At 72.3% G+C, this 56361-nt stretch carries 57 protein-coding genes (2 of these 57 running past the window's edge); 34 read left to right on the forward strand and 23 right to left on the reverse strand.

Annotated elements, in window-relative coordinates; all coding sequences use genetic code 11:
• The 5 genes from AC4BGE_RS13545 to AC4BGE_RS13565 form a co-directional block, all read left to right on the forward strand.
• Window positions 1-650, forward strand: partial view of an ABC transporter substrate-binding protein gene (locus tag AC4BGE_RS13545; RefSeq protein WP_490575625.1) — the 3' end only. It extends 997 nt beyond the left edge of the window; 650 of the gene's 1647 nt are visible here — the last part of the coding sequence; the start codon falls outside the window, past its left edge; the stop codon is at window positions 648-650.
• A gap of 65 nt (window positions 651-715) precedes the next feature.
• Entirely contained in the window at window positions 716-1720 is a 1005-nt protein-coding gene (locus AC4BGE_RS13550; RefSeq protein ID WP_490572272.1) for an ABC transporter permease, read from the forward strand.
• Window positions 1717-2664 (forward strand): ABC transporter permease, encoded by a 948-nt coding sequence (locus AC4BGE_RS13555; protein WP_490572271.1) that lies wholly within the window; start codon window positions 1717-1719, stop codon window positions 2662-2664. Before AC4BGE_RS13550 ends, AC4BGE_RS13555 begins: the two co-directional genes overlap by 4 nt.
• Window positions 2661-3704, forward strand: coding sequence for an ABC transporter ATP-binding protein (locus tag AC4BGE_RS13560; RefSeq protein ID WP_490575626.1), 1044 nt, complete (start codon window positions 2661-2663; stop codon window positions 3702-3704). The genes AC4BGE_RS13555 and AC4BGE_RS13560 overlap by 4 nt, the downstream gene beginning before the upstream one ends.
• Window positions 3701-4744: an ABC transporter ATP-binding protein gene (locus AC4BGE_RS13565; RefSeq protein WP_490572269.1), complete on the forward strand. Its 1044-nt coding sequence runs from the start codon at window positions 3701-3703 to the stop codon at window positions 4742-4744. Before AC4BGE_RS13560 ends, AC4BGE_RS13565 begins: the two co-directional genes overlap by 4 nt.
• Here the strand turns inward: AC4BGE_RS13565 and AC4BGE_RS13570 are convergent.
• Complete coding sequence (locus AC4BGE_RS13570) at window positions 4716-5612, reverse strand: RecB family exonuclease (protein WP_490572268.1); 897 nt, start codon at window positions 5610-5612, stop codon at window positions 4716-4718. The two genes, AC4BGE_RS13565 and AC4BGE_RS13570, sit on opposite strands and share 29 nt — an antisense overlap.
• Before the next feature lie 66 nt (window positions 5613-5678).
• Here AC4BGE_RS13570 and AC4BGE_RS13575 point away from each other — a divergent pair, with 66 nt between their 5' ends.
• The 9 genes from AC4BGE_RS13575 (at window position 5679) to AC4BGE_RS13615 (ending at window position 14947) form a co-directional block, all read left to right on the forward strand.
• Window positions 5679-6848 carry a site-2 protease family protein gene (locus AC4BGE_RS13575; RefSeq protein ID WP_490575627.1) on the forward strand — a complete coding sequence of 390 codons (1170 nt, stop codon included), beginning with the start codon at window positions 5679-5681 and terminating at the stop codon, window positions 6846-6848.
• A gap of 10 nt (window positions 6849-6858) precedes the next feature.
• Entirely contained in the window at window positions 6859-7845 is a 987-nt protein-coding gene (locus AC4BGE_RS13580) for a tRNA (adenine-N1)-methyltransferase (protein WP_490572266.1), read from the forward strand.
• A 124-nt stretch (window positions 7846-7969) separates the two neighbouring features.
• Complete coding sequence (gene arc, locus AC4BGE_RS13585; RefSeq protein WP_490572265.1) at window positions 7970-9715, forward strand: proteasome ATPase; 1746 nt, start codon at window positions 7970-7972, stop codon at window positions 9713-9715.
• Window positions 9712-10059, forward strand: a complete 348-nt coding sequence (locus AC4BGE_RS13590) for a hypothetical protein (protein ID WP_490572264.1) — start codon at window positions 9712-9714, stop codon at window positions 10057-10059. Before arc ends, AC4BGE_RS13590 begins: the two co-directional genes overlap by 4 nt.
• A 16-nt stretch (window positions 10060-10075) precedes the next feature.
• Window positions 10076-11578, forward strand: coding sequence for a depupylase/deamidase Dop (dop, locus tag AC4BGE_RS13595; protein WP_490572263.1), 1503 nt, complete (start codon window positions 10076-10078; stop codon window positions 11576-11578).
• Between the two features lie 40 nt (window positions 11579-11618).
• A complete protein-coding gene (locus AC4BGE_RS13600) occupies window positions 11619-11816 on the forward strand; it encodes a ubiquitin-like protein Pup (protein ID WP_490572262.1) in 198 nt (65 codons plus the stop codon).
• Window positions 11816-12652: a proteasome subunit beta gene (prcB, locus tag AC4BGE_RS13605; protein ID WP_490572261.1), complete on the forward strand. Its 837-nt coding sequence runs from the start codon at window positions 11816-11818 to the stop codon at window positions 12650-12652. Before AC4BGE_RS13600 ends, prcB begins: the two co-directional genes overlap by 1 nt.
• Window positions 12653-12698: 46 nt before the next feature.
• Window positions 12699-13616: a proteasome subunit alpha gene (gene prcA / locus AC4BGE_RS13610; protein WP_490572260.1), complete on the forward strand. Its 918-nt coding sequence runs from the start codon at window positions 12699-12701 to the stop codon at window positions 13614-13616.
• A 98-nt stretch (window positions 13617-13714) separates the two neighbouring features.
• Window positions 13715-14947, forward strand: a complete 1233-nt coding sequence (locus AC4BGE_RS13615; protein WP_490575628.1) for a CapA family protein — start codon at window positions 13715-13717, stop codon at window positions 14945-14947.
• Here the strand turns inward: AC4BGE_RS13615 and AC4BGE_RS13620 are convergent.
• Window positions 14940-15932, reverse strand: a complete 993-nt coding sequence (locus AC4BGE_RS13620; RefSeq protein ID WP_490575629.1) for a M28 family metallopeptidase — start codon at window positions 15930-15932, stop codon at window positions 14940-14942. The genes AC4BGE_RS13615 and AC4BGE_RS13620 overlap by 8 nt on opposite strands.
• Before the next feature lie 90 nt (window positions 15933-16022).
• Here AC4BGE_RS13620 and pafA point away from each other — a divergent pair, with 90 nt between their 5' ends.
• The 9 genes from pafA to AC4BGE_RS13665 all read left to right on the forward strand — a co-directional run bounded on the left by pafA (window position 16023) and on the right by AC4BGE_RS13665 (window position 25699).
• Window positions 16023-17384: a Pup--protein ligase gene (gene pafA / locus AC4BGE_RS13625; RefSeq protein WP_490572257.1), complete on the forward strand. Its 1362-nt coding sequence runs from the start codon at window positions 16023-16025 to the stop codon at window positions 17382-17384.
• A 74-nt stretch (window positions 17385-17458) separates the two neighbouring features.
• Window positions 17459-18400, forward strand: coding sequence for an FKBP-type peptidyl-prolyl cis-trans isomerase (locus AC4BGE_RS13630; RefSeq protein WP_490575630.1), 942 nt, complete (start codon window positions 17459-17461; stop codon window positions 18398-18400).
• A gap of 30 nt (window positions 18401-18430) precedes the next feature.
• A complete protein-coding gene (locus tag AC4BGE_RS13635; protein ID WP_490575631.1) occupies window positions 18431-19408 on the forward strand; it encodes a helix-turn-helix transcriptional regulator in 978 nt (325 codons plus the stop codon).
• Window positions 19405-20397, forward strand: coding sequence for a helix-turn-helix transcriptional regulator (locus AC4BGE_RS13640; RefSeq protein ID WP_490575632.1), 993 nt, complete (start codon window positions 19405-19407; stop codon window positions 20395-20397). The genes AC4BGE_RS13635 and AC4BGE_RS13640 overlap by 4 nt, the downstream gene beginning before the upstream one ends.
• A 36-nt stretch (window positions 20398-20433) precedes the next feature.
• Window positions 20434-20685, forward strand: coding sequence for a twin-arginine translocase TatA/TatE family subunit (tatA, locus tag AC4BGE_RS13645; protein ID WP_490575633.1), 252 nt, complete (start codon window positions 20434-20436; stop codon window positions 20683-20685).
• A gap of 8 nt (window positions 20686-20693) precedes the next feature.
• Complete coding sequence (gene tatC, locus AC4BGE_RS13650; protein WP_490575634.1) at window positions 20694-21533, forward strand: twin-arginine translocase subunit TatC; 840 nt, start codon at window positions 20694-20696, stop codon at window positions 21531-21533.
• A 12-nt stretch (window positions 21534-21545) separates the two neighbouring features.
• Window positions 21546-21971 carry a hypothetical protein gene (locus AC4BGE_RS13655; protein WP_490572251.1) on the forward strand — a complete coding sequence of 142 codons (426 nt, stop codon included), beginning with the start codon at window positions 21546-21548 and terminating at the stop codon, window positions 21969-21971.
• Window positions 21972-21980: 9 nt separating this feature from the next.
• On the forward strand, window positions 21981-22907 hold the full coding sequence (locus AC4BGE_RS13660) for a diacylglycerol kinase family protein (protein ID WP_490575635.1): 927 nt from the start codon (window positions 21981-21983) through the stop codon (window positions 22905-22907).
• On the forward strand, window positions 22904-25699 hold the full coding sequence (locus AC4BGE_RS13665) for a DEAD/DEAH box helicase (protein ID WP_490575636.1): 2796 nt from the start codon (window positions 22904-22906) through the stop codon (window positions 25697-25699). Before AC4BGE_RS13660 ends, AC4BGE_RS13665 begins: the two co-directional genes overlap by 4 nt.
• Here AC4BGE_RS13665 and AC4BGE_RS13670 read toward each other — a convergent pair.
• From AC4BGE_RS13670 to urtA, 13 genes are all read right to left on the reverse strand, one after another.
• Complete coding sequence (locus tag AC4BGE_RS13670; protein WP_490572248.1) at window positions 25689-26351, reverse strand: SDR family oxidoreductase; 663 nt, start codon at window positions 26349-26351, stop codon at window positions 25689-25691. The genes AC4BGE_RS13665 and AC4BGE_RS13670 overlap by 11 nt on opposite strands.
• 41 nt (window positions 26352-26392) lie before the next feature.
• Complete coding sequence (locus AC4BGE_RS13675; RefSeq protein ID WP_490575722.1) at window positions 26393-27298, reverse strand: 5'-3' exonuclease; 906 nt, start codon at window positions 27296-27298, stop codon at window positions 26393-26395.
• A 17-nt stretch (window positions 27299-27315) separates the two neighbouring features.
• Entirely contained in the window at window positions 27316-28149 is an 834-nt protein-coding gene (locus tag AC4BGE_RS13680; protein ID WP_490575637.1) for an urease accessory protein UreD, read from the reverse strand.
• A complete protein-coding gene (ureG, locus tag AC4BGE_RS13685) occupies window positions 28130-28849 on the reverse strand; it encodes an urease accessory protein UreG (protein WP_490575638.1) in 720 nt (239 codons plus the stop codon). Before ureG ends, AC4BGE_RS13680 begins: the two co-directional genes overlap by 20 nt.
• Window positions 28842-29516, reverse strand: a complete 675-nt coding sequence (locus AC4BGE_RS13690) for an urease accessory protein UreF (RefSeq protein WP_490575639.1) — start codon at window positions 29514-29516, stop codon at window positions 28842-28844. The genes ureG and AC4BGE_RS13690 overlap by 8 nt, the downstream gene beginning before the upstream one ends.
• A 6-nt stretch (window positions 29517-29522) precedes the next feature.
• The gene (locus AC4BGE_RS13695; protein WP_490572244.1) at window positions 29523-31226 is read right to left on the reverse strand and encodes an urease subunit alpha; all 1704 of its coding nucleotides are present in this window, start codon (window positions 31224-31226) and stop codon (window positions 29523-29525) included.
• Window positions 31219-31557, reverse strand: coding sequence for an urease subunit beta (gene ureB / locus AC4BGE_RS13700; RefSeq protein WP_490575640.1), 339 nt, complete (start codon window positions 31555-31557; stop codon window positions 31219-31221). The genes AC4BGE_RS13695 and ureB overlap by 8 nt, the downstream gene beginning before the upstream one ends.
• Window positions 31558-31564: 7 nt before the next feature.
• Window positions 31565-31867 (reverse strand): urease subunit gamma, encoded by a 303-nt coding sequence (locus AC4BGE_RS13705; RefSeq protein ID WP_490572242.1) that lies wholly within the window; start codon window positions 31865-31867, stop codon window positions 31565-31567.
• A gap of 4 nt (window positions 31868-31871) precedes the next feature.
• Window positions 31872-32555, reverse strand: a complete 684-nt coding sequence (locus AC4BGE_RS13710) for an ATP-binding cassette domain-containing protein (protein ID WP_490572241.1) — start codon at window positions 32553-32555, stop codon at window positions 31872-31874.
• Window positions 32555-33310 carry an urea ABC transporter ATP-binding protein UrtD gene (urtD, locus tag AC4BGE_RS13715; protein WP_490572240.1) on the reverse strand — a complete coding sequence of 252 codons (756 nt, stop codon included), beginning with the start codon at window positions 33308-33310 and terminating at the stop codon, window positions 32555-32557. The genes AC4BGE_RS13710 and urtD overlap by 1 nt, the downstream gene beginning before the upstream one ends.
• Entirely contained in the window at window positions 33307-34452 is a 1146-nt protein-coding gene (urtC, locus tag AC4BGE_RS13720; protein ID WP_490575641.1) for an urea ABC transporter permease subunit UrtC, read from the reverse strand. Before urtC ends, urtD begins: the two co-directional genes overlap by 4 nt.
• Complete coding sequence (gene urtB, locus AC4BGE_RS13725) at window positions 34449-35333, reverse strand: urea ABC transporter permease subunit UrtB (protein ID WP_490572238.1); 885 nt, start codon at window positions 35331-35333, stop codon at window positions 34449-34451. Before urtB ends, urtC begins: the two co-directional genes overlap by 4 nt.
• Before the next feature lie 99 nt (window positions 35334-35432).
• Window positions 35433-36677 carry an urea ABC transporter substrate-binding protein gene (gene urtA, locus AC4BGE_RS13730; protein ID WP_490572237.1) on the reverse strand — a complete coding sequence of 415 codons (1245 nt, stop codon included), beginning with the start codon at window positions 36675-36677 and terminating at the stop codon, window positions 35433-35435.
• Window positions 36678-36959: 282 nt separating this feature from the next.
• Here urtA and AC4BGE_RS13735 point away from each other — a divergent pair, with 282 nt between their 5' ends.
• The gene (locus tag AC4BGE_RS13735; RefSeq protein WP_490572236.1) at window positions 36960-37418 is read left to right on the forward strand and encodes an Lrp/AsnC family transcriptional regulator; all 459 of its coding nucleotides are present in this window, start codon (window positions 36960-36962) and stop codon (window positions 37416-37418) included.
• A gap of 16 nt (window positions 37419-37434) precedes the next feature.
• Here AC4BGE_RS13735 and AC4BGE_RS13740 read toward each other — a convergent pair whose 3' ends face one another.
• Window positions 37435-38889, reverse strand: a complete 1455-nt coding sequence (locus AC4BGE_RS13740) for a KamA family radical SAM protein (RefSeq protein WP_490575642.1) — start codon at window positions 38887-38889, stop codon at window positions 37435-37437.
• A gap of 147 nt (window positions 38890-39036) precedes the next feature.
• Here AC4BGE_RS13740 and kdd point away from each other — a divergent pair, with 147 nt between their 5' ends.
• The 7 genes from kdd (at window position 39037) to AC4BGE_RS13775 (ending at window position 46115) form a co-directional block, all read left to right on the forward strand.
• Complete coding sequence (kdd, locus tag AC4BGE_RS13745; RefSeq protein WP_490575643.1) at window positions 39037-40080, forward strand: L-erythro-3,5-diaminohexanoate dehydrogenase; 1044 nt, start codon at window positions 39037-39039, stop codon at window positions 40078-40080.
• The gene (gene kamD, locus AC4BGE_RS13750; protein ID WP_490575644.1) at window positions 40077-41744 is read left to right on the forward strand and encodes a lysine 5,6-aminomutase subunit alpha; all 1668 of its coding nucleotides are present in this window, start codon (window positions 40077-40079) and stop codon (window positions 41742-41744) included. Before kdd ends, kamD begins: the two co-directional genes overlap by 4 nt.
• Window positions 41741-42517 carry a lysine 5,6-aminomutase subunit beta gene (gene kamE, locus AC4BGE_RS13755; protein ID WP_490575645.1) on the forward strand — a complete coding sequence of 259 codons (777 nt, stop codon included), beginning with the start codon at window positions 41741-41743 and terminating at the stop codon, window positions 42515-42517. Before kamD ends, kamE begins: the two co-directional genes overlap by 4 nt.
• Window positions 42514-42939, forward strand: a complete 426-nt coding sequence (kal, locus tag AC4BGE_RS13760; protein ID WP_490575646.1) for a 3-aminobutyryl-CoA ammonia lyase — start codon at window positions 42514-42516, stop codon at window positions 42937-42939. The genes kamE and kal overlap by 4 nt, the downstream gene beginning before the upstream one ends.
• A gap of 384 nt (window positions 42940-43323) precedes the next feature.
• Window positions 43324-44841: an apolipoprotein N-acyltransferase gene (gene lnt / locus AC4BGE_RS13765; RefSeq protein ID WP_490575647.1), complete on the forward strand. Its 1518-nt coding sequence runs from the start codon at window positions 43324-43326 to the stop codon at window positions 44839-44841.
• Window positions 44842-44851: 10 nt separating this feature from the next.
• On the forward strand, window positions 44852-45613 hold the full coding sequence (locus tag AC4BGE_RS13770; RefSeq protein ID WP_490572229.1) for a polyprenol monophosphomannose synthase: 762 nt from the start codon (window positions 44852-44854) through the stop codon (window positions 45611-45613).
• A 7-nt stretch (window positions 45614-45620) separates the two neighbouring features.
• Window positions 45621-46115, forward strand: a complete 495-nt coding sequence (locus AC4BGE_RS13775) for an FxsA family protein (protein WP_490575648.1) — start codon at window positions 45621-45623, stop codon at window positions 46113-46115.
• 31 nt (window positions 46116-46146) lie between these two features.
• Here AC4BGE_RS13775 and AC4BGE_RS13780 read toward each other — a convergent pair whose 3' ends face one another.
• The 4 genes from AC4BGE_RS13780 to AC4BGE_RS13795 all read right to left on the reverse strand — a co-directional run bounded on the left by AC4BGE_RS13780 (window position 46147) and on the right by AC4BGE_RS13795 (window position 50449).
• Entirely contained in the window at window positions 46147-46533 is a 387-nt protein-coding gene (locus AC4BGE_RS13780; protein WP_490572227.1) for an RNA polymerase-binding protein RbpA, read from the reverse strand.
• Between the two features lie 190 nt (window positions 46534-46723).
• A complete protein-coding gene (locus AC4BGE_RS13785; RefSeq protein WP_490575649.1) occupies window positions 46724-48088 on the reverse strand; it encodes an MFS transporter in 1365 nt (454 codons plus the stop codon).
• Window positions 48089-48886, reverse strand: a complete 798-nt coding sequence (locus AC4BGE_RS13790) for a glycerophosphodiester phosphodiesterase family protein (RefSeq protein ID WP_490572225.1) — start codon at window positions 48884-48886, stop codon at window positions 48089-48091. It abuts the gene before it with no gap.
• A 36-nt stretch (window positions 48887-48922) separates the two neighbouring features.
• Window positions 48923-50449: a helix-turn-helix domain-containing protein gene (locus AC4BGE_RS13795; protein WP_490572224.1), complete on the reverse strand. Its 1527-nt coding sequence runs from the start codon at window positions 50447-50449 to the stop codon at window positions 48923-48925.
• A 210-nt stretch (window positions 50450-50659) separates the two neighbouring features.
• On the opposite strand from AC4BGE_RS13795, the gene AC4BGE_RS13800 reads away from it, so the two are divergent.
• Window positions 50660-51157 carry a DUF1269 domain-containing protein gene (locus AC4BGE_RS13800; protein ID WP_490572223.1) on the forward strand — a complete coding sequence of 166 codons (498 nt, stop codon included), beginning with the start codon at window positions 50660-50662 and terminating at the stop codon, window positions 51155-51157.
• Window positions 51158-51212: 55 nt separating this feature from the next.
• Here AC4BGE_RS13800 and AC4BGE_RS13805 read toward each other — a convergent pair whose 3' ends face one another.
• From AC4BGE_RS13805 to AC4BGE_RS13815, 3 genes are read right to left on the reverse strand one after another with little or no spacing between them, the layout of a single operon-like run.
• Window positions 51213-54665, reverse strand: a complete 3453-nt coding sequence (locus AC4BGE_RS13805) for an FUSC family protein (RefSeq protein WP_490575650.1) — start codon at window positions 54663-54665, stop codon at window positions 51213-51215.
• A gap of 53 nt (window positions 54666-54718) precedes the next feature.
• Window positions 54719-55096: a fluoride efflux transporter FluC gene (locus tag AC4BGE_RS13810; RefSeq protein ID WP_490575651.1), complete on the reverse strand. Its 378-nt coding sequence runs from the start codon at window positions 55094-55096 to the stop codon at window positions 54719-54721.
• Window positions 55093-55539, reverse strand: coding sequence for a fluoride efflux transporter FluC (locus AC4BGE_RS13815; protein WP_490575652.1), 447 nt, complete (start codon window positions 55537-55539; stop codon window positions 55093-55095). The genes AC4BGE_RS13810 and AC4BGE_RS13815 overlap by 4 nt, the downstream gene beginning before the upstream one ends.
• A 369-nt stretch (window positions 55540-55908) precedes the next feature.
• Between AC4BGE_RS13815 and AC4BGE_RS13820 the strand changes: the two genes are divergently transcribed.
• Both AC4BGE_RS13820 and AC4BGE_RS13825 read left to right on the forward strand, forming a co-directional pair.
• On the forward strand, window positions 55909-56214 hold the full coding sequence (locus tag AC4BGE_RS13820) for an urease subunit gamma (RefSeq protein WP_490572219.1): 306 nt from the start codon (window positions 55909-55911) through the stop codon (window positions 56212-56214).
• Window positions 56211-56361 carry the 5' end (the start) of a sirohydrochlorin chelatase gene (locus AC4BGE_RS13825; RefSeq protein WP_490572218.1) on the forward strand. It continues 737 nt past the right edge of the window, so only the first 151 of its 888 coding nucleotides appear in the window; its start codon is at window positions 56211-56213; its stop codon lies off the right edge, out of view. The genes AC4BGE_RS13820 and AC4BGE_RS13825 overlap by 4 nt, the downstream gene beginning before the upstream one ends.

The raw sequence follows: 56361 nt of genomic DNA on the forward strand, positions 1-56361 counted from the left end.
TCGACAAGGACGCCGTCGCCGCCGCCTCCCTGCCCGAGGGCTCCGAGATCGCCACCCAGTTCATCCCGCAGAGCGTGAACGGGTGGAACGAGGACGTCACCGAGTACGAGTACGACCCGGGCAAGGCCGAGCAGCTCCTCCAGGACGCCGGCGCTGACGGGGCCACCATCGAGTTCAACTACCCCACGAGCGTCTCCCGGCCCTACATGCCGGCTCCGGAGGACACCTTCAACGTGATCCGCTCGCAGCTCGAGGCGGTCGGTCTGAAGGTCAAGCCCGTCGCGGACATCTGGACCCCTGACTACCTCGACAAGATCCAGGGCACCTCGAACCACGGCCTGCACCTGCTGGGCTGGACCGGCGACTACAACGACACCGACAACTTCGTCGGCGTCTTCTTCGGTGCCGAGAGCGCCGAGTTCGGCTTCAAGGACGCCGAGCTGTTCGACAAGCTGGCCGAGGCGCGCGGGGTTCCGACCGTCGAGGAGCAGACCCCCCTCTACGAGGAGATCAACGCCGACGTGATGGAGCTCCTGCCGGCCATCCCGATCGCGCACCCGGCTCCGTCGCTGGCCTTCGGTGCCGACGTCGAGGGCTACCAGCAGAGCCCCGTCAACGACGAGGTCTGGAACACCGTCACGGTCGGCTGACCGCGGCGCGAACGAACGAACGAAGGAACACCTGGCCCCCGCTCTGCGGGGCGGAAGGCTGAGTGATGTTGCGCTTTGTCCTCCGGCGGCTGGCCCTGATGGTGCCAGTGCTCGTCGGACTCTCGATCCTGCTCTTCGCGTGGGTCCGGGCTTTGCCCGGCGACCCCGCGCGGGCGCTGCTCGGCCAACGAGCAACGCCGGAGGGCATCGCGCGCGTCAACGAGCTGTACGGCTTCGAGGAGCCGTTGCTCCAGCAGTACCTGACCTACGTCAAGGCGCTGCTCACCGGCGACTTCGGTCGCTCCATCAAGACCGGGCAGCCGGTGCTCGAGAGCTTCCTGGAGAAGTTCCCCGGCACCCTCGAACTCGGCCTGGCCGCCCTGCTGATCGCGGTGCTGATCGGGGTGCCGCTGGGCTACTACGCGGCCAAGCACCAGGGCCGCTTCCTGGACACCGCGATCGTGTCGGGCTCCCTGATCGGGGTGGTGACCCCGGTCTTCTTCCTGGCCATCCTGCTCAAGCTGGTCTTCGCCGACTGGCTCGGCATCCTGCCCACCAGCCTCCGCCAGGACGCCCGGATGGATGCCACCCACGTCACCAACTTCTACGTCCTGGACGGCATCCTCACCCAGGAGTGGGACGCCGCCTGGGACGCGGCACTCCACCTCGTCCTGCCGGCGATCGCGCTGGGCACCATCCCGCTGGCCATCATCGTCCGGATCACGCGGGCGGCCGTGGCCGACGTGCTGAGCGAGGACTACGTGCGCACGGCGGAGAGCAAGGGCCTGGCCGCCCGGGTGGTCTCGCGGCGGCACGTGCTGCGCAACGCCCTGCTGCCGGTGGTGACCACCATCGGGCTCCAGGCCGGGCTGCTCTTCAGCGGCGCGGTGCTGACCGAGACGGTCTTCGCCTGGAACGGCATCGGCAAGTACCTCTTCGAGGCCATCGGGCAGCGTGACTACCCGGTGCTGCAGGGCTACATCCTGTTCATCGCGGTGATCTACGCCCTCATCAACCTGGCCGTGGACGTCGCCTACGGCGTGATCGACCCCCGGGTGCGTGTGCAATGACCATTCCCATCCCTCCCGCCGAGCCGACCAGCGACATCCTGGTGCCGGTCGACGACGAGCCCGGCGTCGGCCTCTGGGTCGCCGCCTGGCGACGCCTGCGGCGCAACCCCAGCGCGATCGTCGGAGCCGCCATCGTGCTGGCGTTCGTGGTGGTGGCGCTGGCCGCCCCCCTGCTGACCAAGTACCAGCCCGGGACCGCTCAGTGGTCCGGGCAGGTGACCCCGTCCAGCGTCCCCGGGCCGAGCGACGGCCACCTGCTGGGTCTCGACCGGTTCGGCTCCGACCTCTACACCCAGATGCTCTACGGCGCGCGCCAGTCGCTCCTCTACGGCATCGTGGCCACCGCGATCGGCCTGGTCTTCGGAGCCGCGCTCGGCATCCTCGCCGGCGGTGCCGCCTCGGTGGGCGGACGCGTCGGCGGCTGGATCGACACCTTCGTGATGCGCCTGGTCGACATCATGCTCTCGGTGCCCAGCCTGCTGCTCGCCGTCAGCATCGCGGCGGTGCTGGGACAGAACCCGTACGCCGTGATGATCGCGATCGGCGTCGCGCAGGTCCCGATCTTCGCCCGCCTGCTGCGCGGGTCGATGCTGGCCCAGGGCCGGTCCGACTACGTGCTGGCCGCCTCCGCGCTCGGGCTGCGGCGCCGGCGCATCGTGATGGGACACGTCCTCCCCAACTCCCTGGGCCCGACGATCGTCCAGGCGACCCTCAACCTGGCCACCGCCATCATCGAGGTCGCCGCCCTCTCCTTCCTCGGCCTCGGCCAGCCCGACCCCGCGGTGGCGGAGTGGGGACGCATGCTGGTGGCGGCCCAGGACAGGTTCCAGGTGGCGCCGCTGCTCGCGATCCTCCCCGGCGCCGCCATCGCCATCACCGCGCTCGGCTTCACCCTCTTCGGTGAGGCGCTGCGTGAGGCACTCGACCCCAGGAGCCGTCGATGAGCACCACCACCGCCCCCCGCGCCACCGGAGCCCGACGCGCAGGTGGCGAGCAGCCGCTGCTCCAGGTGCGCAACCTCAGCGTCGAGTTCGGACTGAAGGGGCAGAAGCGGGTCCGGGCGGTCGACGAGGTCTCCTTCGACATCCACGCCGGCGAGCACGTCGGGCTGGTGGGGGAGTCGGGCAGCGGCAAGTCGGTGACCTCGCTGGCGATCATGGGCCTGCTGCCCCCGCGTGGCGTCCACGTGAGCGGCGAGGTGCTCTACCAGGGCGAGAACCTCCTCACCCAGTCGCCGCGGCGCCTCTCCCAGCTGCGCGGGCGGGAGGTCGCGATGGTCTTCCAGGACCCGATGACCTCCCTCAACCCCGTGGTCCCGGTCGGCCTCCAGCTGACCGAGGTGATCCGCCGGCACCAGGACCTGAGCCGCAAGGCTGCCCGGAACCGGGCCGTCGAGCTGCTCGAGCAGGTCGGCATCCCCGACCCGGCCCGCCGCGTGGGGGAGTACCCGCACCAGCTCTCCGGCGGGATGCGTCAGCGGGTGCTGATCGCCATCGCCCTGGCGTGCGGACCCAAGCTGCTGATCGCCGACGAGCCCACCACCGCCCTCGACGTCACCATCCAGGCCCAGGTGCTGGAGGTGCTCAAGGACCTCGTCTCCGAGACCGACGCCGCGCTGCTGATGATCACCCACGACCTGGGCGTGGTGGCCGGCCTCTGCGACCAGGTCAACGTGATGTACTCCGGCCGGATCGTCGAGTCGGCCGAGCGTGGCCCGCTGTTCGCCGAGCCGCGTCACCCCTACACCGGCGGCCTGCTGGCCAGCATCCCCCGGCTGGACTCCCCGCGCGGCGCCCGGTTGCTGCCGATCCCGGGGTCGCCGACCCAGACGATCCCCTGGACCGAGGGCTGCGCCTTCGCGCCCCGGTGCCAGAACCGGGTGGCCCGCTGCACGGCCGAGCCGCCGGCCCTGCTGGCCACCCAGGACCGTCAGCTGCGCTGCTACAACCCGCTGTCCACGCCGGGCGAGGAGGAGGTCCGATGAGCGAGTCGCTGCTGCGGGTGGAGGGGCTGAAGGTCCACTTCCCGATCCGCGACGGGCTGCTGCTCAACCGGCAGGTCGGTGCGGTCAAGGCCGTCGACGGCGTCGACCTCGAGATCGGCGCGGGACGCACCCTCGGGCTGGTCGGCGAGTCCGGCTGCGGCAAGTCGACGCTGGGTCGCGCGGTCCTGCGCCTGGCGCCGGTGACGGAGGGCCGGGTCCTCTTCGACGGCACCGACGTGGCGTCGCTCAAGGGCGAGCGGCTGCGTCGGATGCGCCAGGACATGCAGATGGTCTTCCAGGACCCCCTGGCCAGCCTGAACCCCCGGCAGGCCGTGGAGACGATCCTGACCGAGCCGCTGCGCGCCCACGGCATCGAGTTCGACCGCAAGAACCGGGTGCGTGAGCTGCTGGACCAGGTGGGGCTGCCGGCGAGCGCGGCCCGCAAGTATCCCCACGAGTTCTCCGGCGGCCAGCGCCAGCGGATCGGGATCGCCCGGGCCGTGGCCCTCGAGCCCCGCCTGGTGATCGCCGACGAGCCCGTCTCGGCGCTCGACGTCTCCATCCAGGCCCAGGTCCTCAACCTGCTCGAGGAGCTCCAGGAGCAGCTGGGCCTGACCTACCTGGTCATCGCCCACGACCTCGCCGTGGTGCGCCACGTCTCCGACGACGTGGCCGTGATGTACCTGGGCGGCATCGTCGAGCAGGCGCCCTCCGACGAGCTCTACGAGGCGCCGCTCCACCCCTACACCAGGGCCCTGATGTCGGCCGTCCCGGTGCCCGACCCGACGGTGGAGGAGGGGCGCGAGCGGATCCTGCTGCAGGGGGACCTGCCCTCCCCGGCCGACCCGCCGTCGGGCTGCCGGTTCCACACCCGGTGCCCCTTCCGGCAGGAGACCCGTTGCGACACCGAGCGGCCGCTGCTGCGGGTGGTGGAGGGCGCGGGCCGCGGGCACACGGTGGCCTGTCACTTCGCCGAGGAGATCGCCGGCGGCCAGATCAGGCCGCGTGAGGTCACTCCGGAGGAGGCAGCGCTCTCCTGAGCGTCGTCTCCTCGACGGGGAGCGGGGGAGGGGTGCCGCCGAACTCCGGGCAGATCGCCCGGTGGCTGCAGAAGGCGCACAGGCTGCTGCGCCGGGGGCGCCAGTCACCGGTCCGGGTGGCCTCGCCGATCGCCTGCCACACCGCCTCCGCCCGGCGCTCGGTGGCGAGCAGGTCGGCCTCGTCCGGCTCGTAGCGCAGGATCTGGCCGTCGCCCAGGTAGACCAGCTGCAGGACGCTGGGCAGCACCCCGCGGGCACGCCAGAGGACCAGGGCATAGAACTTGAGCTGGAAGAGCGCGGCGGCCTCGAACCGCTCGTCGGGGGCCCGGCCGGTCTTGTAGTCGACCACCCGGATCCGGCCGTCGGCCGCGACGTCGAGGCGGTCGATGTAGCCGCGCAGCAGCAGGCCGGAGCCGAGCAGCGTCTCGACGTAGGCCTCGCGCTCGGCCGGCTCCAGCCGCTGCGGGTCCTCGAGGGTGAACCAGCGCGCCAGCACGGTGGCGCAGCCCTCCAGCCACTCCTGGACGTCGGGGCCCTCGGGCGCGGCCCCGAAGAGGGCCGCGAGGGAGGGATCCTGCTCCAGCAGCTCGGACCAGGCCGGCGCCAGCATCTCGGCCGCCCTCCGCGGGGTGCGCTCGGCGGCGGGCAGGTCGAAGAGCAGCTCCAGGACGCGGTGCACCACCGTGCCGCGGGCGGCCTGGGGCGAGGGCTCCTCCGGGAGCCGGTCGACGGTGCGGAAGCGGTAGCGCAGCGGGCAGGAGACGAAGTCGACCGCCCGGCTCGGGGAGAGCGACCCCAGGACCCGGACGCCGTCCACCTCGGTGCGGAGGTCTCCGTGCGGGGCGGGGCCGGGAGGCGCGGTGGTCATGCTGAGGACCCTAGGCGAGCGGTCCGACACATCCGGCGCCGTCGACCCCTCGGCTAGGGTCGGGACGTGCACGACCCCTCCGCCGACCGCCCCGACGAAGAGCCCCGGGCCCGCCCCCGACCCCGAGCCCGCGGCACGGTGCGGATCGGGACCGTCGCCGGGGCAGAGGTGCTCGTCAGCACGTCCTGGTTCGTGGTGGCGGCCCTGATCGCGGTGATGGTGGCGCCGCGGGTGGAGCAGGTCGAGCCGGGGCTGGGCCCCTGGAAGTATGTGGCGGGGGCGGCGTTCGCCGTGGTCTTCTACCTCTCCATCCTGCTGCACGAGGCCTCGCACGCCCTGATGGCCCGCCGTCTGGGCTATCCCGTCAGCTCGATCACCCTGCACTTCCTCGGCGGGATGACCGCGGTCGACCGGGAGGCCCGCACCCCCCGGGCCGAGTTCTGGATCGCGGTGGTGGGTCCGTTGACCTCGCTCGCCGTCGGCGCCGCGGGTGTCGGGCTGTGGTTCGTCACCCCCGAGGGGCTGCTGCGGGTGGCCGTGGAGGGGCTGGCCGGCGCCAACCTGCTCCTCGGCGTGCTCAACCTCGTGCCAGGGCTCCCGCTGGACGGCGGTCGCGTCCTGAAGTCGCTGGTCTGGGGGGTCAGCGGGAGCGTGCACCGCGGCACCGTGGCGGCGGGCTGGGGCGGACGGGTCGTCGCGGTGCTCGTCCTCTCCTGGCCGCTCGTCCAGTCCGAGCTGCTGGGGGTCGCGCCCAGGCTCCTGGACTACCTCCTCGTCCTGCTGCTGGGCGGGTTCCTGTGGGCCGGGGCCACCGCCTCCCTGATGCAGGCCCGGCTGCGCCGACGCCTCCCCGCCCTGGCCGCCCGTCCCCTGGCCCGCCGCGCGCTCAAGGTCGCCCCCGAGCTGCCGGTGGGGGAGGCGGTGCGGATGGCCCAGGACGCGCGGGCCGGCGCCCTCGTGGCCGTCGCCCCCGACGGGCGGCCCCTGGGGATCGTGAGCGAGGCCGCGTTGCTGGCCACCCCGCCCGAGCGGCGTCCGTGGATGCCGGTCTCCAGCCTCACCCACACCCTCGAGCAGGGGATGACGCTTCCGGTCGAGATCGCCGGCGAGCAGCTGGTCGCCGCCATCTCGCGCCACCCGTTCCCCGAGTACCTCCTGGTAACCCCGGACGGTGCCGTCCAGGGCGTGCTCAGTGCCGCCGACGTCGATCGCGCCTTCCGCGAGGTGGCGCACTAGGGTTCCGGCCATGTCGCAGAACCAGGCACCAGGCACCGCCAGCACCCCGGACGTCCCGCAGGAGGCGTTCTCGGGCGTGCACCGAGGCCCGCTGCGGGCTGGGGAGTGGGTCAGGCTGCTGGACCAGAAGGGGCGGCGGCACAACTTCGAGCTGGTCCCGGGCAAGCGGTTCTTCTCCAACCGCGGCCATCTCGAGCACGACGACCTGATCGGCCGGGAGGAGGGCTTCACCCTCGCCTCCTCGGCCGGCGGCGAGTACCTGGTCTTCCGCCCGCTGCTCTCGGAGTTCGTGGTCTCGATGCCCCGCGGTGCCGCCGTGGTCTACCCGAAGGACGCGGCCCAGATCGTCTCCTCCGCCGACATCTTCCCGGGTGCGCGGGTGGTGGAGGCGGGCGCCGGCTCCGGCGCGCTGACCTGCTCGCTGCTGCGCGCGGTGGGACCGCACGGACAGGTGATCAGCTGGGAGCGCCGCGAGGAGTTCGCGGAGGTGGCCAGGCGCAACGTGGAGCAGTTCTTCGGCGGCCCTCACCCTGCCTGGGACCTGCGCCTGGGTGACCTCGCCGAGGAGCTGCCGGGCGCCACGGCCGCGCCGGAGCAGCGGGTCGACCGCGTCATCTTGGACATGCTGGCGCCCTGGGAGTGCATCGACGCCGTCGCGGGCGCGCTGGTGCCGGGCGGGATCGTCTGCGCCTACGTCGCCACGACCACCCAGCTCTCCAAGGTGGTGGAGACGCTGCGGGCGCACGGGGAGTTCACCGAGCCCCACGCCTGGGAGTCGCTGGTCCGCGACTGGCACGTCGAGGGGCTCGCCGTGCGGCCCGACCACAAGATGATCGGCCACACCGCCTTCCTGGTCACCGCCCGTCGGATGGCGCCGGGGGAGCGGCCGCCCAAGAAGAAGCGGCGCCCCGCACCCGGCGCCTACGGCGTCGACTACACCGGGCCCCGTCCCGCCGACCTGCCCCCCCAGCCGGCCGAGGAGAGTGCCGAGGGCTGAGCCCGGCCGGTCCGGCACCGTCGTGGTGGCGGGCCCGCCCGCCTGCCCCACGCCCCGACACATCTGGATATGGACGCCGGATGCGTGGGGGCATGGGTAGTGTCACTGAACAGGAGGTGACGCCATGTCGTTCTCGGAAGGTGCACCGGGGCAGAGCCCCGACGAGCAGGTCAGGCACGCACGGGCACTCGAGCAGGAGATCGCCGAGCTCCGCCGCAGGCTGGCCGAGACTCCGGGTCAGGGCCGCGGCCTCGAGCTCCGACTGGCCGAGACCGAGCGGTCCCTCGCCGCGGTGACCAGCCAGAACGAGCGGCTGGCGCACACCCTGCGGGAGGCGCGCGACCAGATCATGAAGCTCAAGGAGGAGGTCGACCGCCTCGCCCAGCCGCCGGCGGGCTTCGGGACCTTCCTGACCAAGAACGACGACGGCTCCGTCGACGTCTTCACCGGCGGCCGCAAGCTCCGGGTCAACGTCAGCCCCTCGGTGGAGGTCGACGAGCTGGTCCGCGGGCAGGAGGTCATGCTCAACGAGGCGCTCAACGTGGTCGACGCGCACGGCTTCGAGCAGGTCGGCGAGGTGGTGATGCTCAAGGAGCTCCTCCAGGACGGCGCGCGGGCCCTGGTGATCGGCAACGCCGACGAGGAGCGGGTGGTGCGGCTCGCCCAGCCCCTGCTGGAGATCCACCTGCGCGCCGGTGACTCCCTGCTGCTCGACACCCGCTCCGGCTACGCCTACGAGAAGGTGCCGAAGTCGGAGGTCGAGGAGCTGGTCCTCGAGGAGGTGCCCGACATCGCCTACGAGTCGATCGGCGGGCTGGTGAGCCAGATCGACGCCATCAGGGACGCGGTCGAGCTCCCCTACCTGCACCCGGACCTCTTCCTGGAGCACAAGCTCAAGCCCCCGAAGGGCGTGCTGCTCTACGGCCCGCCCGGCTGCGGCAAGACGCTGATCGCCAAGGCGGTCGCCAACTCCCTGGCCAAGAAGGTCGCGGCGCGGACCGGGGCCGAGGGGAAGTCCTACTTCCTCAACATCAAGGGCCCCGAGCTGCTCAACAAGTACGTCGGCGAGACCGAGCGGCACATCCGCCTGGTCTTCCAGCGGGCCCGGGAGAAGGCGAGCATGGGCACGCCGGTCATCGTCTTCTTCGACGAGATGGACTCCCTCTTCCGGACCCGGGGCTCCGGGGTCTCCTCCGACGTGGAGAACACCATCGTCCCCCAGCTCCTCAGCGAGATCGACGGTGTGGAGACGCTGGAGAACGTGCTGGTCATCGGCGCCTCGAACCGCGAGGACATGATCGACCCGGCGATCCTGCGGCCCGGGCGCCTGGACGTGAAGATCAAGATCGAGCGTCCCGACGCCGAGTCGGCGCGCGACATCTTCTCCAAGTACCTCACCGCCGACCTGCCGCTGCACGCCCACGACCTCGCCGAGTTCGGGGGCGACCGGGAGGCCTGCGTCCAGGCGATGATCCGGGCCACGGTGGAGCGCATGTACACCGAGTCCGAGGAGAACCGCTTCCTGGAGGTCACCTACGCCAACGGCGACAAGGAGGTCCTCTACTTCAAGGACTTCAACTCCGGGGCGATGATCCAGAACATCGTCGACCGGGCCAAGAAGATGGCGATCAAGGACCTCCTCGACCTCGACCAGCGCGGCCTGCGGGTGCAGCACCTGCTCCAGGCGTGCGTCGACGAGTTCAAGGAGAACGAGGACCTGCCCAACACCACCAACCCCGACGACTGGGCCCGCATCTCCGGCAAGAAGGGGGAGCGGATCGTCTTCATCAGGACGCTGGTCACCGGCAAGCAGGGCACCGAGCCCGGCCGCTCGATCGACACCGTCTCCAACACCGGGCAGTACCTGTGACGGGGCCGAGCGAGCAGGTCGAGCGGTCCGAGAGCGAGGCTGTCCTGCGGGTCCGCCAGGACCTGGGTCCGGCCCTGGAGCCCGAGCTGGTCGAGGGCTTCGCCGACCGGATCGAGCAGGTGGTCCGGCAGCGCTGGGAGGTGGAGTCCGACCGGCGTGACCGGGTCGAGCGCAGGATCGCCAACGCCGGTCCGCGTCAGCTCGGCCTGGCGATCATCTCGCTCGTCTCCTTCATCCCGCTGGCCATCGTCCTGGGCATCCAGGAGCAGACCCTGGCGCTGCTGATGGCATTGACCGCGATCGTGGCGGTCAACCTGGCTCACGCCTGGCAGAGTCGTCACTGAGACGTACGGTGGGCACATGAGTGTGCGACGCGTCATGGGGACCGAGGTCGAGTACGGCATCTCGGTGGCCGGCTCCCCGCAGGCCAACCCGATGGTGGCCTCCTCCCAGGTGGTCAACGCCTACGCCACCGCGACCCTGAAGGCGCGGCGTGCCCGCTGGGACTTCGAGGAGGAGTCCCCGCTGCGTGACGCCCGCGGCTACGACATGTCGCGCCAGGTCGCCGACGTCAGCCAGCTCACCGACGAGGACCTCGGCCTGGCCAACGTGATCCTGACCAACGGCGCCCGGCTCTACGTCGACCACGCGCACCCGGAGTACTCGACTCCCGAGGTGACCACCCCGCTCGACGTCGTCCGCTGGGACAAGGCCGGCGAGCTGGTCATGCTCGACGCGGCGAAGCTGGCGCGCCAGCTCCCGGGGTCGCCCCAGATCCTGCTGTACAAGAACAACACCGACAACAAGGGTGCCTCCTACGGCGCCCACGAGAACTACCTGATGCGCCGGTCCACCCCGTTCCAGGACATCGTGCGTCACCTGATCCCGTTCTTCGTCAGCCGTCAGGTCGTCTGCGGCGCCGGCCGGGTCGGCCTGGGCGCCGACGGGCGCGACCACGGCTTCCAGGTGAGTCAGCGGGCCGACTTCTTCGAGGTGGAGGTGGGCCTCGAGACCACGCTCAAGCGGCCGCTCGTCAACACCCGCGACGAGCCCCACGCCGACCCGGAGAAGTACCGGCGGCTGCACGTCATCCTCGGGGACGCCAACCTGGCCGAGATCTCGACCTACCTCAAGGTCGGCACCACCTCGCTGGTCCTGGCGATGATCGAGGACCGCTTCATCACCTCCGACCTGTCGGTGGACAAGTCCGTCGCCTCACTGCGGGCGGTCTCCCACGACCCCTCGCTGACCCACCTCCTCACCCTGGGCGACGGCCGGCGCCTGACCGCCGTACAGCTCCAGTGGGAGTACCTGGAGCTGGCCCGCAAGTACGTCGAGAGCACCGGCGAGACCGACCCGCAGACCGCCGACGTGCTGGCGCGCTGGGAGTCGGTGCTCGACCGGCTCGAGCGCGACCCCTTCCTGTGCGCCGCCGAGCTCGACTGGGTGGCCAAGCTCAAGCTGCTCACCCAGTACCGCGACCGCGACGGGCTCGACTGGGACGACGCCAAGCTGCAGCTGATCGACCTCCAGTACTCCGACCTCCGGCCCGACAAGGGGCTCTACCAGCGGCTCGTCCGGGCCGGGCGGATCGAGCGCCTCCTCGACGACCGGAGCGTCGAGGCCGCGATGCACGAGCCCCCCACCGACACCCGCGCCTACTTCCGCGGCAGGTGCCTGGAGAAGTACCCCGCCGACGTGGCCGCCGCGTCCTGGGACTCGGTCATCTTCGACATCCCCGGCCGGGAGTCCCTGCAGCGCATCCCCACCATCGACCCCCTGCGGGGCACCCGCGCCCATGTGGGGGCGCTGCTCGACCGGTGCGAGACCGCCGACCAGCTCTTCACCGCCCTGACCACTTAAGCCGCCCGTCAGCACGGGCCCTACCGATAAGGTCGCAGACATGTCCCAGGAGCAGAAGCAGCCCCGGAAGTCCTCCCAGGAGGAGGAGCTCGGAGACGAGGTCGCGGCCGACGAGGTGGCCGAGCGCAAGGACGCCCTCGACGACGACGTCGACGCCATCCTCGACGAGATCGACGACGTCCTGGAGACCAACGCCGAGGACTTCGTGAAGTCCTTCATCCAGAAGGGCGGTCAGTGATGACCGACGCCACGCCGCGCCTGCGCGCGGCCTACCTGCAGCCAGGCTCGTCGTCCTTCGCCGACTTCCTCGCCGACCAGGCCCCCGAGCTGCTGCCGTCGCGGCGCGCCCTGCCGCCGATCGACGCCGCCCACCTCGCCCCGCACGGCACCACCATCGTCGCGGCCACCTTCCCCGGCGGCGTGATGATGGCCGGCGACCGCCGGGCCACCATGGGCAACATCATCGCCCAGCGCGACATCGAGAAGGTGTTCCCGGCCGACGAGTTCTCCTGCGTCGGGATCGCCGGCACGGCCGGTCTCGCGGTCGAGATGGTGCGCCTGTTCCAGACCGAGCTCGAGCACTACGAGAAGATCGAGGGCACCACCCTCTCCATGGACGGCAAGGCCAACCGGCTCGCCGCGCTGATCCGCTCCAACCTCGGCCTGGCGATGCAGGGGCTGGCGGTGGTGCCGCTCTTCGCCGGCTTCGACCTGTCCGCCGGACAGGGACGCATCTTCTCCTACGACGTCACCGGCGGGCGCTACGAGGAGACGGCCTTCCACGCCGTCGGCTCCGGCTCCCTCTTCGCCCGCGGGTCGCTGAAGAAGCTCTACCGCGAAGACCTCGACGCCGAGGGGTGCGTCACCGCGGTCGTCCAGGCGCTCTACGACGCCGCCGACGACGACTCCGCCACCGGCGGCCCCGACCTGGCCCGCCGCATCTTCCCGGTCGTCCACGTGATCACCGCCGAGGGCGGGCGCCGCCTCGCCGACGACGAGGTCGCCGAGATCGCCGACCGCATCCTGGCCGGCCGGATGCTGCGACCCGACGGCCCCGCCGCCTCGCTCACGTGATGCGACCCGCCCCAGCCGCCCCTGCCGTCCAGGAGGACCCGACCCGATGAGCATGCCTTTCTACGTCTCTCCGGAGCAGCAGATGAAGGACCGGGCCGACTTCGCCCGGAAGGGGATCGCGCGTGGTCGCTCGGTGGTCGTCGTCCAGTACGCCGACGGCGTCCTCTTCGTCTCCGAGAACCCCTCCCAGGCGCTGCACAAGGTCTCGGAGATCTACGACCGCATCGCCTTCGCGGCGGTGGGCCGCTACAACGAGTTCGAGAACCTGAGGATCGCCGGGGTGCGCCTGGCCGACGTCCGCGGCTACTCCTACGACCGCCGCGACGTCACCTGCCGCGGGCTGGCCAACGCCTACGCGCAGACGCTCGGCACCATCTTCAGCAGCGGCGGGGAGAAGCCCTACGAGGTGGAGCTCTTCGTCGCCGAGATCGGCGACTCCGCCGACGACGACCAGATCTACCGCCTCACCTACGACGGGCAGGTGGCCGACGAGCACGGCTTCGCCGTGATGGGCGGCGCCGCCGACGTGGTCGCGGCCCACCTCAAGGAGCACTACCGCCCGGGCCTGGACCTGGACGAGGCGATCCGTCTCGCGGTGGCAGCCCTGGGGCACTCCGAGTCGGCCGACCGCGTGATCCCGGTGAGCGACCTCGAGGTCGCGGTGCTCGACCGGAGCCGCACCCAGGTGCGCAAGTTCCACCGTGTCCGCGGCGAGCGGCTGAACGTGGTGCTGGGAGGGCGGGGGGCGACCTCTGGTCCCCAGCAGGAGGAGACCCCGACGGAGGCCGAGCAGCCCGCCTCCGCTCCGGCGACACCGCCGGTCGCGCCGCCGATCGCACCTCCGGTCACACCCCCGGCGTCCCCACCGACCGCGCCGCAGGACCCGGCATCCTCCCCGGTGCGTCCCCAGGAGGACGAGCCGGGGCCGCGGCCGCCGGTAGACCCCCTGGACCCTCTGGCGTGAGAGGCGCGGGAGGGGCGGCTGCAGTCGCCCTGGCCTGCCTTCTTGCCCTCCCCGCCTGCTCCGATCCATCCGGTCCCGGTGACGCGCCACCACGCGCCGTGGCGCCTCAGCCCCGGTCCTCGACCGAGCCCGAGCACCGCGAGCCGTTGGTGGTGATCGGGCATGCCACCCGTCCGCGACCGCGCCTCGGGCTGGGCCGGGCTCGGCGCCTGGTCATGGCCCGCGACACCTCGCCGCCCAGGGCCGAGCTTCGGCGGGTCCTGGGCGACCCAGGGGCGCTCGGGGTGGTGCCGGCGCGGGTGGTCGACGCACGGGTGCGCACCGCGGTGGTCGCCGGGGTCGACCCGCTCCGCGACCCAGGGGAGTACCCGTTCCAGGTGGCCGCGCCCGAGCCGCCGGGGCGCCCGGTCAGCCTGACGGTGGCGGGGGACGTGATGCTCACCCGCGGGGTCACCGACCCGGCGGCCGCCCTGGCCCCGCTCTCCTCCCGCCTGGCGCGGGCGGACCTGACGGTGGCGAACCTCGAGGGCACCCTGTCCCGGGCCGGCGCACCGACCCAGGGCAGCGACTCCTTCGGTGCCGAGCCGTCCGTGCTGGGGATCCTCGAGGCAGCCGGGGTCGATGCCGTCTCGCTCGCCAACAACCACACCGGTGACTACGGCCCTGACGCACTCCTGGAGACCGTCTCTCGGCTGCGGGACTCCTCGGTGGTCCCCTTCGGTGCGGGCCGGAACCTGCTGCGAGCCGCGGCCCCCGCCATCCTGGAGCGCGGCGGGGTGCGCTTCGGGCTCCTCGGCTTCAACGCGATCGGGGAGACCCCGGCAGCCACCGGGAAGGCCCCCGGAGCCCACTCGGTACGGATGCCACCGCGCACCGGACCGTTGGTGCGCGCCGATCTCGACCGCGTGCTGGCCGGTGTCCGGGCGCTGGACCGCCGCGTCGACGTCGTCGTGGTGCTCCCGCACTGGGGTACCCAGTACACCCATCGAGCCGAGCCGGTGCAGCGCCAGGTCGGCCGCGAGCTTGTCGCGGCCGGCGCGGACCTGGTGGTGGGCGGTCACCCGCACTGGGTGCAGGGACTCGAGTGGCACCAGGGGCGCCTGCTCGCCCACTCCCTGGGCAACTTCGTCTTCGACATGGACTTCATGATCCAGACCCAGCAGGGCGTGCTGCTGGAGGCGGTCTTCTGGGGCGAGGACCTCAAGGGCGTCGAGCTGCTTCCCTACCGGATGGGCGAGGGCTTCGCCCCCCGGCCGGCGGAGCCGTCGGAGGCCGCGGAGATCCTGGGCGACGTGTGGCGGTCCAGCACCGGCCCCTTCGCCCTCAGCTGAGCCGGCCGAGCCAGGCCAGGACGACGCGCCCCGTGCGCAGCAGCTGCGCGCGGTCCACCACCCCGGGTGTGTCGGCGGCGCTGTGGTAGCCGGCGTACGGGGTGCTCCCCAGGCGTACCCCGGGCAGGCCCGCCCGGACGAACGACCAGTGGTCGCTGGCCCTGTTGTCCCGGCACGGTGTCACGGGCGCTCCTGCGCGCGCCGCCGCTGCCAGGACCTGGGCGCGGAGACGGTCGGGGGCGCCGGCGCTGCAGACGGGGACGCGGAGGCCCACACCGACCCGGTCCAGCGACACCATGCCGCGCAGGGCTCGGCGCTGGAGGGCCGGCATGGTGCGGACGTAGTGCCGCGACCCGTAGTGGTGGTCGTCGTCGCCTGGACCGCGCGGCTCCTCGGCACCGAAGGCGACCAGCACGACCGGGAGCCGGCTGCGGGTCGCGGAGAGCGCCCGCGCCACCGCGACGAGCACCCCCACGCCCGAGGCGTTGTCCTCGGCGCCTGGCGCGACGGGCACCGTGTCGAGGTGGGCGCCCACCAGCAGGTGGGGCTCGCCGGGGTCGAAGCCCGGCATGGTGGCCACCACGTTGGCCGAGCGACCGGCCGGGACGGGCACGCCCCAGGAGTCTCCTGACGGCACGGCGAACCGTGTCGTCCTGGTCTGCCACCCGGCCTCCTCGAGCTCGCCGGCCACCCAGCGGCCCGCCTGCGCGAAGGCAGTTCCGGTGGCGGGACGCGGTCCGATCCGTCCCGCCAGGTGCCGCACGACGCCCACCGCAGTCCGAGGGTCCTGGTCCCCTGGCCGCACCAGCCGGGACGGGGGCGCCGGCTGGGTGGTCGGCTGCTCGGACGGCGTCGCGGCGGGCGTCGCGCTCCGGACCGGTGCCTCGGTGGTAGGGGGGTCCTGCACGCGCGTGCCGGAGTCCTGGCAGGCCGAGAGCAGGCTCGCCAGGACGAGCGGGACCAGGCGGAGGGCGGCTGCGCGCACGCCCCATGGTCGCACCCTCGGACGCTGTGCGGAGAACGATTGCGGTCCGGGTTCCGGGCAAGGTCTGGTGCCTGCCCCTAGGGTGGATTCATGGACCGTCGGATCTTCGGGATCGAGAACGAGTACGGAGTCACGTGCACGTTCAAGGGTCAGCGCCGCCTCAGCCCCGACGAGGTGGCGCGCTACCTCTTCCGCAAGGTGGTCTCGTGGGGGCGCAGCAGCAACGTCTTCCTGCGCAACGGCTCCCGTCTCTATCTCGACGTCGGCAGCCACCCGGAGTACGCGACGCCCGAGTGCGACGATGTCACCGAGCTGGTCACCCACGACAAGGCGGGTGAACGGATCCTGGAGGGGCTGCTGCTCGACGCCGAGCAGCGACTGCACGACGAGGGCATCTCCGGCGACATCTACCTCTTCAAGAACAACACCGACTCGGCCGGCAACTCCTACGGCTGCCACGAGAACTACCTGGTGGGACGGGCGGGGGAGTTCAGCCGGCTCGCCGAGGTGCTGATCCCCTTCCTGGTCACCAGGCAGATCCTGGTCGGTGCCGGAAAGGTCAGCCAGACGCCCCGCGGGGCGTCCTACTCGGTCTCGCAGCGCGCCGAGCACATCTGGGAGGGCGTCTCCAGCGCGACCACCCGCAGCCGGCCGATCATCAACACCCGCGACGAGCCGCACGCAGACGCGGAGAAGTACCGCCGGCTGCACGTGATCGTCGGTGACTCCAACATGAGCGAGACCACCACGATGCTCAAGGTCGCCTCCTGCGACCTGGTGCTGCGGATGATCGAGGAGGGCGTGGTGCTGCGCGACCTCACCATGGAGAACCCGATCCGGGCCATCCGGGAGATCTCCCACGACATGACCGGCCGCCGCAAGGTGCGGCTGGCCAACGGCCGCGAGGCGAGCGCGCTGGAGATCCAGGCCGAGTACCTCGGCAAGGCCCGGGAGTTCGTGGACCACCGGGGCATCTCCACCCCGCTCATCGAGCGGACGCTCGACCTCTGGGAGCGGGGCCTCAAGGCGGTGGAGTCCGACGACCTCGGCCTGGTCGACCGCGAGCTCGACTGGGTGATCAAGTGGAAGCTGATCGAGCGCTACCGGCACAAGCACTCCCTGCCCCTGGGCCACGCGCGGATCGCCCAGCTCGACCTCGCCTACCACGACATCCACCGCGGTCGCGGGCTCTACTACCTGCTGGAGAAGCGGGGCGCGGTCGCCCGGGTCACCACCGACCTGAAGATCTTCGAGGCCAAGTCGGTGCCGCCGCAGGGCACGCGGGCCCGGCTGCGCGGGGAGTTCATCCGGACCGCGCAGGAGCGACGCCGGGACTTCACCGTCGACTGGGTCCACCTCAAGCTCAACGACCAGGCCCAGCGGACCGTCCTCTGCAAGGATCCCTTCCGAGCCCACGACGAGCGGGTCCAGCGACTCATCGACGGCATGTGAGTGGGTTCGGCGGTTTCTCAGGTCGCCCGGATATGGTGGCCGCGCTCCTACCACCTTCGCGAAAGTAGAACCCTGTGTCTCGTCGTGTCCTGGCAGCCTCCACCCTCGCTCTGAGCCTCTTCGCGCTCGCCGCCTGCGGCGGCGGCGACTCCGACGACGCCTCGTCGGGCGCCGGCCTGGAGGCGGTGACCATCAAGGCTGAGTCGGGGAAGGCGCCCGAGGTCACCTGGAAGGAGCAGCTCGGACCCGACGAGGTCGAGACCGAGGTGCTCCTCGAGGGCGACGGCGAGAAGACGGAGGAGGGCGACCGGGTCGCGGCCCACATCTGGATCGGCAACGGGTTCGACAAGGTCGAGGCCTACAACTCCCACCAGCAGGGTGGCGTGCCCCAGATGATCACGCTCGACGACACCCTCCTGCCCGGTCTGCGCGCGAGCCTGCTCGGCCAGCAGATCGGCTCGACGGTCGCGGTGGCGGCCTCCGCCGAGGACGCCTACGGCGAGTCCGGCAACGCCCAGCTCGGCATCGGCAACCAGGACGGCGTCCTGTTCGTCACCGAGCTCGTCACCAAGGTGCTCGACAGCCCGCAGGGCGAGGAGCGCGCTCCCGCCAAGTGGGCCCCGGAGCTGGTCGAGAAGGACGGTGTGGTCACCGGCCTCGACTTCGCCGGCAAGCCCGCCCCCAACGACAAGCTGTGGGTCACCAAGACCGTCAAGGGGGACGGCCCGGTGGTCAAGAAGGGCCAGACGGTCATCGCCAACTACCTCGGTCAGGTCTACAAGGGCAAGAAGCCCTTCGACGAGTCCTACTCCAAGGGCGAGCCGGTGCCCTTCGAGATCGGTGTCGGCAAGGTCGTGAAGGGCTGGGACCAGGCGCTGGTCGGAGAGACCGTCGGCTCCCGCGTCATCGTCGCGATCCCGCCCGCCCTGGGCTACGGCAAGAAGGGGCGCCCCGACGCCGGCATCAAGGGGACCGACACCCTCTACTTCGTGGTCGACATCCTCGCCGCGGTCTGACGCAGGGACCTGACGGGGGCGAGGCGGACGGTGACCAACCGGAAGAGCGAACGGCTGCTCAACCTGCTCATCATGCTGCTGGTGCAGCAGCGCTTCGTCCCCAAGTCCCGGATCCGGGAGATCCTCTACCCCGGCCAGGGCGAGGACGCCTTCGAGCGGATGTTCGACCGCGACAAGGAGGAGCTGCGCAGCCTCGGCGTCCCGGTCGAGGTGGGCACCCTGGACGCCTACTTCGACGACGAGGTCGGCTACCGGATCCGTCCCGACGAGCTGGCCCTGCCCGAGATCAGCCTGGACGCCGACGAGGCCGCGGTGGTGGGCCTCGCCGGCAAGGTCTGGCAGCACGCCACGCTGGCGGAGGCCACCACGGAGGCGCTGCGCAAGCTGGCGGCCGCCAACGTGCCGGTCGACGTGGCCGCCCTGGACATCGTGGAGCCGCACATCGGCGCCGACGAGCCGGCGTTCGACACGTTCTGGCAGGCGACGCAGGAGCGGCGCGCGGTGGTCTTCGACTACCGGCGCCCGGGCGAGGGCGCGCCGACCACGCGGCACCTCCAGCCCTGGGGCGTGGTGCGCTACTCGGGTCGCTGGTACGCCGTCGGCTTCGACACCGACCGCGGGGAGGAGCGGGTCTTCCGGCTCTCGCGGATCGTGGGGCCGGCCCGGCTGGCCGGGGCCCCTGGCGGCTACGACGTGCCCGAGGGCACCGACATCCGCGCGGTGACCACGCGCCTGGTCCCGGCGCCCGAGAGCGAGGAGATCACCGTCCTGGTGCGCACCGGGACGGGGCACGGGCTGCGCCGGATGGCCGAGAGCATCGAGCAGGGCGTGGCCGGGCCCGACCGGGAGACGCCGTGGGACCGGGTGCGCCTGGTCGGCAGCCCCGCCGCGGTGGCCGACGAGGTCCTGCCCTACGGCGCCAACGCCTACGTGGAGTCGCCCGAGTCGCTGCGCCGGCAGGTCCGCGACCGGCTCGCGGGCCCCGCCCGGAGCGGGGGTGCCTCATGACGTCGGCCGGCAGCGGGGCCCGCGACCAGGTCGCCCGCCTGCTCACCCTGGTGCCCTTCCTGCACGCCCACGGCTCGGTCCGGCTCGAGGACGCGGCCGAGGCCCTGGGCACCACGACCGCGCAGGTCGTGCGCGACCTCAAGGTGCTCCTGATGTGCGGGCTGCCCGGCGGCTACCCCGACGACCTCATCGACGTCGACCTCGACGCGCTGGAGGGGGAGGGCGCCGACGGGGTGATCCGGGTCTCCAACGCCGACTACCTCTCCCGCCCGCTGCGTCTCACCCCCACCGAGGCCACCGCGCTCATCGTCGCGCTGCGCGCGGTGCGCGACAGCTCGCCCGGCCCTACCCGCGAGGTCGTCGACCGGACCCTGGCCAAGCTCGAGCAGGCCGCCGCCGACGGCAGCGCCCACCGGCAGGTCGAGCTGGACCCCACCGACCAGGGGGTGGGAGAGATCCGGGCGTCGCTGGAGCGTGCCCTGGACGAGCAGCGACAGGTGCGCCTGACCTACTGGGTGCCCACCCGGGACGAGGCCGGTGAGCGGGTGGTCGACCCCGTGCGCCTGTGGCGGGCCGAGGGATTCGACTACCTGGAGGGCTGGTGCCGCTCCGCGGAGGGACTCCGCGTCTTCCGCCTCGACCGGATCCACGCGCTGGAGGTGCTCGACGAGCCCGCGGCGCGCCACGACGACGAGCGCACTGACCTCTCGGACGCCCTCTTCGCCCACGCCCGGGCCGGGCGGCGGGTCACGCTCCTGCTGGGCCCCGGGGCCCACTGGGTGCCGGAGTACTTCCCCGTCGAGGCGGTCCGGCACCGCGAGGACGGGCGGCTGGAGGTCGATCTCCTGGTCGGCGACGAGCGGTGGCTGACGCGGCTGGTGCTCCGGCTGGCCCCGCACGCCGAGGTGCTGGCTCCCGCCGAGCTGGCCGAGACCTGTCGGGCGTCCGCCCGAAAGGCCCTCGCCCTCTACGACAGGCCCCCGGCGTAGCATGGGAGCGTCTCACCCGCCCACCCGAGGAACGACATGAACCTGAACGCGCAGATCGCCGGTCTCGGTCCGACCGAGCTGCTCCTGATCCTGGCCGTCATCGTCCTCCTCTTCGGCGCCTCCAAGCTGCCCGAGCTGGCCCGGGGGAGCGGGCGCGCGCTGCGAATCTTCAAGGCCGAGACCAAGGGCCTGATGGACGACGACGACAAGACTCCCGAGCAGCGCGAGATCGAGGCCCGCCAGCTGAACGCCCGACGCGACGACCCGCGTCGCGACGACACCCTCTGAGCCGCACGATGCTGGGAGGCCTCCTCGCGGTGCTGCGAGGGACCCCGCAGCACCCGGTGGGCCCGGACGGCCGGATGCCCCTGAGCGACCACTTCCGTGAGCTCAGGGCCAGGGTGCTGCGGGCCGCGCTGGTGCTGGTCGTGGTCTTCGTGGTCGCGCTCTTCTTCTACGACGAGCTCCTCGGGCTCGTCCTCGACCCGTACAACAGCGCGCGCACCCAGCTCGACGAGGAGGTGGAGACGCTCGCCTACGTGGAGGGTGCCACCGGCCCGCTGCTGCTCCAGCTGAAGCTCTGCGGGGTCGCGGCGATCGTGGTCTCCAGTCCCTACTGGCTCGCCCAGATCTGGGGCTTCATCCTCCCCGGCCTGCACCGCGACGAGCGGCGCTGGTCGCGGATCTTCGCCATGGTCGCCGGTCCGCTCTTCCTGGCGGGGGTGGCCACCGGCTACTACGTGCTGCCCAAGGGTCTGGAGGTGCTGATCGGCTTCACCCCCGACCAGCTCCAGAGCCTGGTCGAGTTCGGCACCTACTTCTCCTTCCTGACCCGGATGCTGCTGGTCTTCGGCATCGCCTTCGAGATCCCGCTCTTCGTCATCATGCTCAACCTCGCCGGCGTGGTCAGCGGGGCGACCCTGGGGCGCTTCCGGCCGTGGATCATCGTCGGGACCTTCGTCTTCGCGGCGGTCGCCACACCCTCCACCGACCCCTTCTCCATGCTCGCCCTCGCCCTGCCGATGCTGCTGCTCTTCGTGCTGGCCGAGGTGGGGGCACGCACCATCGACCGCGTGCGGGCCCGGCGAACGGCCGCGGAGCCGACCTGGGCCGACGACGAGCCCTCCCCCCTCTGAGAGGGTGGGCGCGTGCATCCTCCCGAGATCGTCGACGTCGACCCCTTCGACCTCCCCGAGTGGCTGGGCACCAGCGAGGTCACCTGGACGCCCGACGAAGGGCTGCGTACCGGCCACCTCGTCCACGGAGAGCTCACCAGCCCGGAGCACGACACCCTCGGCTGCGACCTGCTGGCCGTCGACGAGGCCTACCCCGCGCCGGTGGTGGCGGACCAGCCCAGGGCCCGCGCCCACCAGGCCTGGCAGCACGGCCAGGTGCTGCTGGGCCACCGTGACGGCCGGCTCACCCTGGCGGTGCCGGGCACCCGCTTCGACGCCGACCTCGTCCTGGAGTCCCTCGCCAGGCTGGCCCGTGCCGTCGGCGGCTCGCCGGAGCGGTTCGCCGCCCACCTGCGCATCGGGGCCGAGTCACCGCGACGCGGTTCGCCCGGTCGCTAGGGTCGTGGAGTGACCCGAAGCCTGCGTGAGATCGCGTTCCTCACCGACCCCGCCGCCTGCCGGGGCCGGGGGCGGGGCCGCTCCCACCGCACCCGGGCCGTCGCCCGGCTGCGGGACAGCGGCATGGTGGTCCGCGACCTCGTCGGCCGCGACGCCGACGAGACGCTCGACCTGGCCCGGAGCTCCGTCGACGACGGGGTGGACGGGCTGGTGGTCTGCGGGGGTGACGAGATCTTCCACCTCGGGCTCCAGGCGGTCGCGGCGACCGGCGTCCCGATCGGGCTGGTCCCGGCCGCCGGCGGCGAGGTCGCCGGCTACTTCGACCTGCCCCGCCACGACCCCGACGCGGCCGCCGACCGGGTCGTGGCCAACCGGGTCCGCACCGTCGACGTGGGCAGGGCCGCCGGCCGCTACTTCGTGACCGTCCTGGAGGCCGGCTTCGGAGCGGGCGTCGAGGAACGGGCCCGGACCCCGCGAGGGCGCGGCGGCCGGGCGCGGCACGGGCTGGCCACCCTGACCGCCCTCGGCGCCACCCGTCCCGTCGGCTACCGGCTCGACCTGGACGGCGTCGGACGCCGGCTGGACGCCACGCTGGTCACGGTGGCCAACGGTCCCTGGCCCGGCGCACGGCGGACCGGGCCGACCGGGTGGGAGGACGGCACGGCGGACCGTCGACGGGACGGGGAGCACGACCGCCTGAGCGACGGGCTGCTCGACGTGGTGATCCTCGGGTCGAGGAGCCGCGCCGCCCTGGCCCGCACCGTGCCCCGCCTGCTCGGCTCCACCCGCCGCGCCCATCCGCCCTACGAGCACCACCGGGTCCGCAAGGTGACCGTCGCGGCGGCGGGCGTCGTCGCCTACGCCGACGGTGAGCGCCTCGGCCCGCTGCCCCTGACGATCGAGTGCGTCCCCGCGGCGCTGAAGGTGTGGTCATGACCAGTCCGTCCGAGGCGTACGCCGCCTACCGCAAGCAGCGTGAGCACCCCGTCCTCGCCGAGTTTGCCGGCAGCTACCCGTTCGGGCTCGACGACTTCCAGCTGCGCGCCTGCCGGGAGATCGAGGAGGGCCGAGGAGTCCTGGTGGCGGCCCCCACGGGCTCGGGCAAGACGGTGGTCGGCGAGTTCGCCGTCCACCTCGCCCTGGCGGGGGGACGCAAGTGCTTCTACACGACGCCGATCAAGGCCCTCTCCAACCAGAAGTACCACGACCTGGTGGAGCGTCACGGGGCCGAGAACGTCGGTCTGCTGACCGGCGACCACACCCTGAACGGCGAGGCGCCGGTGGTCGTGATGACCACCGAGGTGCTGCGCAACATGCTCTACGCCGGGTCGCACACCCTCGCCGGCCTGGGGTTCGTGGTGATGGACGAGGTGCACTACCTCGCCGACCGCTCCCGCGGTGCGGTCTGGGAGGAGGTGATCATCCATCTGCCCGAGTCGGTCTCGGTGGTCTCGCTCTCGGCCACCGTCTCCAACGCCGAGGAGTTCGGCGAGTGGCTGGCGACCGTGCGCGGCGACACGACCACGATCGTCGAGGAACGGCGTCCGGTCCCGCTCTTCCAGCACGTCATGGTGGGCCGGCGCATCCTCGACCTCTTCGCCAGCTCCGACGTCGACGCCAGCGCCGGCTTCGTCAAGGAGGGGGCGCCGGTCAACGACGAGCTGCTCAAGGTGGCCCGCGACGACTGGGCCAGCAGCCGGCTGATGCGCGACCGCCGGTCCTCGCGCAAGGGTGGGCGCGGCGCCCCGGCCAAGGGACCCCGCAACGTCGGCAACGGCCGACGGGTGTGGATCCCCAGCCGGGTCGACGTGATCGAGCAGCTCGAGCGCCGCGGGATGCTGCCCGCCATCGTCTTCATCTTCAGCCGCGTCGGCTGCGACGCCGCCGTCACCCAGTGCCTCTCCGCGGGGGTCCGGCTGACCTCCCCCGAGGAGCGGGACGAGATCTTCACCTTCGTCGAGGAGCGCTGCCGCCACCTCCCCGACGAGGACCTCCAGGTCCTCGGCTACCACGAGTTCCTCGAGGGGCTCACCCGCGGCGTCGCGTCACACCACGCCGGCATGCTGCCCACCTTCAAGCAGTGCGTGGAGGAGCTCTTCGCCCGCGGGTTGTGCAAGGTGGTCTTCGCCACCGAGACGCTGGCCCTCGGCATCAACATGCCTGCCCGCACCGTGGTCATCGAGAAGCTGTCGAAGTGGAACGGCGAGACCCACGCCGAGATCACGCCGGGGGAGTACACCCAGCTGACGGGTCGCGCGGGCCGGCGCGGCCTCGACGTCGAGGGCCACGCGGTGGTCCTGTGGCAGCCCGGCACCGATCCTCGCGAGCTGGCCGGCCTGGCCTCGACCCGCACCTACCCGCTCCGCTCGTCGTTCCGGCCCTCCTACAACATGGCGGTCAACCTGGTCCACCAGTTCGGCCGTGAGCGCTCCCGGGAGCTGCTGGAGATGTCGTTCGCGCAGTTCCAGGCCGACCGCGCGGTCGTCGGTCTGGCCCGCCAGCTGCACAAGGCGGAGGAGGCGCTCGACGGCTACGCCGAGTCGGCCACCTGCCACCTGGGCGACTTCATGGAGTACGCCGCGTTGCGCCGCCAGATCTCCGACGAGGAGAAGGCGGCGGCCCGGGAGCGCCGGTCGAGCCAGCGCGACGAGGCGCTCGTCTCGCTGCAGAAGCTCAAGCCGGGCGACGTCATCGTGGTGCCGGCCGGGAAGTTCTCCGGTTTCGCCGTGGTGGTCGACCCCGGGCTGGGCAACCCCGACGAGCCGCGGCCCTACGTGGTCACCGCGGAGCGTCAGGCCCGTCGGCTCTCTCCGATCGACTTCCCCTCGCCCGTCGAGCCGGTCACCCGGGTCCGCGTCCCCCGCAGCTTCAACGGCCGCAACCCGCAGATGCGGCGCGACCTGGCCAGTGCGCTGCGCTCCCGCACCCACGACCTCACCCCGCCCCCGCCGCGGCGCCGGTCGGCCGGCGGGCAGGCGCCGGGGCAGAGCGCGGCGGAGCGCAGGATCGACGACCTGCGGCGCCGGCTCAAGGAGCACCCCTGCCACCAGTGCCCGGAGCGCGAGGACCACGCCCGCTGGGCCGAGCGGTGGTTCAAGCTCTCCCGGGACTCCGCCACGCTGCGGCGCCGGGTCGAGCAGCGCACCAACACCGTGGCCCGCGTCTTCGACCGGGTCTGCGAGGTGCTGGTGGCCCTGGACTACCTCGAGGGCGACACCGTGACCGAGCGCGGCGGGAGGCTGCGGCGGATCTACACCGACATGGACCTCGTGGCCGCCGAGTCGCTGCGCCTGGGGCTGTGGGACGGGCTCGACCCCTCGGAGCTGGCCGCCGTGCTCTCCGTGCTGGTCTACGAGACCAGGCGTGCCGACGACGTGACGCCGCCCAGGCTCCCGGCCGGGCGCGCGCGTGACGTGATCGGCGAGATGGTGCGGCTCTGGGCCCAGCTGGACGCGCTGGAGAAGGACCACCGCCTCGACTTCCTCCGCGAGCCCGACCTGGGGTTCGCCTGGGCCGCCTACCGCTGGGCGGAGGGCGACGAGCTGGACGAGGTCCTGGGTGCCGTCGACCTGGCGGCGGGCGACTTCGTGCGCTGGATGAAGCAGCTGCTCGACCTGGCCGGCCAGGTGGCCGACGCGGCGGCCGACACGCCCCTGCGCAAGGTGGCCCGGCAGACCGTGGACCGCCTGCGCAGGGGAGTGGTGGCCTACTCGGCCCTCACCGAGTAGGCGCCTGGGCGACGGCCTCGGCGACCGGGGTGTCCCCGGCGACCAGCTCCCACTGGGCGCCGATCCCGGCGCCGGTGTCCAGGACGGCGGCGATGACCGCGGCGACGTCGCCGCGGGGCACGCTGCCGGGCTCGACCTCGGGGGCCAGCCGCACCCGGCCGGTCGCGGCGTCGTCCACCAGCGCACCCGGTCGCAGGATGGTCCAGTCCAGGTCGCTCTCGCGCAGGGCGGCGTCGGCGTCGCGCTTGGCCTCCACGTAGGCGCGCCACACCGGCGCGGTGTCGGCGGGGACCGGGTCGTCGACCGAGATGGCCGAGACCTGGACGAAGCGGGTGATCCCCGCCTCGCGGGCTCCCTGGATCGACTTGAGCGAGCCCTCGAGGTCCACGGTCCGCTTCCGCTCGATGTTGCCGTCGGGGCCGCCGCCGGCGGCGAAGACCACCGCGTGGCAGCCGTCGAACGCCCGCGCGAAGTCCGAGCCGGAGGCGGACTCGATGTCCAGGAGCCGGACCTCGGCCCCCAGGGCCTCCAGGTCGGCGCGGTACTCCTCCTTGCGGACCAGGGCGACCGGTTGGTGACCCGCCTCCACGAGCAGCGGGTGCAGCAGACGGGCCACGTTTCCGTGACCCCCGACGACGGCGATACGAGTCATGCGCCCACCCTAGGAACCCGCGCCAAGGGCGCCGGCCGGCCTCAGCGCTCGGCCAGCGCGGTCACGGCACGGGCCAGAGCACCTTCGAGGTTCCAGGTGGCGGCCAGCGCGACGACCGCGTCGGGGTCGGCGGGCGTGCGGGGCAGCTCGGTGTCGATCCTGCCCAGCTCGAGGTCGCGCACCACCGCGACCACCCGGGGCGCGACGTCGAGGTAGTCCGCGGCGTCCTTGATCTTGCGACGGGGTCCGGGGGCCAGGTCGGAGTCGGGGTCCTGCGCCGCGGCCCGGATGCCGGCGATGTCGCCGAAGCGCCCGAGCAGGGTCGCCGCGGTCTTGTCGCCGACCCCGGGCACCCCGGGCAGGCCGTCGGAGGCGTCGCCGCGCAGCGTGGCGAAGTCGGCGTACTGGTGGGCGTCGACGCCGTACTTGTCGCGCACCACCGAGTTGGTCACCCGCTCGTGCTTGCCCACGCCCCGGGCGGTGTAGAGCACCCGGACCTGTGCCTCGTCGTCGATCAGCTGGAAGAGGTCGCGGTCGCCGGTGACGATCTCGACGGGCATCGCGGCGTTGGTGGCCAGGGTGCCGATCACGTCGTCGGCCTCGTGCTCGGGGGCTCCGACGACGCGGATGCCGAGCGCGGCGAGGACGTCGAGGATGATCGGGATCTGCGCCTCCAGCGGGTCCGGGACCTCCTCGACGTCGGGCGACGCCTCGCGCTCGGCCACCACCCGGTGGGCCTTGTAGCCGGGCAGCAGGTCGACACGCCACTGCGGCCGCCAGTCGTCGTCCCAGCAGCAGACCAGGTCGGTGGGGCGGTAGTCGGTGACCAGCCGCGCGATGAAGTCGAGCAGGCCCCGGACGGCGTTGACGTTGGTGCCGTCGGGCGCCTTGATCTCGGGCACCCCGAAGAACGCGCGGAAGTAGAGGGAGGCGGTGTCCAGCAGCATCAGGCGCTTCGAGTCGGTCACCCGGGCGATCCTGCCAGAGTCGCCGCGTGGCCTGCCCGGTGCTGCTGGGCCAGCGCGGCCCACGTGGTGTCGAGGGAGCCCTCGTGGGCGGCGCGGGCCAGGCGGCGGTGCAGCACCCCGCCGGCGGCCAGGCGCAGCGCCCCGGTGGCCCCGGCCTCGGCCGCGTCCCCGGCCGGTCCGGGCTCGGCACCGGGGTCGGCACCGGGCTCGGGGGGGTCCGGGCGCAGGTCGAGGATCTGGTCGACGACCCGGTGGTCGCCCAGCACGCCCGGCACCTGCGCGGACGCGTCGGCGCTCAGCTGCTCCACCAGCACCGGCAGCCCGTCGCGGGAGACCGTGGTGCCGGCGGCCAGGCGACCCGGGCCCTCGCCGGTGCGGCCGAGCACCAGGGTCTCGCGCAGCAGGCACGTGGCGTCCCCCTCGAGGGCGACCGTGGTCCGGCGCGCGACCCGGGCGCCCTGGCTGACCACGAGCTCCGGGGCCTGCCACACCAGGAATCCGCCCGGCCGGACCCGGATGTCGACCTCCCAGGACGCCTCCCCGCCGTCCATGTCGTAGGCGACCGTGCCGGCCGGCTCGGTGATCTCCAGGAGGCACCCGGCGCCGACCTCCACCTCGAGCCGCACGTGGTCGCCGGCCAGCAGCAAGGCGGTGGTCGGGACCAGCGCGACGTGGGCGTGCGCGACGTCGCGAGCCAGCACCTGCACCCGGAAGACGCCGCCGCCCATCCGGACGCAGGCGCGACCCGCCCGAGGGTCGGCGTGCAGCGCCACGCGGGTGCTCAGCGGGGTGAGGGCACCGGGCGGGGCCTCAGGCCTGGTCGACGGCACGGGCCAGGGGGCGCGTCTGGTCGTGCGCGTGCGCGTGGGAGTGCGCCGCCATCGGGCCGGGGTCCTGGGGCTCGAGCAGGCCGGTGCGCAGCACGGCCAGCTGAGCCAGCACCCAGGCGGTCAGCGCCGAGACCGACGCCGCGTCGTGCCGGGAGAGCGCGACGACCGTCCGACCGCCCCGGGCCAGCACCGCGTCGGCGACCATCCGCGGCAGGTCCACCCCCACGTGGGGAGCGAGGTCGGTCTTGTTGACCACCAGCAGGTCGGCGCGCTCGATGCCGGGTCCGCCCTTGCGCGCGACGTCACCGCCGCCGGCGACGTCGAGGACGAAGATCTGGACGTCGACCAGGGCGGGGGAGAAGGTCGCGGTGAGGTTGTCGCCGCCGGACTCGACCAGCACGAGGTCGAGCGGGGCGAACCGCTCCTCCAGGTCCTCCACGGCCGTGAGGTTGGCGCTGACGTCGTCGCGGATCGCGGTGTGCGGGCAGGCGCCCGTCTCGACCCCGACGATCCGCTCGGGGTCGAGCACACCGGCCGAGCGCAGGAAGCGGGCGTCCTCGTCGGTGTAGATGTCGTTGGTGACCACCGCGAGGGCGTGGCTGCCGGCCAGCTCGCGGCAGAGCGTGGCGATCAGGGAGCTCTTGCCCGTGCCCACCGGGCCGCACACGCCGAGTCTCAGGGTCTTGCGGGTCTCAGGCACGGAACAACCTCCTGGTGGTGCGGGAGTGGGCCTGTGCCCACTCCTCGATCTGGGGGGCGCTCAGGCACGGGATGTCGGCGGCCTCGCTCAGGCCGGCCACCGCGTCGGCCAGGGCGTCGACGTCGGGGAGGAGCTCCCACGTCCAGACGACGCTGCGCAGCGGGTCGCCGGGGGAGAGCTTCAGCCCGGCGGAGATCACGGTCTGCACGTCGTCGTAGCCGACCACCCGGGCCAGGTCGGCGGGGGCCACCGCGCCGGCCACGGCCAGCGCCCCCAGCACCAGCGGCCTGGCCGTGGGCAGCGACCACGACGCCAGGGCCTCGTCGGCCGGCCAGACGCGCCGGGCCAGCCGCAGCAGGCCGCGACCGAGCTCCAGCGCCGTGGCCCGCTGGGCCTCGGCCGGCGTGCGCGCGGCCCAGTGGGCGTGCACCGCGGCCAGGTCGCCGCCGTGGCGCACGACGTGGGCGGCGACGACGGCGGTCGCGGCCTCGGTGCGCACCACGGTGGCCAGGCGCGTACGGCAGTAGCCGGGGAGCCCTTCGGGGCTCATCCCGTGACGCAGCGCCGGCTCGAGGCCGCCCGACTGGGTGTGCCCGCCGACCGGGAGCCGGGCGTCGGCGAGCAGCAGGGCCACGGTGGCCGAGGCGGGCGGCGGGGAGAGAGGCACCACGGCTCAGAACAGGGAGTAGAGCTGGGCCAGGGGGAGCTCCTCGGCCGGGGCCGGCAGCACCCGTTCGCCGTCGACGTCGATCGCGAAGGTCTCGGGGTCGATGTCGATCCGGGGGCAGACGTCGTTGTTGACCATGTCGGCCTTGCCGACCCCCCGGGTGCCCGTGGCCGCCACCAGACGGCGGGACAGGCCGAGCCGCGCCTCCAGCCCGTCGTCGAGCGCGGCCGACGACACGAATGTGACCGCGTGGTCGCTGCCGTGGCCGTCGACCAGGGTGGGCCGCAGCAGCACCGGCTGCGGGGTGGGGATGGAGGCGTTCGGGTCGCCCAGGGCGGCCCTGACGAGCGCCCCGCCCTTGATCACCAGCTCGGGCCGGATGCCGAAGAACCGCGGGTCCCACAGGACCAGGTCCGCCATCTTGCCGACCTCGACCGAGCCCACCTCGGCGTCGATCCCGTGGGCGATCGCGGGGTTGATCGTGTACTTCGCGACGTAGCGACGCGCCCGCTCGTTGTCGGCCGGCAGCGACTCGCCCAGCGACCCGCGCCGGTGCTTCATCACGTGGGCCACCTGCCAGGTGCGGGTGACGACCTCGCCGATGCGCCCCATCGCCTGGGCGTCGCTGGAGGTGATCGACATGGCCCCCATGTCGTGCAGGACGTCCTCGGCGGCGATCGTGGTCGCCCGGATCCGTGACTCCGCGAAGGCGAGGTCCTCGGGCACCCGCGGGTTGAGGTGGTGGCAGACCATCAACATGTCGAGGTGCTCCGCGACGGTGTTGACGGTGTGGGGCAGCGTCGGGTTGGTCGAGCCGGGGATCACGTGGGGGAGCGAGGCGACCTTCATGATGTCCGGGGCGTGGCCGCCACCCGCGCCCTCGGCGTGGAAGGCGTGGATCCCGCGCCCGCCGATGGCCGCGAGGGTGGACTCCAGGAAGCCCGCCTCGTTGAGGCTGTCGGAGTGGAGGGCGACCTGGAGGCCGTGCTCGTCGGCGGCACGCAGGGCGGCGTCGATCGCGGCCGGGGTCGAGCCCCAGTCCTCGTGGACCTTGTAGGCCGCGGCGCCGCCGAGGGCCTGCTCGCGCAGCCCCTCGGCGCTGACCGTGTTGCCCTTGCCCATCAGCAGCACGTTGACCGGGAGCGGGTCCAGCGCCCGGTGGACCGTGCGCAGGTGCCAGGCGCCGGGGGTGACGGTCGTGGCCTTGGACCCCTCCGAGGGCCCGGTGCCGCCACCCCCGACGGTGGTGGTGCCGGTGGCCAGGGCCTCGTGCACCTGCGAGGTGGACAGGAAGTGGACGTGGACGTCGACCGCGCCCGCGGTCAGGATCCGCCCCTCGCCCGACACGACGTCGGTGGAGGGCCCGATGACCAGGTCGGGGTGCACGCCGTCGGCGATGTCGGGGTTGCCGGCTCGCCCGAGAGCGACGATCCGGCCGTCCCTGATCCCGACGTCGGCCCGCACGATGCCCCAGTGGTCGAGCACGACGACGTTGGTGATCACCGTGTCGGGCACCCCCGCGGCCCGGCTCCGGGTCGACTGCGCCATCGACTCGCGGATCGACTTCCCGCCGCCGAAGACCGCCTCCTCGCCCCCGAAGGTGAGGTCCCGCTCGACCTCGATCCACAGGTCGGTGTCGCCGAGGCGGACCTGGTCGCCGGTGGTGGGGCCGTAGAGGGCGGCGTAGTGGGCCCTGCTGATCTCAACCATCCAGGGCACCGCCGTCCTTGCCCGTCTGGAGGCCCGGCACGACGCGCAGGCCGCGCAGCGCCACCAGGTCGACGGTGCGCGAGGCGCCCGGCTCGAAGCGGCGCGACGTCCCCGAGGCGATGTCGAGCCGGAAGCCGTGGGCCGCGTCGCGGTCGAACTCCAGGGCGGCGTTCGCGTCCGGGAGGTGGAGGTGGGAGGCGATCTGCACCGGCCGGTCGCCCGTGTTGAGCACCACCAGGCGCAGGCGCTCGCCTTCGCCGCGGTCGGCGTTGAGCACGTGCGTCCCGGGCGCGGTGCGCACCGCCCCGGGCCCCTCGGTCGACGACGTCATGGGTCTCCTAGCTGATCGGGTCGTGGATGGTGACGAGCTTGCGGCCGTCGGGGAAGGTCGCCTCGACCTGGACGTCGTGGAGCATCTCGGCGACGCCCGGCATGACCTGGTCCCGGGTGAGGACCTCCCGGCCCGCGGTCATCAGGTCGGTCACCGACCGGCCCTCCCGGGCGCCCTCGAGCACCCAGGTGGCCAGCAGGGCCGTCGCCTCGGGGTGGTTGAGCAGGACTCCGCGGTCGAGGCGGTCGCGGGCGACCATGCCCGCCACGGCCAGCAGCAGCTTCTCGGTGTCGGCAGGGGTCAGGTGCACGGGCTCAGACTGCCATCACTGCGCGCACGTCGTCGGCGGCGGCGAGACCGGCCGATCCGCGGGCGACGACGCGGCCGCTGGCCAGGACGTGGTAGTCCTGGGTGGCGCGCAGCGCGAACCCGACGTGCTGCTCGACCAGGAGGACGGACAGGTCGCCCCGGGCGGTCAGGTCGACGATCACCCGCTCGATCTCGGCGACCACGTTGGGCTGGATGCCCTCGGTGGGCTCGTCGAGGATGAGCATCCGGGGTCTGGTCAGCAGCGTGCGGGCGATCGAGAGCTGCTGGCGCTGTCCGCCGGAGAGCAGGCCGGCGCGCCGGGCCAGCAGGCCGGTGAGGGCGGGGAAGGTGTCGAGCACCTCGTCGATGGCGGCCCGGTCGCGCCCGGCCACCAGCTGCAGGTTCTCCAGGGTCGTCAGCTGGCCGAAGGACTGCTGGCCCTGCGGCACGTAGCCGATGCCGCGGCGTACCCGCTGGTGGGGGCGCAGCCGGGTGACGTCCTCCCCGTCGAGGAGGACCTGGCCCGAGCGGACGGGCAGCAGGCCCACCGCCGTCCGCAGCAGCGACGTCTTCCCGGCACCGTTGTGCCCGATCACCGATGCGGCGCCGCCCGCGGGCACGCGCAGCGAGACCCCGTGCAGCACCTCGGTGCGGCCGTAGGCCGCGACCACGTCCTTGAGCTCCAGCATCATGCCGCCCCTTCCACGGTGTGGCCGAGGTAGACACGTTGCACCTCGGGGTTGGCGCGGATCTCCTCGACGGTCCCGTGCGCGAGCACCCGGCCGGCGCTCATCACCGTGACCACGTCGGCGAAGTCGCGCACGAAGTCCATGTCGTGCTCGATCACCACGATCGTGCGCTCCTTGCCGATGCGGTGCAGCAGCGCGCCGGTCTCCTGCCGCTCCTCGGCGGACATGCCGGCCACCGGCTCGTCGAGCAGCATCACCCGCGCGTCCTGGACCAGCAGCATCCCGATCTCGAGCCACTGCTTCTGGCCGTGGGAGAGCACGCCGGCCGGCCGGTCGGCGTGGTCGGTGAGGCCGACCGTCGCCAAGGCGTCGTGCACGAAGTCCGGGACGCCGCGGCGGCGCCCCAGCAGCGCGCGGGCGCGCCGGTGCACCCCGCCCGCGATGTCCAGGTTCTGCAGGACGGTGAGCTCCTCGAAGACGGTGGCCGTCTGGAAGGTCCGCCCGACCCCGAGCCGGACGATCGCGTGGGACGGCTTGTCGAGCAGGTTCTGGTTGTCGTAGGAGGCCAGCCCGGTGGCCTTGACCAGCCCGGTCAGCGCGTCCACGACCGTGGTCTTCCCGGCGCCGTTGGGGCCGATCAGGAAGTGCACCTGTCCCTGGAGCAGGGTCAGGTCGACCCCGTCGACGGCCACGAAGCCGTCGAACTCGACCCGGATGCCGCGGACCTCCAGGTAGTCGCGCTTGCCCGTGCTCATGCGTTGACCTCCTGTGCTGCCTCGTCGGTGCTGTCCGGCTTCCGGTCCGCGGCTGCCGCGGCGCCCGGCCCGAGCCGTCGCCGGCCCGGCGAGCGGGACGACCCGGTGCGCTCCCGGAGGGAGCCGACCTTGGAGACGAGCTGGGCCAGGCCGCCGGGGAGCAGCAGCACCACGAAGATGAAGAGCCCGCCCTGGAAGTAGGACCAGGACCCGGGGAACGACTCCGAGAGCGTGGTCTCGGCGTACCCGACGAGCAGGGCGCCCAGGGCCGGCCCCATCAACGAGGCCCGCCCGCCGAGCGCCACTCCGGCGACCAGCGCGATGGAGGCGCCGACGCCGACGTCCTCGGGGGAGACGATCCCCACGATCGGGACGAAGAGGGCACCGCCGATGCTGGCCAGGACCGCCGCGACCAGGTAGGCGACCAGCTTGACGTCGGCCGGGTCGTACCCGAGGAACCGGACGCGCTCCTCGGCGTCCCGGGTGGCCACCAGGAGCTCACCGAAGCGGCTGCGGTAGAGGTGGCTCATCAGCGCCACCGCGGCGAGCAGCGTCCCGGCGGCCAGGAAGTAGAGCATCCGCTTGTTGATCGGGTCGTAGAGGGAGTAGCCGAAGAAGCTCTGGAAGTTGTTGAGCCCGTTGAAGCCGCCGGTGGTCTTGACCTGCCCGACGAGCAGGATGGCGAAGGCGGCCGCGAGGGCCTGGGAGAGGATGGCGAAGTAGGCGCCCTTGACCCGGCGCTTGAAGATCGCGGCCCCGAGCAGTCCGGCCACCACGACAGGCAGCAGCACGATGGCCAGCAGGGTCACCACCGGGCTGCGGAACGGCTCCCACCACCACGGCATCTCGCCGCCGGCGTAGAGGAGCATGAAGTCGGGCACGTTGCCCGGCCCGGCGTCGGTCAGCTTCAGGTGCATCGCCATCGCGTAGGCGCCCAGCCCGAAGTAGAGGCCCTGCCCCAGGACGAGCATCCCGCCGCGCCCCCAGGCCAGGCCGATGCCGACCGCCGCGATCGCGTAGCAGCAGTACTTGGCCAGCAGCCCCAGCCGGAAGTCGCTCAGCAGCGCAGGGGCCAGTCCCAGCAGCCCGGCGGCGAGCGCTGCCCAGGCCAGCAGCGTGAACAGTCTCGTGCGGCGACTCATGCCAGGCTCCTGGTCCGGACCGCGAAGATCCCCTGGGGGCGTACCTGGAGGAAGACCACGATCGCCAGGAAGACCACGACCTTGGCGATGCTCCCGGAGGTGGCGTACTCGAGGAACGCCTGGATCACGCCGATCGAGAAGGCGGCGATCACCGTGCCCTTGAGCTGGCCGATGCCGCCCACCACGACGACCAGGAAGGCCTCGACGATGTAGGAGGCCCCGATGGTGGGGCCGGTCGAGCCGAGCAGCGTGAGGGCGACCCCCGCGACCCCGGCCAGCCCGGAGCCGAGGAAGAAGGTGATCCGGTCGGTGCGGCGCGTCGAGATGCCGAGGGTCTCGGCGAGGTCGCGGTTGGAGACCGTGGCCCGGACCTGCCGGCCGAGCGCGGTGTGCTTGAGCACCGCGAGGACGGCGAGCAGGCACCCCACGGCCAGCAGGAGCAGGAAGAGCCGGGTCAGCGGGAAGTCGTAGCCGAGGACCGGCACGGACCCGCCGAGCCAGGAGGGCGAGGGCACGTCCTTGGCGGGGGCGCCGAAGATGTCGCGGGCGACCTGCTGCAGGACCAGGCCCACGCCGTAGGTGACCAGGAGGGTGTCCAGGGGGCGGTGGTACATCCAGCGGATGACACCCGCCTCGAGGACGACCCCGAGGAGACCGCCGACCAGGAAGCCGACCGGGAGGGCGACCAGCAGGCCGAGCCCGGCGTCGCCGATCACCACGTTGATCACGTAGGCCGTGTAGGCGCCGGCCATCAGGAACTCGCCGTGGGCCATGTTGATGACGCCCATCTGGCCGAACGTCAGGGTCAGGCCGACGGCGATGAGCAGCAGGACGGCGCCGGCCGAGAGGCCGGTGAAGACCTGGGAAAGGAACACCTCCACGAGACGCACCTCCTCGTCAGGAGCCGGGGCTCCGGTCGTTGGGACGGGATCCGGGGGCGCGGACCGGTGTGGTCCGCGCCCCCGGGAGAGATCAGCGGCTCACTCGCCGTCCCACCAGGAGTAGCCCTCCAGGAACGGGTCCGGATCGATCGGACCGTCGGAGCTCCACACCGTCTCGATCAGCCCGTCCTTGCGGATCTGGCCGACCAGGGCGGTCTTGGCGATGTGGTGGTTGTCCCCGTTGACCGTGACGGTGCCCTCGGGCGCCTCGTAGGTCACGCCGCCGGCGGCCTCGACGACGTCGTCGACCGTGAAGGAGTCGGCCTTCTCGACCATGCCCTTCCAGAGGTGGAGCGAGGTGTAGGCGGCCTCCATCGGGTCGGAGGTCACGGCCTTGGCGCCGTTGGCCTCCTTGAACGCCGCGACGAACTCCTCGTTCACCGGGGTGTCGATGGTCTGGTAGTAGTTCCACGCGGTGTACTGGCCGACCAGGTTGTCGACGCCGACGCCCGGGACCTCCTCCTCCGCGATCGAGACCGAGACGACCGGCATCGCCTCCGCGGTCAGGCCCTTGCCCTTGTACTCCTTGAAGAACGCCACGTTGGAGTCGCCGTTGAGGGTGTTGAAGACGGCGTCCGCGCCGGCCGACTTCACCTTGTCGACCACCGTGCCGAAGCTGGTCGAGCCGAGCGGCTGGTACTCCTCACCGAGGACCTCGATGTCGTGCTCCTCGGCGTACGCCTTGATGATGGCGTTCGCCGTCCTCGGGAAGACGTAGTCGGATCCGACCAGGAAGATGGACTTGATCCCCTTCTCGTCCTTGAGGTAGTCCAGCGCCGGGATGATCTGCTGGTTGGTCGTGGCCCCGGTGTAGAAGATGTTCTTCGACGCCTCGAGGCCCTCGTACTGCACGGGGTAGAAGAGCAGCGCGTTCTTGCCCTCGAAGACCGGGAGCATGGCCTTGCGCGAGCTCGAGGTCCACCCGCCGAAGACCGCTGCCACGCAGTCCTGGTCGATCAGCTTGGTCGCCTTCTCGGCGAAGACCGTCGGCTCGGACTGGCCGTCCTCGCTGACGATCTCCAGCTTCTTGCCCAGGACGCCACCGTCGGCGTTGATCTCGTCGGCGGCCATCGAGAGCGACTTGAAGACCGTGGTCTCGCTGATCGCCATGGTGCCGGAGAGCGAGTTGAGGAACCCGATCTTGATGCTGTCGCCGTCGGTCTGGACACAGGAGTCACTGGCCTCGGACGTCTCGCCGGCCTTGGCGCCACAGCCGGCCAGGGCGCCGGCCAGGGCGACCGCGCCGAGCGCGGCGGTGATGGTGCGGGGGGTTGTGGAGTTCACGGCGTACGACCCTCTCGTCGGACTGCCCGGCGCTGACCGCGGGCGTGGATCCGGAGGCACCAGTCGCCCCCGGAAGGTCTGTCCCTGGGGACGCCTCGAGTTTCACGAGGGCGTGTTTCCGCTGCGGGCGTCCTCCCGTGTCACGGGTGTAACAGCGGGTTTCGGGTTGAGGTCACGTCGCCGGCGGGTGGAACGGCGCCCGCGGCCCCGACCCGGTGCGGTAGAGGCGGCCACGTGCTGAACACCGGCCGCGGACGGGTGCGGTTCCCCTAGGGTCGGCGGGTGAACAACTCGGAGGTCGAGTCCACCGACCGCAAGATCCTCGGTCTGCTGGCGGCGGACGGCCGGATGTCCTACACCGATCTGGGCAAGGCGACCGGCCTGTCCACCTCGGCCGTCCACCAACGGGTCAAGCGGCTCGAGCAGCGCGGCCTCATCCTGGGGTACGGCGCCACGGTCGACCACCAGCAGCTGGGCCGTCCGCTCACCGCGTTCATCTCCGTCACGCCGCTCGATCCCTCCCAGCCCGACGACTACCCCGAGCGGCTGGCCGGGATCGGCGAGGTCGAGTCGTGCTGGTCGGTGGCCGGCGACGAGTCCTACATCCTCAAGGTGCGCGTGGGCACTCCCGCCGACCTCGAGGAGCTGCTCGGCCGCGTCCGCGCCGCCGCCAACGTCAGCACCCGCACCACCATCGTGCTCTCCACCCCGTACGAGAACCGCCCCCTCACCGGGGAGTAGCCCGAAAGGGCGCCCCTCAGTGGGCCTGGAGGGCCGCGGTGCGGCGCGACGCCTCGGCGGCCTCCGCCGCCCGCAGGCTGCTCTCGTCGAGGCGGCCGTGCTCCTCCCACCACTGCTGCCCCGCGGCCGGGAGCGTGTGGATCGGGTCGTAGTACTCGTAGTGCCGGGAGAGCGCCTCGGGGTCGGAGGCCTCGATCGACGTCCGGTAGTTCTTCGTCCAGTAGGAGATGCCGCGCTCGGTGTCGTAGTCGGCGAGCTGGTGGACCCAGCGCTTGCCCACGAAGGGGACGTCGCAGACGATCCGCGGGGTGGCGAAGCCGGGCAGGTAGCCCATCAGGTGGTGCTGGAGGCGCTGGGCGTCGGCGACCGAGACCCGCCAGTGCTCCGAGAACGGGATCATGTCGCACAGGTAGAAGTAGTACGGCGTGACCTGGGCTCCGTCGAGCAGCCGGAAGCAGAGGTCCAGCAGGGTGTGCGGGTCGGCGTTGACACCGTTGAGGAGCACACCCTGGTTGCGCACGTCGCGCAGGCCCGCCTCGAGCATGGCGCGCGAGGCGTCGGCCACCAGCGGGGTGATCGAGTGCGCGTGGTTCGCGTGCGTGTGCATCGCCAGCGAGACCCCTCGTGACCGTGCCAGCCCCGCCACCCGGGCGACGCCCTCGACCACGGGGGGCTGGAGCCAGTGCTGGGGGAGGCCGATGAGCGCCTTGGTGGCCAGCCGGACGTCCCGGATGTTCTCGATCTCCAGGAGCTGGACCAGGAACGCCTCGAGCCGCGGCCAGGGCATGTTGGCCACGTCGCCGCCGGAGACCACGACGTCGCGCACCTGCGGGGTCCGCCGCAGGTAGTCGAGCATGTCCTCGAGGCGGTCGTGCGGCCGGGCCGCGAACTTGAGCTTGTCGACGACGGGGGTGGAGTTGCCGACCAGGTCCATCCGGGTGCAGTGCCCGCAGTACTGCGGACAGGTGGGCAGCAGCTCGGCGAGCACCTTGGTGGGGTAGCGGTGGGTCAGCCCTTCGCTGGCCCACATGTCGTGCTCGTGCAGCGAGTCCCGGGTGGCGTGCGGGTGGGAGGGCCAGTCGGTGCGCCGGTCGGAGAAGACCGGGAGCATGTAGCGGCGCAGCGGATCCGCGTAGAAGGCCTCGGTGAGCGAGCCCGCGCCGGCCGGCGTCGTGTCGGGCACCATCGTGTTCATCATCTGCGGCGGGACGAGCATCGACATCGTGGCGCGCTCGGCCTGGTCACGCTCGAGGTCGGCGTAGAACCGGTCGTCGAGCAGGCCGCCCATCAGCTCGCGGAGCTGGCGCGCGCTCTTGACGCAGTGGGCGCGCTGCCACTGCACCGAGCGCCACTCCTCCGCGGTCACCGAGGACCAGCCGGGGAAGCGGGTCCAGTCCGGCTCGGTCAGCTCCACCCGGCGGTAGGCGTAGGGCTGACCGGCGGGGTGGTCGACCGAGGTCGCGATGCTCATGGCCCTCCTGCTGGAGCGACGTGGCGGACCTGAGGTGGTTGTGACCTACGTCGCATTTCTGCCACAGTAGAAGCACGACCTGCGGCCTGTCTAGCGACTAGCAGCAGGATTTCCTGCTCCACGTGGGCCCAAAGACAGGACTTACTGTTGATTGCTTCGACGTCGCAGGCCAGCGATCCCATCGGCCTGCACCGGGTGCTGGACGAGCCGCGGGTGCTGCCGCAGGCGGCGCGGCGCCTGGACGCCCGCGCCGAGCTCTGGCCCGACGAGGTCCGGGTGCGGGTGGAGCGGCTCAACCTCGACGCGGCCTCCTTCCGTCAGCTCGAGCGCAAGCACGGCGGGGACGGTGCCGCGATCCGGGCCGAGGTGCTCTCGATCATCTCCGCCCGCGGCAAGATGCAGAACCCGGAGACCGGGTCCGGCGGCATGCTGGTCGGGGTCGTCGAGGAGGTCGGCGAGCGCTCCCCCCTGGGCCTGCGGGTGGGGGACCGGGTCGCGACGCTGGTCTCGCTGACCCTGACCCCGCTGGTCGTCACCGACGGCCTGGCCCGCTGGGCCGGCACCGGCGAGCAGGTCCCGTGCGAGGGCCACGCCATCCTCTTCGGGCGCTCGATCGCCGCAGTGCTTCCCGACGACCTGCCCGTCGAGCTCAGCCTCGCGGTGATGGACGTGTGCGGGGCGCCCGCGCTGACCCGCCGCGTGGTCTCGGGGTACGACGACCCCGTGGTCGTCGTGATCGGTGCGGCCGGCAAGTCGGGCAGCCTCAGCCTCGCCGCGGCACGCGAGTCCGGCGCCGCGCGCACGCTGGGGGTGGTGCCCCACGAGGCCGAGGCCCAGGCGCTGCGCCGTGCCGGCCTGGCCGACGCGGTGGTGGTCGCCGACGCCCGCGACCCGGTGGCCCTGCGGGAGGCCGTGCTCGCGGCGGGGGGACCGGCCGACGTCACGGTGGTCTGCGTCGACGTCCCCGGGTGCGAGGGCGCCGCGGTGCTCGCCACCGCCGCTCGGGGCACGGTCGTCTTCTTCTCGATGGCCACCTCCTTCTCGGCGGCCGCGCTGGGGGCCGAGGGGCTGGCCGCCGACGTGACGATGCTGATCGGCAACGGGTACGTGCCCGGTCACGCCGACTACGCGCTCGACCTCGTACGGCGGCACGCCGGTGTCGCCGTCCTCCTGGAGAGCAGGCTGCGATGACGACCCGGACGAACCCCGAGACCCACCCCCAGGTGCAGGCACAGGAACCCGGGAGGCGCGCGTCCCGGCTGGCGCTCCCGGCCGAGGACGTCGCCCGGGCCCGCGCGCTGGCCGCCAGGGCCGGCGCCCCGATCGTCGACCTGGCCCGCCGCCACACCACGGTCTCGGTGGAGCGGGCCACCCTGCGGCTCGCCGGCCTGGCGGGTGCCGACCCCGACGGGATCCCCTGGGTCAACCGGCTCGTCGACGCGGTCCGCGCCGACCTGGACGACGAGGGGGGACTGGCCCACGGGGTGAGCCTGCCGGTCTGGGACGCCCTGGCGCGGGGGGCGGCGCCCGACCTGGCGGGCCTCGCCCGGCTGGCCGGGACCGGCGCCGTCCGCTTCCGGCTGCCGGTCGCCGAGGACGCGCTGAGCGCCCGGCGCGCCGCCCACGACGCGGTCGGCCGCGGCGTACGCCGGCTGGACGCCGCCCGCACCGAGCGCGAGCGCCTCGTCGCGGAGGTGGGCGACGCGCCCCGCAAGCCGTGGATCTACCTCATCGTGGCCACCGGCGACATCCACGAGGACATCCCCCAGGCCCAGGCGGCTGCCCGGGCCGGCGCCGACGTGATCGCGGTCATCCGCAGCACCGGGCAGTCGCTGCTGGACTACGTGCCGGAGGGTGCGACCCGTGAGGGCTTCGCCGGCACCTACGCCACCCAGGAGAACTTCCGCCTGATGCGCGCCGCCCTCGACGAGACGAGCCGCGAGCTGGGTCGCTACGTCCGGCTGACCAACTACGCCTCGGGGCTCTGCATGCCGGAGATCGCCACCCTGGCCGGCCTGGAGCGGCTCGACATGATGCTCAACGACTCGATGTACGGGATCCTCTTCCGCGACATCAACCCGGTCCGCACCTTCGTGGACCAGCGCTTCAGCCGCCAGGTGCACGCCCGCGCCGGCATCATCATCAACACCGGCGAGGACAACTACCTCACCACCGCCGACGCCGTGGAGGCCGCCCACACGGTGACCACCAGCCAGCTCCTCAACGAGTTCTTCGCCAAGGAGGCGGGCCTGGCCGACTGGCAGCTGGGGCTGGGTCACGCCTTCGAGATCGACCCGGAGGTGCCCGACTCCTTCCGCCTCGAGCTGGCCCACGCCCTGCTGGCACGCGAGCTCTTCCCGGAGGCGCCGCTGAAGTGGATGCCACCGACCAGGCACATGACCGGCGACGTGTTCCGCGGGCACCTCCTGGACGGGTTCTTCAACCTCGCCGGCGCCCTCACCGGCCAGGGCATCCTGCTGGTCGGCATGATGACCGAGGGGGTCGTCACACCCTGGCTCTCCGACCGCGACCTGGCGCTGCAGAACGTCCGCTACGTGATGGGGGCGGCCGGCAACCTGCACGAGGACTTCGCGCCCGCCCCGGACGGCTTCATCGCCCGCCGGGCCCGGCAGGTGCTGGGGGAGTCCCTGGCGCTCCTCGAGCGGATCGTCGGGGAGGCCGCCGCTCAGGACACCGGCCAGGGCCACCCCCGCGGACTGCTCGACGCCATCGCCGACGGCACGTTCGGCCTGATGCGGCGTCCCGCCGACCAGGGCCGCGGGCTCGAGGGAGTGGCGGCCAAGTCCGACTCCTACTACAACCCGGCCACCGAGATCCTCCAGGAGTGCCCGTGATCGTCAGGCCCTACGGCGACACCACCGGCGACGGCATGGTGCAGCTCTCCTTCACGTTGCCGCTCGCCCACTCCAAGCTGGCCGAGGGGGCGGCCGAGCAGCTCGCCCACCGGATGGGGATGAAGCCCGCCATGGTGGTGCACGCCCGTCCCGTGGGCGAGGGGTTCACGTTCTTCGTCGTCTACGGACGGGTCGCCCACCTGGTCGACACCGACCAGGTCGAGGTCATGGCCCGGGACTACCCGCTGCTCGCCCCGGCCGAGGTCGACGCCCAGATCCGCCGGGCGCTGCGCCGTCGGCTCGTGGTGGTGGGGGCCTGCATCGGCACCGACGCGCACACGGTGGGGATCGACGCCATCCTCAACATCAAGGGGTTCGCAGGCGAGAAGGGGCTGGAGTACCACCGTGAGCTGGAGGTGGTGAACCTCGGCGCCCAGGTCTCGGTGCCGGACCTGGTCGCGGCGGCCAGCGCCCGGCGGGCCGACGCCGTCCTGGTCTCCCAGGTCGTCACCCAGCGCGACGCCCACCTGATCAACACCCGGGCGATGTCGGCCGCCTTCCGCGAGGCGTTCCCCGCGCACCGGCGCCCCCTGCTGGTCGTGGGTGGCCCCCGGTTCGACGAGAAGACGGCCCAGGAGCTGGGGGTGGACCGCGTCTTCTCGCGTGGCACCACCCCGGGGGAGGTGGCCTCGTTCCTCGTGCACCGCCTGGCCCCGACCGCCCCCACCGCTGAGGCCGACCCCACCGCCGTGGCCGCCGAGGCCCGGCCATGACCGGGGCAGGCGGCGCGCGGCCCCTGCCGGGGGAGTGGGTGGGCCGGCGGGTGGTCCACCGCCGCTACGTGCCCTCCGCGCACGCCCACTACGCCGGCGGCCTGGTCGAGGGGGCCTACGGCCTCGGTCTCTTCGGCGACGCCGCCACCGAGATGTGCATCCGCACCGATGGCGACGAGGGACTGTTCGCCTCCTACTCCGACGTGCAGTTCCGCGCGCCGGTGCGGGGCGGTGACGTGGTGGAGGTCCACTGCCTGCTGGTCCGGGCCGGCTCCCGGTCGCGGGAGATGGGGTTCGAGCTGTGGGTCGTGGCGCGCGGCGCACCCACCCCGGCGGCCCCCGGTGCCAGCCGGTGGCTCGACGAGCCGGTGCTCGCCACCACCGCCACCGGCACCGTGGTCGTGCCGCCCCAGGAGGCTTGACCGACCGGCTGCCCGGCGTGCCGCACGGACCGCTGGACGGCGTGTCGCGGCGCTCCCCGGCGTGTCCCGCACAATCGCGCTGAACCGGTTGACAGGGACCCCGGATCCGCCACAGAGTGCGGTGTCCGCCTGTGCAGATCGTGTGCGGCGGACCGACGTCCGGGTGAGCGGGTTGGCGGGTGGGGCACCACCATCCGACCCACCTGGTTCACGGAGGTCGGTCCCGCCGTTGCGAAGGTGGGCACGGGAGGGACGGCAGTTCCTTAGACAACTTCGCGGCGTTCATCTCCAGTGGTCGTCGCGTCGGTCCGAAGCGCTGTCGTCCCTTCCGTCCTCCTGCAGCGGGCCCGCCGCCCGTGTGGCGGCACCCGGTAGGTTGAGGGCGTGCTGCGCCGTTCGATCCTCGCCGGTGGAGCCGGGCTCCTCCTGGCGCTGGCCTCTGAGCCCGTCGGGCTGGCACTCCTGGCCCCCCTCGCCGTCGCCGGCCTGGTGCTCGCGGTCCGTGGCATGTCAGCCAGGACGGCGTGGATCCCCGGCCTGGCCTTCGGCGTGGCCTACTTCTTCGTCCTGCTGTGGTGGATGCGGGCGGTCGGGTGGGACGCTTGGCTCGCCCTCTCGGCCGCCCAGGCCGTGGTCACCGCACCGCTGGGCAGCGCGCTCGCGCTCGTGGGCCGGCTGCGCTTCTGGCCTCTGGCCTCGGCCCTGTGCTGGGTGGCGGTGGAGACGATCCGCGGCGCCTGGCCGCTCGGCGGGCTGCCCTGGGGGCGGCTGTCCTACGTCGTCGCCGACACCTGGTGGGCCGCGAACCTGCCGTGGCTCGGGTTCACCGGGGTGAGCCTGCTGCTGGCCGGCATCGGGAGCGCGCTGGCCTGGTGCTGGGTCGCCCGGCCGCAGCTGGTCCGCGCGGTGCCGGTCGCGCTGGCACTCGCGGCCCTCTCGGTGTGGGGGCTGGTCATGCCCTGGGAGCCCGCCTCCGAGGAGTCGATCCGGGTGGCCGTGGTCCAGGGGGACGTGCCCGGGAGCGGGGACGACCTGGTCTCGGTGCACCGCGAGGTCACGCGCAACCACGTCGAGGCGACCGTCGGGCTGGGGGAGCGGATCGACGAAGGGTCCCAGGAGCGCCCCGACCTGGTGCTCTGGCCGGAGAACTCGACCGCGGTCGACCCGTTCCGCGACGACGAGGTCCGGACCGGGATCGAGCGCGCCGTCGAGGCGGTGGGCGTGCCGGTGCTGGTCGGTGCGATGACCGACGCCGCGGCCCCCGACGCCGTCCTCAACCAGGGCATCGTCTGGTCGCCCGGGACCGGCGGCGGCGACAGGTACACCAAGCGCCACCCGGTGCCCTTCGGGGAGTACATCCCGTGGCGCGACACCGTCTTCACCCAGAACTTCGGCAAGCTGCGCCTGGTCGCCCGCGACATGATGAGCGGCAGCCGCGACACCCCGCTGACGGTGGGGGAGACCACGGTGGCCGACGCCATCTGCTTCGACATCGCCTACGACGACGCGATCCACGCCCAGCTGCGCCACGGGGCCGGCCTGCTGGTGGTCCAGAGCAGCAACGCGATGTTCATCCGGACCCACCAGATCGAGCAGCAGTTCGAGATCACCCGGCTCCGGGCCCAGGAGACCGGACGCGCGGTCGCCGTCGCGGCCACCAACGGACTGAGCGGCATCATCGCCCCCGACGGCGAGGTGGTGGACGAGGCCGCCCCCCGGACCACCAGCGTGCTGGTCCAGGAGGTGCCCCTGATCGAGGCGACGACCCCCGCGGTCGCGATGGGTCCGTGGCCCGGACGGGCCGCCGTGCTGCTGTCCGCGGTGGGGTGCTTGATCGGTGCCAGGCGGAGGCCAGATGCCCTATGCTCGCCCGGGCGCTCTGCCGAGCCTTCCGCCAGCTGAGGAGATCCGAGTGAACCCGTCCCGTCTCGGTCGCACCGTGATGGTCGTCCCGACCTACAACGAGGCGGCCAACATCGAGTGGATCATCGAGCGCCTCCGGAAGGCTCAGCCGGACGTCCACGTCCTGGTGGTGGACGACGGGTCCCCGGACGGCACCGGCCGGATCGTCGACGACCTGGTCGGCCGCGACGACCACGTGCACGTCCTGCACCGCACCGAGAAGGCCGGTCTCGGGGCGGCCTACCTGCACGGCTTCCGGGTCGCCCTCGACATGGGCTTCGAGGTGATCGGCGAGATGGACGCCGACGGCTCGCACCAGCCCGAGCAGCTCCAGCGTCTCATCGACGCCCTCGCCGACGGCGCGGACCTGGTGATCGGCTCCCGGTGGATCCCGGGGGGCTCGATCGTCAACTGGTCGCGCGGCCGCGAGGTGCTCTCCCGGGCGGGCAACCTCTACACGCGCATCCTCCTCGGCATGCCGGTGCGGGACGCCACCGCCGGCTACCGCCTCTTCCGGCGCGAGACCCTGGAGGCCATCGACCTCGACACGGTCCGCTCCACCGGCTACGTCTTCCAGACCGACATGGCCTACCGGACCATGCGCCGCGGCCTCAAGGTGGTCGAGGTGCCGATCGAGTTCGTGGAGCGGGAGCGGGGCGACTCCAAGATGAGCCGATCGGTCGCCACCGAGTCGCTGCGCCGGATCACCTTGTGGGGTCTGGAGGAGCGCCGGGCCCAGCTCCGGGCCCGTCTTGGGCACCGTTCGTCATGATGGAGACATGAGCTCAGGTCGACGTGTCCCGGTAGCGGTCCTCTTCGTCCTCCTGGTCGTCCTCCCGCTGGCCGAGCTGTGGACGCTCATCCAGGTGGGACGGGTGATCGGCGCCTGGTGGACGATCGCGCTGCTGCTCCTGATGGGCGTGTTCGGGAGCTGGCTGATCAAGCGCGAGGGACTGCGTGCCTGGCGTGCCCTCACCACGTCGGTCGCCTCCGGCCGGATGCCCGGCACCGAGCTCGCCGACGCCGCGCTCATCGTGCTGGGCGGGGCGCTGATGGTCGCTCCCGGCTTCGTCACCGACGCGATCGGGCTCCTGCTCATCCTCCCGATGACCCGGCCCGTGGCGCGCCGGCTGCTGGTCGCGGCGCTGGGGCGCCGCGTCGTGGTGAGCCCGATGGTCGGCTTCGGCAGGACGGCGGGCGGACGCCCGGACGCACCACACCCCGGAGCGGGGCCCGAGGGCCCCGTCGTCCGGGGTGAGGTGATCGATCCCTGAGGTGCGCGACCGGCGTACGGCGCGCACCGCGTCAGGCTGAGCGGACGCGCTTCTTGGCGTTGGCGCGGTGGAGGTGGGCCGGGCCGATCTCCCCGCCGCGCAGGAGGTCGAGGCGCTCCTTGAGGATCTCCTCCAGCTCCTTCTCCGAGCGGCGCTCCAGGAGCATGTCCCAGTGGGTGCGCGCGGGCTTCTCGACCTTCTCCTCCGGCACGATCCCCGAGGTGCTCAGCGCCTCGGCACCACAGCGAGGGCACTCCCAGCTCGCCGGGATCTCGGCCTCGTCGGACATGGTGATCTCGAACTCGTGACCGTGCTGGCACCGGTAGCCGACCTGCTGACGGGCCGCGAACTCGATCCCGCGTTCGTCCTCGAAACTCTGACCACCCAGTCGCGCGCCCCGCAACGTGCGCTCCGCCATTGAGCCACCTCCACAAAAGTTCTTCGGTCCACCCGTGGTTGACGGGCAGGGGACGGCCCGAGCCAGGCTCTGCGACGCACAAGGGGAGGGCGCCGGCCGTCGTTTCTTCTTCAACGGTAACGAGACCCAGAAGATTCCACGCCCGCAACATACCCAATGTGGGGCATGGCGCGCGAAAGTGGCTGGCGTCTCAGGTCGGCGGGGCCTGGGTCACCAGGCTCGAGTCCCGGCGCAGCCCGCCCTGGACCGGGATGAGCAGGGCCAGGCCGGTGCCGAGCACCGCGAGGATGCCGAGGATGCCCCAGTGCATCGCGTCGTCCGAGTCGGTCACCCCGGTGAGCGCGGCGCCGAGGGCGATCGCCAGCGACCAGGCCATCGGTGCCATGAAGCTCACCGCGCGGCCGGTGGTGGCGTAGAGACCGAAGATCTCGCCCTCCTCCCCCGCGGGGATCAGCCGCGCCAGGAAGGTGCGGGAGGCCGACTGGGCCGGACCGACGAAGATGCAGAGCGTCAGGCCGAAGATCCAGAAGACCGGGGTGCCGCCCTCCTGGAGGGCGAAGACCAGCGAGCCCGCGACCAGCATGCAGCTCAGCGAGATCACGATCACCCGCTTGGGCCCCAGCCGGTCGTCGAGGGCCCCGAAGGCGATGGTGGCGACGCCGGCGACCACGTTGGCCGCCACCCCGAAGATGATGACGTCGCCCGGGGAGAAGCCGAAGGCTCCCGCCGCGAGGACGCCGCCGAAGGTGAAGACGCCCGCCAGGCCGTCGCGGAAGACGGCGGAGGCGATCAGGAAGCGCGCCGTGGTGCGGTCGTCGCGCCACAGGTCGCGGACCGTGCGCAGGATGTGCCGGTAGGAGTCGAGCACGCCCACCCGCTCGGCACCGGTCTGCTCGGCGGGGTCGTCGCGCAGCGTGAAGATCACCGGCAGGCTGAAGAGCACCGTCCACGCGGCGCAGAACAGCATGGCGACCCGCACGTCCATGCCGTCCTCGCCGGTGATCCCGAAGAGGCCGACGTCGGGGTCGATCAGCCCGAAGTAGACGACCAGCAGGAGCACGATCCCGCCGATGTAGCCCAGGCCCCAGCCGAGGCCGGAGACCCGGCCCACCGTCCGGGGCGTGGAGATCTGGTTGAGCATGGCGTTGTAGTTGACCTGTGCGAGCTCGAAGAAGACGTTGCCCGCCGCGAGCAGCAGCAGACCGAGCCACAGGTAGTCAGGGGTGGGTCTCACGAAGAACAGGCCCAGGGAGGCGAGCACGACCAGACCGGTGTTGACCGCGAGCCAGAACGTCCGGCGCCCCGAGCGGTCGGCGCGCTGCCCGCTGACGGGCGCCAGCAGCGCGATCAGGATGCCGGAGAGGGCCATCGCCCAGCCGAACTTGCCGCTCGCCCCGTCCCCGAAGGAGTCCGAGGTGATGTAGACGCTGAAGACGAACGTGGTGATCACGGCGTTGAACGCCGCCGACCCCCAGTCCCACAGGCTCCAGGCGACCACCGGCCACGTCAGCCGCCGCTCGTTGGCCACGGTCGCGGTCGCGCCGTCGTATGACATCTAGCTCTCCCTCCACAGCCCGCGGTGCCGCAGGACGTCCCTGAGTATGTCCGTGCGGTCGGTCATCAGCCCGTCGACCCCACGATCGAGCAGCAGAGCCATCTCCTCGGGGTCGTCGATCGTCCACACGTGGACGTGGAGGCCAGCGGCATGGGCCCGGCGCACCAGCCCGGGCGTGACCACGGTCAGACGGCCTCGCGTGTGCGGCACCTGGAGGGCGTGGCACTGCCTGCTCACCAGCCACCGCGCCAGTCGCGCGCTGGGCAGCAGCCGGAAGGCCACCACCTCCGCCGGGTGCGCCGAGGTGGCCACCCGGGGGCCGGCGAGGCGGCGGAAGGCCCGGAGCCGCCGCGCGGAGAACGAGCCGACCAGCACCCTGTCCCAGGCCTGCTCCTGCTCGATGAGCCGCACCAGGGGCTCGACCGCCCCGTCGGCCTTGACGTCGACGTTGAAGCGGCACCGGGGGAAGGCGCGGAGCAGCTCCTCCAGGGTGGGGATGCGTTCGCGCTGGGCGACGAGAGCCGATCTCACCTCCGCGTGGGAGGTCCGGGCGATCTCCCCGGTCCTGTCGGTGACCCGGTCGAGCACGGTGTCGTGGAAGGCCAGCAGGGCGCCGTCCCGGGTGACGTGCACGTCGGTCTCGAGGTAGCGGTACCCGAGGGCCACCGCGTGGCGGAAGGCCGCCATGGTGTTCTCCAGGCCCTCCAGCCCCGGGTGGTAGGAGCCACCACGGTGCGCGAACGCCAGCAACGGCGCGCCCTCGTCGAGGTAGGGCATACCGGTGGGGGGTCCGTTCACCCGTGCAGTATCCACGACACGGGTGGCCGCCCGGGGTCAGATGTCGCGGAAGGGCTCGATGTTGGCTCCGAGCGTGTTGAGACGTTCCGCGAGGTCCTCGTAGCCGCGGTGGATCACGTAGGTCGAGCGCAGCACCGAGGTGCCCTTGGAGGCGAGCATCGCGAGCAGGATCACCACGGCGGGTCGCAGTGCCGGGGGACAGACGATCTCGGTCCCGGAGAACCGGGTCGGGCCCTCGATCATCACCCGGTGCGGGTCCAGCAGCTTCACGTCGGCCCCGAGCTTGTTGAGCTCGGTGAGGTAGATGGCCCGGTTCTCGTAGACCCAGTCGTGCAGCAGCGTCTGGCCCTGGGCCACGGCGCCGATGACCGCGAAGAACGGGAGGTTGTCGATGTTGAGCCCCGGGAACGGCATCGGGTGCACCTTGTCCAGGGGCGCCCGCAGCTCCGACTTCCGGGTGGTGAGGTCGACGAGCCGGGTACGGCCGTTGTTGGCGACGTACTCGGGGGAGCGGGAGTACTGGAAGCCCATCTCCTCCAGCAGCGCGAGCTCGATCTCCAGGAACTCGATGGGCACCCGGGTGATGGTGATCTCGGAGCTGGTGACGATGGCGGCCGCCAGCAGCGACATCGCCTCGATGGGATCCTCGCTCGGGGAGTAGTCGACGTCGACGTCGATCGACTGCACCCCGGTGACGGTCAGCGTCGTGGTGCCGACGCCCTCGACCCCGACGCCGAGCTTCTGCAGGTAGAAGCAGAGGTCCTGGACCATGTAGTTGGAGGAGGCGTTGCGGATCACGGTCCGGCCGGGGTGGAGCGCCGCGGCCATCAGCGCGTTCTCGGTGACGGTGTCGCCCCGCTCGGTGAGCACGATCGGCCGTTCCGGGGTGATGGCCCGGTTGACCTGGGCGTGGTAGGCGCCGTCGCTGGCCTTGACCTCGAGCCCGAACGGACGCAGCGCGGACATGTGGGGCTCCACCGTGCGGGTGCCGAGGTTGCATCCTCCGGCGTAGGGCAGGTCGAAGGAGGTCGCCTGGTGGAGCAGCGGGCCGAGGAACATGATGACCGAGCGCGTGCGCCGGGCCGCCTCCTCGTCGATCGCGCTCAGGTCGAGCTCGGCCGGAGGGACGATCTCGAGGTCGTTCTCGTCGTTGAGCCAGCGGGTCTGCACCCCGAGGGACTCCAGGACCTCCAGCAACCGGTTGACCTCCTCGATCCGTGCCACCTTGCGCAGGGTGGTGCGGCCCTTGTTGAGCAGCGAGGCGCACAACAGCGCCACGCCGGCGTTCTTGGAGGTCTTGACGTCGATCTGGCCGGACAGGGTGGTGGGCCCGGTGACCCGGAGGTGCGTCGGCCCCGCGCCGACGGCGACGATCTCGGAGTCGAGGGCGCTGCCGATGCGAGCGAGCATCTCCAGGGAGAGGTTCTGGTGGCCCTTCTCGATCCGGTTGATCGCGCTCTGGCTGGTGCCGAGGGTCTCCGCGAGCTGTTGCTGCGTGAGGCCACGGTGCTTGCGGGCGTCGCGGATGATGTTCCCGATGCGTCCCAGGTAGTCCTGCGTCATGTCACTCACGTTATCTCAGATATGAGATAACCCAAGTCGGGGGCGCGCCTCGTCGCCGCCCGTTCCGCTCGCCCGCGTCTCGTGACCAAAGGCCCGTGGCGGGGGTCTTTCGCCCGTGGCAGGCCGCTGACCAGCAGAACTACCTTCGATCCGGGCATCCCGGACGTACCCCTCGGCGGTGCCGGTCCGACGACGAGGCAGGAGCACGACGTGGCAACACTCACAGCATGGAAGTTCGACACTCCCGACGGCGCCCAGCGGGCCGAGGACGCGCTGATCGGGCTGCAGAAGCAGGAGCTGATCAAGGTGCTGGACGCCGCGACGGTGTCGTGGCCCGAGGACAAGAAGAAGCCGAAGACGCGGCAGGCCAACGACCTGCTGGCGCCGGGCATCCTCGGCGGCATGTTCTGGGGCCTGCTGTTCGGGGTGATCTTCTTCGTCCCGCTGATCGGGCTGGTGGTGGGCGCCGCTTCCGGCGCCCTGGTCGGCGCCCTGACCGACATCGGGATCGACGACGACTTCATCGACTCGGTGCGCGAGAAGGTCGTGCCCGGGACCTCGGCCCTCTTCGTGCTGACCACCGGAGCGGTGGTCGACCGGGTCCACGAGTCGCTGCGGGAGCAGGGGATCAGCGGAGAGCTCATCGAGACCAACCTCTCCGCAGAGGACGAGGCCAACCTGCGCTCCATGCTCGAGGAGTCCGACTGAGCGTGCGAGGTGGCCGGCCGGTGTGCACCACCGGCACCCGGCCGGCTCCGCCCGGTCAGGCCTCGTGCGCCGCGGCGGCGGCGGGGGAGGGGCGGTCGCCCTCGAACAGGTCGGGGGAGATGTCGCCGAGCAGCGTGACCGCCGTCTGGTTGATGTGCTCGAGCAGGCTCACCACCTCCTGGACCTCCGGCGGGTAGACGCCCTCGGCGTCCTCCGGCTCGGGCAGGGCCATCAGCACCACGCCCGGCACCCGGTCGGCCAGCACGGCGTTGAGCGCCCCCAGGTTCTGGTCGAGGACCCGGCGCATCCCCTCCCAGTCCGGGCCTGAGGCGTCGACCTCGTCGGTGACCACCTCGGTGGCGGCACGCACCAGGCGACGCGTGGCATGGGCCAGCGACCACACGGCCGTGAGCTGTGCCTCGACGCCCCCCGTCTCCAGGGAGCCCCCGGAGCCCCGCAACGGCGCGGCCGTGGAGTTGATCGCCCGGACGTGCTGGTCGACGACCAGGAGCCGGTGCTGGAGCGCCCCGGGGGAGATCGTCCGGCCCCCCGCGAGCCGCTCCAGGCTGCCGGCCACCAGCACCTGGAGGTCGCCGACCAGGGTGGAGACGTCCCGGTTGAGCTTGCGCCGCGTGTGCGTGGGCAGGACCCGCCAGGCGACGAACAGCGCGATCGCGGCGCCGAGGAGCGTCTCGATGATCCGTATCTCGAGGGCGAGAGGGCTCAGTCGGCCGAGGAACTCGTACATCCCGGCGAAGATCAGGGTCGTCCAGAAGGCGGTGTAGCCGGAGGAGACGGGACGGGAGTAGACCGACCCGAAGACGGCCACGGCCAGCACGGCGACCATCAGCCAGGTGGGTGCCCCGGTCCCGATGGCGACCCCGAAGCCCACCGCGGCCCCGGCCACCGTGCCCGTGATGCGCTGCAGCCCCTTGACGAACGTCTCCCCGTCGGTGCCGCCCAGGACCTGGAACGCGGCCAGGGACGCCCAGTACTGGTGGGTGTCGTAGACGGCCTCCGCGAGCACCAGCGACGCCCCCGTGGCGACCGCGGCCTGGACCGCGCGGCGCATCGGGGGTGCGACCCGCTCGGTGGCGGAGGAGGGCTCCGGGACCGACGCGGCCGGCGAGAGGGCGCTCAGCGCGGCCGCCTCCTCGTCCTCGTAGGGGTCGACGACGTCGGAGGGCTCCAACGGGCGCGGCGCGGAAGTCGCTGACTCCCATCCCGCCAGGACGGTGAAGGCCCGGTTGAACTCGTCGATGGCGCGGTGCAGGCGCCGGGCCACGGGCGGCCAGTGCCCCGACACCGGGTCCTGGTCCCAGGGCGGCGGAGCGGGCGGGGCCGTCTTGGCGCCCTCCTCCGACGCCCGGGACGCCAGGCTGCTGCGCAGGTGGGCGGCCAACAGCTCCAGGCGGCCACCGAGCCTGGCCCGCATCTGCAGGGAGAGGGTCGTGCCGGTGACCTCCCGGGCGGCCTGCTGGAGGTTGACCGAGGCGAGCTCGGCGTCGAAGACCCGCAGGCGGAGCCTGGCGCCGTGGCCTTCGTCGACCCCCGTGGCGTCGGCCTCTCCGGTGAGCAGGCCGGCGAGCAGGGCGGCACCCCGGTGCAGCCGTTGCACGTCGTGGGCGGCACGCCGTCGCATCGCCGGGTCCCAGCGGGCCGAGGAGACGGCATCGACCAGGGTGTCGACCAGTGAGACCATCTCGCCCCCGTAGGCGTCAATCCCGTCGCGCAGCACCTCCCGGGGGCGGTCGGGCACCAGCACGTAGACGAACAGGTAGGCCCACACGACCCCGGCCACGGCCGCCCCGGAGAACCAGACCACGTCGTCGAGGTCGAGCTGGAGGATGAGCAAGAAGTAGTAGGCCATGAACGTGATCCGCCCCACCGCCGCCCACCGGCTGCCGAGGCTGCCCGCCGCCATCGCGGCGAAGGCGACGACCACGAGCAGCAGGCCGCCGCCGAGCGGAGCCTCGGACACCAGGGCGCCGACCAGCAGCACCAGGCAGAGGGGCACCACCACCAACAGGGAGGTGGCCTTCCGGCCCCGCAACGTCTTGTCGACGTCGATGCCGGTGCTCAGCATCGCCACGAACCCGCCGAAGACGGCCGGGGGCACGGCCGACTCGCCGAGTGCGTCGTAGAGGAGGTGGACGGTGGCGAACGCGGCCGCGGCCGCCAGCAGCGCCCTGGACGCCGTACGCCGACGCACGTGGCCGGGGTCCACCCGAGCGCCGAGGTCGACGAGCCGGCCCCACCACCTCCGGTACCACGGGAGGGGGCCGCGGCCCGTCGCGCGCACCGCCCAGGGCGTGGCACCCGGGACCTCCTCGACGTCGGCCAGCACCGCCACGTCGCGCGAGACGAGCACCGAGACGGGCCGCTGGGTGAGGATCACCGGCTGGTAGTCGAGGTCCTGGCTCACCGCGAGGAGGATCTGGCGCGCCCGGTAGGCGAAGGGCAGCCATGCCGAGTAGCGGGCGTAGGCGTCGTCGAGGTCGGCCAGCGGGTCCGCCTCGACCAGGGGACGCAGGGCGTGCTCGAGCTCGAGGAACCGGGCGACCCACGGGTCGTGCGGCTCCGGGACCTGGCCGACGGTGAGGTGGGCCAGGAAGGCGTCGCGGGAGACCACCTCGGGGAGGTGGGTGTCGGTCCAGCCCAGCTTGGTCTGCAGGTAGTCCCCGAACTCGAGGAAGTGGAAGGTGAGCGCCGACAGTGCGGGCCCCGAGGCGGCAGGGTGCCCGGTCGGCAGGCCCCAGCGCAGCACGCTGAGGGTCCCGCCGACCATCCCGAGGGCGTAGGGCAGGGCGAACTGGTCGCGCCCGCTCTGGAAGTAGTAGGCCGCGTGGTGCAGCCGCAGGCCGTCGATGTAGGAGGTGAAGGCGTCGGTGACGGCGTCGAGGTGGTCGTCGAGACCCTGGGGCTGTCCGTCCTTGAAGTAGGGCGTGAGGCTGGCCACGGGCGACCCTGCCCCGCGCTCGACGCTGGAGAACTGCCGGCACAGCACGTGGAGGCTGCCGATCACGTCGTAGACCCCGAGCAGGAAGGTCAGGACGAGGGAGACCAGCACGACCCCGGTCAGGGTCTCCACGATGCTGAGGAAGCGCAGTAGGTCGGTCTCCGCGGTGAGGGCCGAGCCCCCGACCGTGGACAGCTGCGCCGCGCTGAAGTACATCGCGTCGAAGAGGTCGAGGCTCGAGCCGGTGCCGCTGACCGAGAAGGCCGACTCCGACATCTTGCCGCGATAGATCAGGCCGTAGCCGGTGATGACGCCGAACAGCCAGACCACGACGACCGTCACCAGCTGGAGCCCCGTGACCTGCCGCAGCCCAAGGGACCGCCAGCGCCGCGGCAGCCGGCGGGTCACGCGGCGCAGCACGTGCCACTGCGCCGACGAGACGCGGCCGGCGATGAAGCCGGCCTCGTCGTAGTTCAGTGCAGTGAGGAAGACGTCGACAAGCGTGGCCCCGAGGACCACGATTCCCAGCCCAAGCCACAGCGTGTCCACACCCACCACTCCTTCTGCCGTCGCGGGCGCCCTCCCCGGATGCCCTCATCTGCTCAGTAGGAGGCGCCCAGCCGGTATCCCAGGAGAGCCAGGACGACGCTGACGACCAGCACCCCCACGCCGTAGGTGAGTGCCGTCCCGTAGGCCCTGCGCTGCACGAGCTGGACGGTCTCGTAGCTGGCGGTGCTGAACGTGGTGTAGCCGCCCAGGAAGCCGGTGCCGAGCACGGCGCTCGCCTCGGTCGACGCGAGGCCGCCCGCCACCAGGCCGGTGAGCAGGCCCAGCACCAGGGAGCCGGACATGTTGATCAGCGCGGTGGGCCAGGGGAAGCGGCTCGTCAGCCGGGAGCGGATGGCGCCGTCGACGACGAACCGCACGCCCGCGCCGACCCCGCCGGCCAGGACGAGCAGCGCGAAGAGGCCCGGGGTCACGACGAGCCCCTCTCGGCTGCCGGACCCTCCACCGGACCCTCCACCAGGGAGGCGGTGAGGATCCCGAGGAGCGTCGCGCAGGCGCCGAGGACCAGGGTGCCGAGCGCGTAGAGCGCCCCCACACCGATCCGGGAGTCGTCGAGGAGCACGGCGGTGTCGGTGGCCAGGGAGCTGAAGGTGGTCAGGCCCCCGCAGAACCCCGTCCCCACCAGCAGCTTCAGCCGGCCCACCAGCGGCTTGGGGGGTGCGGCGCGGCTCAGACCGGCGTAGAGCAGACCGAGGACGAAGGCGCCCACGACGTTGACCACCGGGATCACCACCGGCACCCGGTCGACCTCGGAGATCATGAGCGAGAACCCCTCGCGCAGGGCGACCCCGAAGAAGGCGCCGAGCACCACCAGGCCGATGGAGGCCGCGTGCAGGTAGTCGGGTCGCTTCGTCACGCCGGGCGGTGCATGGTCGGGCGGCCCGTGGTCGGGCGGTCGCCCCGGCTCCTGCGTCGCACCGGGGACAGGGTCTGGGTCGGCGGCCATGTCTGGAACTTATGGGCGCCGTCACGGCGCCAACAGGTCCCATGTGCCCGGGTCCACCTGCCGAAGGTCCCAGCCCGCAGGGAGGACTCCGGCCCTTCTGGCCCGGAATGAACTTCTGTAGACCTGAGAGCGGAAGGCACGACGACGCTGTCACGCAGTGCCGGCACCAGCCGCACGAGCGGCCGGGCAGCGCTGCGTCAGGGTGGCCGACGTGCACTGCGCGACCGGTCCGCGGGACGCGCAGGAGGTATTCGCTCTTCTCGAAAGGTCTGCGCTCCCATGGATCTGACTCCCAAGGAAATCGACAAGCTCTACATCTACCAGGTCGCCGAGATCGCCCGTCGTCGCCGTGACCGAGGCACCAAGCTCAACCTCAGCGAGGCGCAGGCGCTGATCTGCGAGGCGATCCTCGAGGCGGCCCGGGACGGCAAGTCCGTCGCCGAGTGCATGGAGCTCGGCAAGCACGTGGTCTCCGAGGCCGACTGCATGGACGGCGTCAGGCAGCGACTGGCCCTGCTGCAGGTCGAGGCGACCTTCGTCGACGGCAGCAAGCTCGTGTCCTGCCACGATCCCGTGGCCGCGTGAGCATGCGAGCGAGCGCTCCGACCCCCGCCCTGGTGCTGGTCACCGGGCACGAGGCGGCGGGCGACTCGATCGTGCCGTCGCTCGCCGAGGCGAGACCCGGCACGGTCGTCTCCCCGCCGGGCTGGCCGCTGCACGGCGAGGTTGCGC

Source organism: Nocardioides sp. Z50_6 (assembly GCF_058215755.1).

Coding starts and splice junctions, on each gene's coding strand:
- dop (WP_490572263.1), top strand. CDS start 10,076: ATGAGTGTGCGACGCGTCATGGGGACCGAGGTCGAGTACGGCATCTCG.
- ureB (WP_490575640.1), bottom strand. CDS start 31,557: ATGACGTCGTCGACCGAGGGGCCCGGGGCGGTGCGCACCGCGCCCGGG.
- urtD (WP_490572240.1), bottom strand. CDS start 33,310: ATGAGCACGGGCAAGCGCGACTACCTGGAGGTCCGCGGCATCCGGGTC.
- AC4BGE_RS13820 (WP_490572219.1), top strand. CDS start 55,909: ATGGATCTGACTCCCAAGGAAATCGACAAGCTCTACATCTACCAGGTC.
- kamD (WP_490575644.1), top strand. CDS start 40,077: ATGACGACCCGGACGAACCCCGAGACCCACCCCCAGGTGCAGGCACAG.
- tatC (WP_490575634.1), top strand. CDS start 20,694: ATGCTGGGAGGCCTCCTCGCGGTGCTGCGAGGGACCCCGCAGCACCCG.
- AC4BGE_RS13780 (WP_490572227.1), bottom strand. CDS start 46,533: ATGGCGGAGCGCACGTTGCGGGGCGCGCGACTGGGTGGTCAGAGTTTC.
- kal (WP_490575646.1), top strand. CDS start 42,514: ATGACCGGGGCAGGCGGCGCGCGGCCCCTGCCGGGGGAGTGGGTGGGC.
- AC4BGE_RS13570 (WP_490572268.1), bottom strand. CDS start 5,612: ATGACCACCGCGCCTCCCGGCCCCGCCCCGCACGGAGACCTCCGCACC.
- AC4BGE_RS13640 (WP_490575632.1), top strand. CDS start 19,405: ATGACGTCGGCCGGCAGCGGGGCCCGCGACCAGGTCGCCCGCCTGCTC.
- AC4BGE_RS13550 (WP_490572272.1), top strand. CDS start 716: ATGTTGCGCTTTGTCCTCCGGCGGCTGGCCCTGATGGTGCCAGTGCTC.
- AC4BGE_RS13795 (WP_490572224.1), bottom strand. CDS start 50,449: ATGACGCAGGACTACCTGGGACGCATCGGGAACATCATCCGCGACGCC.
- pafA (WP_490572257.1), top strand. CDS start 16,023: ATGGACCGTCGGATCTTCGGGATCGAGAACGAGTACGGAGTCACGTGC.
- AC4BGE_RS13580 (WP_490572266.1), top strand. CDS start 6,859: ATGTCGCAGAACCAGGCACCAGGCACCGCCAGCACCCCGGACGTCCCG.
- AC4BGE_RS13695 (WP_490572244.1), bottom strand. CDS start 31,226: ATGGTTGAGATCAGCAGGGCCCACTACGCCGCCCTCTACGGCCCCACC.
- urtC (WP_490575641.1), bottom strand. CDS start 34,452: ATGAGTCGCCGCACGAGACTGTTCACGCTGCTGGCCTGGGCAGCGCTC.
- AC4BGE_RS13670 (WP_490572248.1), bottom strand. CDS start 26,351: ATGACTCGTATCGCCGTCGTCGGGGGTCACGGAAACGTGGCCCGTCTG.
- prcA (WP_490572260.1), top strand. CDS start 12,699: ATGAGCATGCCTTTCTACGTCTCTCCGGAGCAGCAGATGAAGGACCGG.
- AC4BGE_RS13675 (WP_490575722.1), bottom strand. CDS start 27,298: ATGCTGCTGGACACCGCCTCCCTCTACTTCCGCGCGTTCTTCGGGGTG.
- AC4BGE_RS13710 (WP_490572241.1), bottom strand. CDS start 32,555: ATGCTGGAGCTCAAGGACGTGGTCGCGGCCTACGGCCGCACCGAGGTG.
- AC4BGE_RS13665 (WP_490575636.1), top strand. CDS start 22,904: ATGACCAGTCCGTCCGAGGCGTACGCCGCCTACCGCAAGCAGCGTGAG.
- AC4BGE_RS13740 (WP_490575642.1), bottom strand. CDS start 38,889: ATGAGCATCGCGACCTCGGTCGACCACCCCGCCGGTCAGCCCTACGCC.
- AC4BGE_RS13775 (WP_490575648.1), top strand. CDS start 45,621: ATGAGCTCAGGTCGACGTGTCCCGGTAGCGGTCCTCTTCGTCCTCCTG.
- arc (WP_490572265.1), top strand. CDS start 7,970: ATGTCGTTCTCGGAAGGTGCACCGGGGCAGAGCCCCGACGAGCAGGTC.
- AC4BGE_RS13565 (WP_490572269.1), top strand. CDS start 3,701: ATGAGCGAGTCGCTGCTGCGGGTGGAGGGGCTGAAGGTCCACTTCCCG.
- AC4BGE_RS13600 (WP_490572262.1), top strand. CDS start 11,619: ATGTCCCAGGAGCAGAAGCAGCCCCGGAAGTCCTCCCAGGAGGAGGAG.
- prcB (WP_490572261.1), top strand. CDS start 11,816: ATGACCGACGCCACGCCGCGCCTGCGCGCGGCCTACCTGCAGCCAGGC.
- AC4BGE_RS13785 (WP_490575649.1), bottom strand. CDS start 48,088: ATGTCATACGACGGCGCGACCGCGACCGTGGCCAACGAGCGGCGGCTG.
- AC4BGE_RS13560 (WP_490575626.1), top strand. CDS start 2,661: ATGAGCACCACCACCGCCCCCCGCGCCACCGGAGCCCGACGCGCAGGT.
- tatA (WP_490575633.1), top strand. CDS start 20,434: ATGAACCTGAACGCGCAGATCGCCGGTCTCGGTCCGACCGAGCTGCTC.
- AC4BGE_RS13555 (WP_490572271.1), top strand. CDS start 1,717: ATGACCATTCCCATCCCTCCCGCCGAGCCGACCAGCGACATCCTGGTG.